This is a genomic window from Neorhizobium sp. CSC1952, from assembly GCF_030378245.1.
GTDB lineage: Bacteria > Pseudomonadota > Alphaproteobacteria > Rhizobiales > Rhizobiaceae > Neorhizobium > Neorhizobium oryzae_A.
Genome location: NZ_CP128416.1, coordinates 498,721 through 549,981, shown reverse-complemented (window position 1 = coordinate 549,981; position 51,261 = coordinate 498,721). Strand labels below are relative to the sequence as shown.

The 51,261-nt window shown below is 64.4% G+C and carries 67 protein-coding genes (1 of these 67 only partly in view); 35 read left to right on the top strand and 32 right to left on the bottom strand.

From position 1 onward, the window contains the following. The 5 genes from QTA58_RS02955 to QTA58_RS02935 form a co-directional block, all read right to left on the bottom strand. Positions 1 to 1,020: the 5' portion of a hypothetical protein gene (locus QTA58_RS02955; protein WP_289671663.1), read on the bottom strand. 285 nt of this gene lie to the left of the window's left edge; 1,020 of the gene's 1,305 nt are visible here — the first part of the coding sequence; the start codon lies at positions 1,018 to 1,020; its stop codon lies beyond the left edge, outside the window. Positions 1,021 to 1,191: 171 nt separating this feature from the next. Beyond that, positions 1,192 to 1,446: a BrnA antitoxin family protein gene (locus QTA58_RS02950; protein ID WP_341850277.1), complete on the bottom strand. Its 255-nt coding sequence runs from the start codon at positions 1,444 to 1,446 to the stop codon at positions 1,192 to 1,194. A gap of 340 nt (positions 1,447 to 1,786) precedes the next feature. After that, the gene (locus QTA58_RS02945) at positions 1,787 to 2,614 is read right to left on the bottom strand and encodes an aldo/keto reductase (RefSeq protein WP_289671661.1); all 828 of its coding nucleotides are present in this window, start codon (positions 2,612 to 2,614) and stop codon (positions 1,787 to 1,789) included. Positions 2,615 to 2,722: 108 nt separating this feature from the next. Continuing rightward, positions 2,723 to 3,760, bottom strand: coding sequence for an aldo/keto reductase (locus QTA58_RS02940; RefSeq protein WP_289671660.1), 1,038 nt, complete (start codon positions 3,758 to 3,760; stop codon positions 2,723 to 2,725). Positions 3,761 to 3,785: 25 nt separating this feature from the next. Beyond that, complete coding sequence (locus QTA58_RS02935) at positions 3,786 to 4,976, bottom strand: MFS transporter (protein ID WP_289671659.1); 1,191 nt, start codon at positions 4,974 to 4,976, stop codon at positions 3,786 to 3,788. Positions 4,977 to 5,267: 291 nt separating this feature from the next. Between QTA58_RS02935 and QTA58_RS02930 the strand changes: the two genes are divergently transcribed. Together QTA58_RS02930 and QTA58_RS02925 are read left to right on the top strand one after the other, a co-directional pair. Further along, the gene (locus QTA58_RS02930; RefSeq protein WP_085422681.1) at positions 5,268 to 6,161 is read left to right on the top strand and encodes a LysR family transcriptional regulator; all 894 of its coding nucleotides are present in this window, start codon (positions 5,268 to 5,270) and stop codon (positions 6,159 to 6,161) included. An 86-nt stretch (positions 6,162 to 6,247) separates the two neighbouring features. Continuing rightward, positions 6,248 to 6,583 carry a hypothetical protein gene (locus QTA58_RS02925; protein WP_289671658.1) on the top strand — a complete coding sequence of 112 codons (336 nt, stop codon included), beginning with the start codon at positions 6,248 to 6,250 and terminating at the stop codon, positions 6,581 to 6,583. Positions 6,584 to 6,599: 16 nt separating this feature from the next. Here the strand turns inward: QTA58_RS02925 and QTA58_RS02920 are convergent, their stop codons facing one another. Both QTA58_RS02920 and QTA58_RS02915 read right to left on the bottom strand, forming a co-directional pair. Next, positions 6,600 to 7,259 carry a glutathione S-transferase family protein gene (locus tag QTA58_RS02920; protein ID WP_289671657.1) on the bottom strand — a complete coding sequence of 220 codons (660 nt, stop codon included), beginning with the start codon at positions 7,257 to 7,259 and terminating at the stop codon, positions 6,600 to 6,602. Between the two features lie 302 nt (positions 7,260 to 7,561). Next, on the bottom strand, positions 7,562 to 8,284 hold the full coding sequence (locus QTA58_RS02915) for a gamma-glutamylcyclotransferase (protein WP_289671656.1): 723 nt from the start codon (positions 8,282 to 8,284) through the stop codon (positions 7,562 to 7,564). A 195-nt stretch (positions 8,285 to 8,479) separates the two neighbouring features. Between QTA58_RS02915 and QTA58_RS02910 the strand changes: the two genes are divergently transcribed. Together QTA58_RS02910 and QTA58_RS02905 are read left to right on the top strand one after the other, a co-directional pair. Next, positions 8,480 to 9,364 (top strand): alpha/beta hydrolase, encoded by an 885-nt coding sequence (locus QTA58_RS02910; RefSeq protein WP_289673348.1) that lies wholly within the window; start codon positions 8,480 to 8,482, stop codon positions 9,362 to 9,364. A gap of 26 nt (positions 9,365 to 9,390) precedes the next feature. Continuing rightward, the gene (locus QTA58_RS02905) at positions 9,391 to 9,552 is read left to right on the top strand and encodes a hypothetical protein (protein ID WP_159457647.1); all 162 of its coding nucleotides are present in this window, start codon (positions 9,391 to 9,393) and stop codon (positions 9,550 to 9,552) included. Here QTA58_RS02905 and tam read toward each other — a convergent pair whose 3' ends face one another. After that, complete coding sequence (gene tam, locus QTA58_RS02900) at positions 9,553 to 10,323, bottom strand: trans-aconitate 2-methyltransferase (protein WP_289671655.1); 771 nt, start codon at positions 10,321 to 10,323, stop codon at positions 9,553 to 9,555. 183 nt (positions 10,324 to 10,506) lie between these two features. Between tam and QTA58_RS02895 the strand changes: the two genes are divergently transcribed. Continuing rightward, entirely contained in the window at positions 10,507 to 11,394 is an 888-nt protein-coding gene (locus QTA58_RS02895; RefSeq protein ID WP_289671654.1) for a branched-chain amino acid aminotransferase, read from the top strand. Between the two features lie 24 nt (positions 11,395 to 11,418). Here the strand turns inward: QTA58_RS02895 and QTA58_RS02890 are convergent, their stop codons facing one another. From QTA58_RS02890 to QTA58_RS02865, 6 genes are all read right to left on the bottom strand, one after another. Beyond that, positions 11,419 to 11,730, bottom strand: a complete 312-nt coding sequence (locus QTA58_RS02890) for a type II toxin-antitoxin system RelE/ParE family toxin (protein ID WP_289671653.1) — start codon at positions 11,728 to 11,730, stop codon at positions 11,419 to 11,421. Next, complete coding sequence (locus QTA58_RS02885; protein ID WP_289671652.1) at positions 11,727 to 12,011, bottom strand: type II toxin-antitoxin system ParD family antitoxin; 285 nt, start codon at positions 12,009 to 12,011, stop codon at positions 11,727 to 11,729. Before QTA58_RS02885 ends, QTA58_RS02890 begins: the two co-directional genes overlap by 4 nt. Positions 12,012 to 12,123: 112 nt before the next feature. Further along, on the bottom strand, positions 12,124 to 12,360 hold the full coding sequence (locus tag QTA58_RS02880) for a ribbon-helix-helix protein, CopG family (protein WP_289671651.1): 237 nt from the start codon (positions 12,358 to 12,360) through the stop codon (positions 12,124 to 12,126). Positions 12,361 to 12,402: 42 nt separating this feature from the next. Continuing rightward, positions 12,403 to 12,666 carry a YdeI/OmpD-associated family protein gene (locus tag QTA58_RS02875; protein WP_289671650.1) on the bottom strand — a complete coding sequence of 88 codons (264 nt, stop codon included), beginning with the start codon at positions 12,664 to 12,666 and terminating at the stop codon, positions 12,403 to 12,405. 12 nt (positions 12,667 to 12,678) lie between these two features. Continuing rightward, a complete protein-coding gene (locus QTA58_RS02870; RefSeq protein WP_143531619.1) occupies positions 12,679 to 13,422 on the bottom strand; it encodes a sulfite exporter TauE/SafE family protein in 744 nt (247 codons plus the stop codon). Positions 13,423 to 13,512: 90 nt separating this feature from the next. Beyond that, positions 13,513 to 13,836, bottom strand: a complete 324-nt coding sequence (locus QTA58_RS02865; RefSeq protein WP_289671649.1) for a hypothetical protein — start codon at positions 13,834 to 13,836, stop codon at positions 13,513 to 13,515. A 171-nt stretch (positions 13,837 to 14,007) separates the two neighbouring features. Here QTA58_RS02865 and QTA58_RS02860 point away from each other — a divergent pair, with 171 nt between their 5' ends. Both QTA58_RS02860 and QTA58_RS02855 read left to right on the top strand, forming a co-directional pair. Further along, complete coding sequence (locus QTA58_RS02860) at positions 14,008 to 14,610, top strand: superoxide dismutase (protein WP_085422689.1); 603 nt, start codon at positions 14,008 to 14,010, stop codon at positions 14,608 to 14,610. Positions 14,611 to 14,720: 110 nt separating this feature from the next. Then, positions 14,721 to 15,563, top strand: a complete 843-nt coding sequence (locus QTA58_RS02855; RefSeq protein WP_289671648.1) for a metallophosphoesterase — start codon at positions 14,721 to 14,723, stop codon at positions 15,561 to 15,563. Positions 15,564 to 15,591: 28 nt separating this feature from the next. Here the strand turns inward: QTA58_RS02855 and QTA58_RS02850 are convergent, their stop codons facing one another. Further along, positions 15,592 to 16,293, bottom strand: coding sequence for a YafY family protein (locus tag QTA58_RS02850; RefSeq protein WP_289671647.1), 702 nt, complete (start codon positions 16,291 to 16,293; stop codon positions 15,592 to 15,594). Between the two features lie 136 nt (positions 16,294 to 16,429). Here QTA58_RS02850 and QTA58_RS02845 point away from each other — a divergent pair, with 136 nt between their 5' ends. The 4 genes from QTA58_RS02845 to QTA58_RS02830 all read left to right on the top strand — a co-directional run bounded on the left by QTA58_RS02845 (position 16,430) and on the right by QTA58_RS02830 (position 19,272). Then, the gene (locus QTA58_RS02845; protein WP_289671646.1) at positions 16,430 to 17,062 is read left to right on the top strand and encodes a LysE family translocator; all 633 of its coding nucleotides are present in this window, start codon (positions 16,430 to 16,432) and stop codon (positions 17,060 to 17,062) included. 168 nt (positions 17,063 to 17,230) lie between these two features. Then, positions 17,231 to 17,674 (top strand): cytochrome c, encoded by a 444-nt coding sequence (locus QTA58_RS02840; RefSeq protein WP_289671645.1) that lies wholly within the window; start codon positions 17,231 to 17,233, stop codon positions 17,672 to 17,674. Positions 17,675 to 17,845: 171 nt separating this feature from the next. After that, positions 17,846 to 18,289, top strand: a complete 444-nt coding sequence (locus QTA58_RS02835) for a cytochrome c (protein WP_085422695.1) — start codon at positions 17,846 to 17,848, stop codon at positions 18,287 to 18,289. A 68-nt stretch (positions 18,290 to 18,357) separates the two neighbouring features. Next, a complete protein-coding gene (locus tag QTA58_RS02830) occupies positions 18,358 to 19,272 on the top strand; it encodes a cytochrome c (RefSeq protein WP_289671644.1) in 915 nt (304 codons plus the stop codon). 407 nt (positions 19,273 to 19,679) lie between these two features. Here the strand turns inward: QTA58_RS02830 and QTA58_RS02825 are convergent, their stop codons facing one another. Beyond that, on the bottom strand, positions 19,680 to 20,180 hold the full coding sequence (locus QTA58_RS02825; protein WP_289671643.1) for a GNAT family N-acetyltransferase: 501 nt from the start codon (positions 20,178 to 20,180) through the stop codon (positions 19,680 to 19,682). A 197-nt stretch (positions 20,181 to 20,377) separates the two neighbouring features. Next, positions 20,378 to 20,518 carry a hypothetical protein gene (locus QTA58_RS02820; protein ID WP_289671642.1) on the bottom strand — a complete coding sequence of 47 codons (141 nt, stop codon included), beginning with the start codon at positions 20,516 to 20,518 and terminating at the stop codon, positions 20,378 to 20,380. Between the two features lie 382 nt (positions 20,519 to 20,900). On the opposite strand from QTA58_RS02820, the gene QTA58_RS02815 reads away from it, so the two are divergent. Both QTA58_RS02815 and QTA58_RS02810 read left to right on the top strand, forming a co-directional pair. Then, complete coding sequence (locus QTA58_RS02815) at positions 20,901 to 21,194, top strand: DUF6516 family protein (protein WP_289671641.1); 294 nt, start codon at positions 20,901 to 20,903, stop codon at positions 21,192 to 21,194. After that, entirely contained in the window at positions 21,181 to 21,543 is a 363-nt protein-coding gene (locus QTA58_RS02810; protein ID WP_289671640.1) for a transcriptional regulator, read from the top strand. Before QTA58_RS02815 ends, QTA58_RS02810 begins: the two co-directional genes overlap by 14 nt. 46 nt (positions 21,544 to 21,589) lie before the next feature. Here QTA58_RS02810 and QTA58_RS02805 read toward each other — a convergent pair whose 3' ends face one another. Further along, complete coding sequence (locus QTA58_RS02805) at positions 21,590 to 22,006, bottom strand: helix-turn-helix domain-containing protein (RefSeq protein ID WP_289671639.1); 417 nt, start codon at positions 22,004 to 22,006, stop codon at positions 21,590 to 21,592. Positions 22,007 to 22,287: 281 nt separating this feature from the next. Between QTA58_RS02805 and dmeR the strand changes: the two genes are divergently transcribed. Together dmeR and dmeF are read left to right on the top strand one after the other, a co-directional pair. Next, a complete protein-coding gene (gene dmeR / locus QTA58_RS02800; protein WP_085422703.1) occupies positions 22,288 to 22,560 on the top strand; it encodes a Ni(II)/Co(II)-sensing transcriptional repressor DmeR in 273 nt (90 codons plus the stop codon). 29 nt (positions 22,561 to 22,589) lie between these two features. Next, a complete protein-coding gene (gene dmeF, locus QTA58_RS02795) occupies positions 22,590 to 23,558 on the top strand; it encodes a CDF family Co(II)/Ni(II) efflux transporter DmeF (RefSeq protein WP_289671638.1) in 969 nt (322 codons plus the stop codon). 13 nt (positions 23,559 to 23,571) lie between these two features. Here dmeF and QTA58_RS02790 read toward each other — a convergent pair whose 3' ends face one another. From QTA58_RS02790 to QTA58_RS02760, 7 genes are all read right to left on the bottom strand, one after another. After that, on the bottom strand, positions 23,572 to 23,841 hold the full coding sequence (locus tag QTA58_RS02790) for a hypothetical protein (protein ID WP_289671637.1): 270 nt from the start codon (positions 23,839 to 23,841) through the stop codon (positions 23,572 to 23,574). A 137-nt stretch (positions 23,842 to 23,978) separates the two neighbouring features. Next, on the bottom strand, positions 23,979 to 24,503 hold the full coding sequence (locus QTA58_RS02785; protein WP_289671636.1) for a hypothetical protein: 525 nt from the start codon (positions 24,501 to 24,503) through the stop codon (positions 23,979 to 23,981). Positions 24,504 to 24,516: 13 nt separating this feature from the next. After that, entirely contained in the window at positions 24,517 to 25,029 is a 513-nt protein-coding gene (locus tag QTA58_RS02780; RefSeq protein WP_289671635.1) for a DUF1697 domain-containing protein, read from the bottom strand. Positions 25,030 to 25,092: 63 nt separating this feature from the next. Then, positions 25,093 to 27,201, bottom strand: coding sequence for a S9 family peptidase (locus tag QTA58_RS02775; RefSeq protein ID WP_289671634.1), 2,109 nt, complete (start codon positions 27,199 to 27,201; stop codon positions 25,093 to 25,095). An 82-nt stretch (positions 27,202 to 27,283) separates the two neighbouring features. Beyond that, on the bottom strand, positions 27,284 to 27,406 hold the full coding sequence (locus tag QTA58_RS02770; RefSeq protein WP_289671633.1) for a hypothetical protein: 123 nt from the start codon (positions 27,404 to 27,406) through the stop codon (positions 27,284 to 27,286). Beyond that, positions 27,403 to 27,654, bottom strand: coding sequence for a hypothetical protein (locus QTA58_RS02765; RefSeq protein WP_289671632.1), 252 nt, complete (start codon positions 27,652 to 27,654; stop codon positions 27,403 to 27,405). The genes QTA58_RS02770 and QTA58_RS02765 overlap by 4 nt, the downstream gene beginning before the upstream one ends. 7 nt (positions 27,655 to 27,661) lie before the next feature. Beyond that, a complete protein-coding gene (locus tag QTA58_RS02760; protein WP_289671631.1) occupies positions 27,662 to 27,883 on the bottom strand; it encodes a type II toxin-antitoxin system HicB family antitoxin in 222 nt (73 codons plus the stop codon). Between the two features lie 195 nt (positions 27,884 to 28,078). Between QTA58_RS02760 and QTA58_RS02755 the strand changes: the two genes are divergently transcribed. Beyond that, positions 28,079 to 28,465 (top strand): DUF930 domain-containing protein, encoded by a 387-nt coding sequence (locus tag QTA58_RS02755; RefSeq protein WP_085422709.1) that lies wholly within the window; start codon positions 28,079 to 28,081, stop codon positions 28,463 to 28,465. Between the two features lie 7 nt (positions 28,466 to 28,472). Here the strand turns inward: QTA58_RS02755 and QTA58_RS02750 are convergent, their stop codons facing one another. Continuing rightward, positions 28,473 to 29,633: an AI-2E family transporter gene (locus tag QTA58_RS02750; protein ID WP_289671630.1), complete on the bottom strand. Its 1,161-nt coding sequence runs from the start codon at positions 29,631 to 29,633 to the stop codon at positions 28,473 to 28,475. A gap of 95 nt (positions 29,634 to 29,728) precedes the next feature. Further along, entirely contained in the window at positions 29,729 to 30,592 is an 864-nt protein-coding gene (locus tag QTA58_RS02745; RefSeq protein ID WP_289671629.1) for a VOC family protein, read from the bottom strand. Positions 30,593 to 30,816: 224 nt separating this feature from the next. Between QTA58_RS02745 and QTA58_RS02740 the strand changes: the two genes are divergently transcribed. Both QTA58_RS02740 and QTA58_RS02735 read left to right on the top strand, forming a co-directional pair. Continuing rightward, positions 30,817 to 31,482, top strand: a complete 666-nt coding sequence (locus QTA58_RS02740) for a hemolysin III family protein (RefSeq protein WP_289671628.1) — start codon at positions 30,817 to 30,819, stop codon at positions 31,480 to 31,482. Between the two features lie 87 nt (positions 31,483 to 31,569). After that, complete coding sequence (locus QTA58_RS02735; protein WP_289671627.1) at positions 31,570 to 32,073, top strand: GNAT family N-acetyltransferase; 504 nt, start codon at positions 31,570 to 31,572, stop codon at positions 32,071 to 32,073. 203 nt (positions 32,074 to 32,276) lie between these two features. Here the strand turns inward: QTA58_RS02735 and QTA58_RS02730 are convergent, their stop codons facing one another. Beyond that, entirely contained in the window at positions 32,277 to 32,903 is a 627-nt protein-coding gene (locus QTA58_RS02730) for a DUF1062 domain-containing protein (RefSeq protein WP_289671626.1), read from the bottom strand. A 396-nt stretch (positions 32,904 to 33,299) separates the two neighbouring features. Here QTA58_RS02730 and QTA58_RS02725 point away from each other — a divergent pair, with 396 nt between their 5' ends. Together QTA58_RS02725 and QTA58_RS02720 are read left to right on the top strand one after the other, a co-directional pair. Next, positions 33,300 to 33,707: a cupin domain-containing protein gene (locus QTA58_RS02725; RefSeq protein ID WP_085422718.1), complete on the top strand. Its 408-nt coding sequence runs from the start codon at positions 33,300 to 33,302 to the stop codon at positions 33,705 to 33,707. Positions 33,708 to 33,801: 94 nt separating this feature from the next. Then, positions 33,802 to 34,671, top strand: coding sequence for an aldose 1-epimerase family protein (locus QTA58_RS02720; protein WP_289671625.1), 870 nt, complete (start codon positions 33,802 to 33,804; stop codon positions 34,669 to 34,671). Between the two features lie 205 nt (positions 34,672 to 34,876). Here the strand turns inward: QTA58_RS02720 and msrB are convergent, their stop codons facing one another. Then, positions 34,877 to 35,287, bottom strand: a complete 411-nt coding sequence (gene msrB, locus QTA58_RS02715) for a peptide-methionine (R)-S-oxide reductase MsrB (RefSeq protein ID WP_289671624.1) — start codon at positions 35,285 to 35,287, stop codon at positions 34,877 to 34,879. Positions 35,288 to 35,457: 170 nt separating this feature from the next. On the opposite strand from msrB, the gene QTA58_RS02710 reads away from it, so the two are divergent. The 11 genes from QTA58_RS02710 to QTA58_RS02660 all read left to right on the top strand — a co-directional run bounded on the left by QTA58_RS02710 (position 35,458) and on the right by QTA58_RS02660 (position 44,882). Then, entirely contained in the window at positions 35,458 to 37,794 is a 2,337-nt protein-coding gene (locus QTA58_RS02710; RefSeq protein WP_289671623.1) for a putative monovalent cation/H+ antiporter subunit A, read from the top strand. A 289-nt stretch (positions 37,795 to 38,083) separates the two neighbouring features. Beyond that, positions 38,084 to 38,524 (top strand): Na+/H+ antiporter subunit B, encoded by a 441-nt coding sequence (locus tag QTA58_RS02705; protein WP_085422721.1) that lies wholly within the window; start codon positions 38,084 to 38,086, stop codon positions 38,522 to 38,524. Next, positions 38,524 to 38,901 (top strand): Na+/H+ antiporter subunit C, encoded by a 378-nt coding sequence (locus QTA58_RS02700; protein WP_289671622.1) that lies wholly within the window; start codon positions 38,524 to 38,526, stop codon positions 38,899 to 38,901. The genes QTA58_RS02705 and QTA58_RS02700 overlap by 1 nt, the downstream gene beginning before the upstream one ends. Positions 38,902 to 39,120: 219 nt before the next feature. Beyond that, a complete protein-coding gene (locus QTA58_RS02695; RefSeq protein ID WP_289671621.1) occupies positions 39,121 to 40,695 on the top strand; it encodes a Na+/H+ antiporter subunit D in 1,575 nt (524 codons plus the stop codon). Further along, positions 40,692 to 41,165 (top strand): Na+/H+ antiporter subunit E, encoded by a 474-nt coding sequence (locus QTA58_RS02690; protein ID WP_289671620.1) that lies wholly within the window; start codon positions 40,692 to 40,694, stop codon positions 41,163 to 41,165. Before QTA58_RS02695 ends, QTA58_RS02690 begins: the two co-directional genes overlap by 4 nt. Then, the gene (locus tag QTA58_RS02685) at positions 41,162 to 41,569 is read left to right on the top strand and encodes a cation:proton antiporter (RefSeq protein ID WP_085422725.1); all 408 of its coding nucleotides are present in this window, start codon (positions 41,162 to 41,164) and stop codon (positions 41,567 to 41,569) included. Before QTA58_RS02690 ends, QTA58_RS02685 begins: the two co-directional genes overlap by 4 nt. After that, positions 41,566 to 41,901 carry a monovalent cation/H(+) antiporter subunit G gene (gene mnhG, locus QTA58_RS02680; protein ID WP_289671619.1) on the top strand — a complete coding sequence of 112 codons (336 nt, stop codon included), beginning with the start codon at positions 41,566 to 41,568 and terminating at the stop codon, positions 41,899 to 41,901. The genes QTA58_RS02685 and mnhG overlap by 4 nt, the downstream gene beginning before the upstream one ends. 434 nt (positions 41,902 to 42,335) lie before the next feature. After that, the gene (locus QTA58_RS02675) at positions 42,336 to 42,767 is read left to right on the top strand and encodes a MucR family transcriptional regulator (RefSeq protein ID WP_085422727.1); all 432 of its coding nucleotides are present in this window, start codon (positions 42,336 to 42,338) and stop codon (positions 42,765 to 42,767) included. A gap of 365 nt (positions 42,768 to 43,132) precedes the next feature. After that, positions 43,133 to 43,507, top strand: a complete 375-nt coding sequence (locus QTA58_RS02670) for a helix-turn-helix domain-containing protein (RefSeq protein WP_289671618.1) — start codon at positions 43,133 to 43,135, stop codon at positions 43,505 to 43,507. Then, positions 43,500 to 44,315 carry a DUF6456 domain-containing protein gene (locus QTA58_RS02665; RefSeq protein ID WP_289671617.1) on the top strand — a complete coding sequence of 272 codons (816 nt, stop codon included), beginning with the start codon at positions 43,500 to 43,502 and terminating at the stop codon, positions 44,313 to 44,315. Before QTA58_RS02670 ends, QTA58_RS02665 begins: the two co-directional genes overlap by 8 nt. 288 nt (positions 44,316 to 44,603) lie before the next feature. Further along, positions 44,604 to 44,882 (top strand): DUF4242 domain-containing protein, encoded by a 279-nt coding sequence (locus tag QTA58_RS02660; protein WP_085423412.1) that lies wholly within the window; start codon positions 44,604 to 44,606, stop codon positions 44,880 to 44,882. Between the two features lie 3 nt (positions 44,883 to 44,885). On the opposite strand, the gene QTA58_RS02655 is transcribed toward QTA58_RS02660, so the two are convergent. Both QTA58_RS02655 and QTA58_RS02650 read right to left on the bottom strand, forming a co-directional pair. Beyond that, entirely contained in the window at positions 44,886 to 45,305 is a 420-nt protein-coding gene (locus QTA58_RS02655; protein ID WP_085422729.1) for a SufE family protein, read from the bottom strand. Between the two features lie 256 nt (positions 45,306 to 45,561). Beyond that, positions 45,562 to 45,999 carry a DUF5330 domain-containing protein gene (locus QTA58_RS02650; RefSeq protein ID WP_289673346.1) on the bottom strand — a complete coding sequence of 146 codons (438 nt, stop codon included), beginning with the start codon at positions 45,997 to 45,999 and terminating at the stop codon, positions 45,562 to 45,564. Between the two features lie 524 nt (positions 46,000 to 46,523). On the opposite strand from QTA58_RS02650, the gene QTA58_RS02645 reads away from it, so the two are divergent. The 4 genes from QTA58_RS02645 to QTA58_RS02630 all read left to right on the top strand — a co-directional run bounded on the left by QTA58_RS02645 (position 46,524) and on the right by QTA58_RS02630 (position 50,013). Further along, entirely contained in the window at positions 46,524 to 48,059 is a 1,536-nt protein-coding gene (locus QTA58_RS02645; RefSeq protein ID WP_289671616.1) for a PAS domain-containing sensor histidine kinase, read from the top strand. Then, the gene (locus QTA58_RS02640; protein ID WP_289671615.1) at positions 48,031 to 48,954 is read left to right on the top strand and encodes a peptidoglycan-binding protein; all 924 of its coding nucleotides are present in this window, start codon (positions 48,031 to 48,033) and stop codon (positions 48,952 to 48,954) included. The genes QTA58_RS02645 and QTA58_RS02640 overlap by 29 nt, the downstream gene beginning before the upstream one ends. Positions 48,955 to 49,160: 206 nt before the next feature. Further along, positions 49,161 to 49,382 carry a hypothetical protein gene (locus tag QTA58_RS02635; RefSeq protein ID WP_289671614.1) on the top strand — a complete coding sequence of 74 codons (222 nt, stop codon included), beginning with the start codon at positions 49,161 to 49,163 and terminating at the stop codon, positions 49,380 to 49,382. 286 nt (positions 49,383 to 49,668) lie between these two features. Continuing rightward, positions 49,669 to 50,013 carry a DUF1491 family protein gene (locus QTA58_RS02630; protein WP_085422734.1) on the top strand — a complete coding sequence of 115 codons (345 nt, stop codon included), beginning with the start codon at positions 49,669 to 49,671 and terminating at the stop codon, positions 50,011 to 50,013. Between the two features lie 64 nt (positions 50,014 to 50,077). Here the strand turns inward: QTA58_RS02630 and QTA58_RS02625 are convergent, their stop codons facing one another. After that, a complete protein-coding gene (locus QTA58_RS02625) occupies positions 50,078 to 51,118 on the bottom strand; it encodes a DUF2336 domain-containing protein (protein WP_289671613.1) in 1,041 nt (346 codons plus the stop codon). Positions 51,119 to 51,261 lie beyond the last annotated feature (143 nt).

The following is a 51,261-nucleotide window of genomic DNA, read 5'->3' as shown; positions in this document are numbered from 1 at the left end:
GTTCCTGGCATGCATGGAAATCGTGGGGGCGACGATCGCGCCCGTCAGGTCCGCGTCATAGGCGAGCAGCCGCCGGGCTTCCGCATCGGCGCTGAACCGCTCCACGCCCTCGTTGAGGGCCGCATCGTCATCCGAGCCGGAATAGACGGTCTTCGAATTGTCGAACGGATTCTTGCCGTCCAGCCGCCGCCACACGATGTCCTGGAAGAGATTGGTGGCCCAGGCGAGATGCCCTACGAGGCTGCCCTCCGGCACCTTGGTGACGGCGAGGATATTGGCGAGGTTTTTCGCCTGTTCCGGCGAGCGTTTGTCCTTGTCGAGGGAAACGCCGGTGCATTCGTCGATACGCTTTTCAAGCTCTGCGCGCGACATCTTCTCGCCCTTCGGCAAGCCCTGCCATACGGGATATTGCGCCTCCTTCGGCCGCGGATGGTTCTTGCAGTAATACTGGTAGACGGCGCGAAGGTCGGCGCGGAAGCCATAGGAGCCGGTGCCGCCGCCGAGCACGCCGCTCGTCAGCACCACGCCGTCGTAATTCCTTTTGCCGTCCGCATCGAGCGCATAGAGTTCGGCGGCCTTGGCGGCGACATTGGCGCCCCAGGATTGGCCGTGCAGCAGGGTCAGCTTTGGTTCGCCGAGCAGCTTTTCGGCGATCTGGCGGACATTTTCCGTATCTTCCGCCGCCATTCGCACGCCGTAACCCTCCCGGCGATAATTGGAACCGGCCCAGGCATAGCCTTCCTCGACGGTCACGGCGAACCGTTCGAGATCCTCGACGGGATCGTCTGGTTCGGGTTTTGCGGTGCGTGGTCCGCCGTGCGAGTGCACGACGAGAATGCCGTTCCAGTTTCGGGGCTTGGCGATCCAGTAGAAGGCGCCGTTCTGATCGGCGCCCGCAAAGCACTCGGTCCCTTCCGGAAGCGTTTCCGGGCAATCCTTCTTCTCCTGCCCAAGGGCCGGCAATGCCGCAGGCAGGGACATGACGGCGGCGAAAGCCACCGAGGCCAATAGATGCTTCATGGAAAACTCCTCCTTCTCCACCATGAGGAGGCTATTCCGGTGTGTTTGCGGGAGGCAACCGGGGCGAGGGGCCGGATTGCGCACCGGATGCGATTCCGCACCTGCGAATGTTCCGCATTCTGCCCAACGGGCGCGATCGGTGGGTGGGAAACCACCCATCGGCGGCGGGTATTACCTTTTCGCCAGCCAGTCCCGTAATGCGTCGTTGATGCGGGACTGCCAGCCGGGCCCATCCGCTCGAAAGCGCTCCAGGACATCCGCATCCAGTCGGATCGTCGTGGAAACCTTGGTGCGATCGCTTTTTGGCCGCCCCCGTTGAACGGGTGCCTCCGCAAGCTTCTCCACCCAGGGGCTTTCCGTCAGGTCGGGGGCGTCGTCATCAATGGTGGGCCAGTCTGGGGCCATAGGCTTTCTGTTCCCGGTCATTGGCCTTCCTCATGCTGATGATGCGCTGATCGTCTCACCGGTGCGTCCAGACCAGAACGACCAGCCGTTCATTTAGGAAGCCCACGGTGAAATAGCGCGTTTCTACCTAATCGATCCGATCGTCTTCGATCGTCAGGTGCGGGCCATCGAATACCTTACCCGCATCGGAAAAATCCAGGCCTCGCTGCTCGAGGGTCAGAAGCCGCTTCACCGGATCGAATAGGATCGCCATTTATCGTTACTACAGAAAATATGGATTTTCCAGTATTGTGCGCGAAGAGGGCATTCACAAAAAAATGCGCCGGAGCAATCCAGCGCATTTCATGTCGTTTTGCAACGTTTAGCTGTCCCATTCCGGCGCCAGATGCGCCGGGCTGACGATGCGGCCGTTCGGCTTCGCGAGGCCGTGTATCGCTTCCATCTCTTCGAGCGACAGCGCGAAATCGAAGACGTCGAAATTCTCGGGCAGGCGGGAGACGGTCGCGGTCTTGGAAAGCGCGATGACGTCCTTCTGCTGGATCGCCCAGCGCAGCGTCACCTGCGCCGCCGTCTTGCCGTGCTTGGCGCCGATCTCCTTCAGGAGCGGATCGTTCGGCACCTTGCCGTCGGCCATCAGGTAATAGGCGGTCACCGACATGCCGTGCTTGCGGGCTTCCGTCAGGACCTTGGTCTGGTCGAGATAGGGATGGTATTCCACCTGGTTGGTGGCGATCGGCGCATCGGAAAGCTTGACGGCTTCCGCCATCAGCGCGGTCGAGAAGTTGGAGACGCCGATATTCTTCACCTTGCCGGCCTGTCTGAGCTCGTTGAGCGCGCCGATACGGTCGGCAAGCGGCATCTCGCTCTGCGGCCAGTGGAGCAGCAGCAGGTCGACGTAATCCGTCTTGAGTTTCTTCAGGCTCTCGTCGACCGAGGCGATGAAGGCGCCGTGGCCGACCTTGTCCACCCAGACCTTGGTGGTGAGGAAGATATCGGCGCGCGGAATGCCGGAATTGGCGATCGCTTCGCCGACGGAAGCTTCGTTTCCGTAGATCTGCGCGGTGTCGACATGCCGGAAGCCGAGTTTCAGGGCTTCGGGCAGCACGCGGGCCACGTCTGCATCGGGCATGCGGAAGGTGCCGAAACCGAGGGCGGGAATATTGGCGCCGTTGGCGCTGACGGTGAACATCGATGGAACTCCTGTGGGAGGCCCGGCACGCAGCCGGGCGGGAAGGATAGGCCCATACTACATGGACCGATTCTGTGACGGATCAACCTCCGTCTTTCGAGGTGCGGGTCACCCGGCGATAGGCGGGTTGAGACGCGCAAAACCCTCCTGCCGCCGGTAGGGGAAATGCGGATAGGGCGCGGTCACGGCGCTGGCCCGATCGAGTTTTTCGATCTGCTCCTTCGTCAGCGACCAGCCGACGGCGCCGAGGTTCTGGCGAAGCTGTTCCTCGTTGCGGGCGCCGATGATGACGGAGGAGACGGTCGGACGGCTGACGAGCCAGTTGATCGCCACCTGCGGCACGGTCTTCGCAGTCTCCGCCGCGACCTCCTCCAGGGCGTCGACCACCCGGAAAAGCAGTTCGTCTTCCACCGGCGGGCCGAAATCCGCCGTTTCATGCAGGCGGCTGCCGGCCGGCAGCGGCTTGCCGCGGCTGATCTTGCCGGTCAGGCGCCCCCAGCCGAGCGGGCTCCAGACCAGCGCGCCGAGGCCTTGGTCCTGGCCCAACGGCATAAGGTCCCATTCGTAGTCGCGGCCGACCAGCGAATAATAGACCTGGTGGGCGACATAGCGCGTCCAGCCGTGCCTGTCGGCCGCGGCGAGCGATTTCATGACCTGCCAGCCGGAGAAGTTCGAGACGCCGACATAGCGCAGCTTGCCGTCCTGAACGAGCCGGTCGAGCGTCGAGACCACTTCCTCGACGGGCGTCGAGGCGTCGAAGGCGTGCAGCTGGAAGATATCGATGTGGTCGGTACCGAGCCGCTTCAGCGCCGCCTCCACCGAGCGGATCAGCCGCGAGCGGGAAGAGCCCCGGTCGTTCGCCCCGTCGCCCGTCGGCAGGCTGGCCTTGGTGGAGATCAGGACGGCATCGCGCCGGCCTTTGATCGCTTCGCCCAGCACGTCTTCCGAAGCGCCGTTGGAATAGACGTCGGCCGTGTCGAACAGGTTGACGCCGGCTTCGAGGCAGATGTCGACGAGGCGGCGGGCTTCCTCGACATCGGTCGTGCCCCAATGGCTGAAGAGCGGACCGGAGCCCCCGAACGTGCCGGCTCCGAAGCTGAGCACCGGGACCCTGAGGCCGGATGCGCCGAGATTGCGGTATTCCATGATCTTTCTCCTTGGGTCCGGAGGTTCATTCGGCCGGGCAGGCGAGGGCGGCGGTTTCCGCGCTGCGCTTGTCGAGCCGGATCGCGAAGAGCGCGACGGCAAGGGCAGCGATCGGCACCAGGCCGGCGACCAGCGTGACCGAGCCGAGGCCGGGACCGTGGTCGATGACGATGCCGCCGAGCCAGGCGCCGATCGCATTGCCGAGATTGAAGGCTGCGATGTTGAAGGACGAGGCCAGGCCCTGGCCGGCGCCTTCGGCCTTCTGCAGCACCCACATCTGCAAGGGCGAGACGGTCGCGAAGGCGGCGGCGCCGAAGAGGCCGATGGCGATCACGGCGAGGACCGGCTGGTGGATCGCGGCGGTCATGGCGAGAAGCACGACGGAGAGCGCCACGAGGCTGGCGACGACGGTCGGCACCAGACGCCGGTCGGCCAGCCAGCCGCCGAGAAGGTTGCCGACGACGAGCCCGCCGCCGAAGACGAGCAGGATCGGCGAGACGGCGGCTTCCGAAAAGCCGGTGATCTCGGTCAGGATCGGCGCGATATAGGTGAAGCCCGCGAAGACGCCGACCCAGGAAAGCACGGTGGTCAGCAGGCCGAGGATCACGGCGCGGCGGCCGAGCACGGCCAGCACGCCCTGCGAGCCTTCCTCCTGCCGGTCGTCGCCTGCCTTGTCCTTCGGGACGAGGGCGGCGATCACGGCAAGTGCCACGACACCGATGGCGGTCACGGCGAAGAAGGTCGAGCGCCATCCATAGGCCTGGCCGAGCCAGGTGCCGAAGGGCACGCCGAGGATGTTGGCGACCGTCAGGCCGGTGAACATGATGGCGATCGCCGAAGCCTTCTTGTTGGGTGCGACGAGGCTGGTGGCGACGACGGAGCCGACGCCGAAGAAGGAGGCATGCGCGAAGGCGGTGAGCACGCGGGCCGCCATCAGCGTCCAGTAGTCGGGCGCGAGCGCGCAGGCGAGATTGCCGATGGTGAAGACCACCATCAGGCTCATGAGCAGCGTCTTCTTCGACCATCTGCCGGCGATCGCGCCGAGCAGCGGCGCGCCGATCACGACGCCGAGCGCATAACCGGAAATGAGCAGCCCGGCCGCCGAAATCGACACGCCGAGATCGGCGCTGACGTCGATGAGCAGGCCCATGATGACGAATTCCGTGACGCCGATCCCGAAGGCCCCGGCCGTCAGGGCATAGAGAGCAAGTGGCATGAGGGTAGTCCTTGTCCTGGGAGAGGAATTGATGCGCCGCAATATCGTTCCGGGGGACTTGCCTGTGTAGCGGTGGAGGTGGATAATCATTTGTGAAATTGTTTCACAGATTAAAGTGCGTTGTGCCGAGCCGCCCCCTCACCCGGCCTCCGCTGCGCTCGGCCACCCTCTCCCCCAGGGGAGAGGAGGGGATAGAGACGGCGCGGCAATCCCTTCTCCCCGGCGGGGAGAAGGTGCCGGCAGGCGGATGAGGGGGCTGCGACGGTCACTAAAAGCCTAGGAGAACCACCCATGGACAACCGCGCCGGCGAAATGGAGGTCTTCGTGCTTGCCGCCGAGCTCAAGAGCTTCTCGGCCGCCGGCCGCAAGCTGAAGCTTTCGCCCTCGGCGGTGAGCAAGCTCGTCACCCGGCTGGAAAACCGGCTCGGCACGCGTCTCGTCGTCCGCTCCACGCGTCTTCTGCAGCTGACGCCGGAGGGCGAGACCTATCTTGCCCGCGCCCAGCGTATCCTGGCCGAGATCGCCGATACGGAAGAGGTCGTTTCGGGGGGAGGACGGATGCTGCCGCGCGGGCCGCTTGTCGTCAACGCCTCGGTCGGCTTCGGCGAACGCTACATCCTGCCGCTGACCGCCGAGTTCCAGCGGCTCTTTCCCGATGTCCAGCTCGACATCACCCTCACCGACGACGTCGTCGACCTGATCCGCGAGCGGGTGGACATCGCCATCCGGCACGGGCCGCTGCGCGATTCGTCGCTGATGGCGAGAAAGCTCGGCGAAAGCCGGCAGGTGGTCATGGCGTCGCCCGAATATCTTGACCGTCACGGCACGCCGAGCACGCCGGACGATCTCGCCCGTCACAATTGCATCAACTTCAATTTCCGCAGATCGGTGGAAGGCTGGCCTTTTCGTGATCCGCAAACGGGCCGGCGTCTTCTCCTTCCCGTCTCGGGCAGCCTCAAGGCGAGCAACGGCTCCATCATCCGGCAGTTCTGTCTTGCGGGGCTCGGCATCGGCCGGGTCGGCCGTTTCCATGTGGAGCCCGACATAGAGGCGGGCCGCCTCGTGCCGGTCCTGGAGGATTTCAACCCGGAGGACATAGAGGTCATCCACGCCGTCTATGCCGGCCACGAGCACCTTGCCGTGCGTATTCGTACCTATATCGATTTCCTTGCGGCGCGGCTGTGATCACAAATGTGTCATAAAGGCCGCATTCATGCCATCGTTTGGCCGATTTTCTCCAGGAATCCCCATGGCTCAGGAGAATCTGTCCCATGTCCCACGAACTCCACGAAGTCCTGGCCCGCATCCGGGCCGAAGTGAGCGCCGAACAGGCGGAGCGCCCGCATCTCAGTGTGCCGATGGAAGATCTCCGGCTGCTGATCCAGAGCATTGAAATCCTCCATTCGGAGAGGGAGGAACTGCGCCGCAGGGTCGATCAGCATGCGGATGTCATGGAGGCGGTCACCGTCTTCATCGAAGCCTACCGGGACAAATACAAGAACTACGGCAGCGGCGGCGTGCGTCCGAGCGCGGTGCTGCGCCGCGAAGTGTGGCGGATCTGGGCGGCCATGCATGGTCATGTCGTCGTGACCGACAGCAGCTTCTGATCCCGGCCAGTCCCGGTTAGTCCCGGTCCGGCGCACCGAGCGGAAAGAGCGGCCGGTAGGGCCGCGCTTCGTCGACGGCGCGCGCGAAGGAGGGGCGGGCAAGCAGCCGCTCCCGATAGGTCCTTACATTCGCGAACCGGTCGCCGATCCGGTGCGTCCAGTCGGCATAGAAGAGCGCCGGCGCCGCCGCGCAGTCGGCGAGGCTGAATTCGCCGCCGGCAGCCCATTCGCGGGTTTCCATATGCCGGTCGAGCCAGCCATAGGCGGCGTCCAGCATGGTTCGCGCTTCCTGAACGCCGTAGGCGTCGCGCTTGTCCTCCGGCCGGATGGCGTTGAAGACGATCTTCTGCTGCGGAGTGGAAATGTAGTTGTCGAAGAACCGGTCGAGCATCCGGACCTCGATCGCCCGGTCCGCATCCTCGGGGATCAGCCTCGCGGGGCCGGGATAATGGACCTGCAGATATTCAATGATGATCGTCGCCTCGAAGACCGGCTTCTGTCCGTCCATCAGCATCGGAAAGCGCTTCACCGGCCAGAGCGCGCAGAGTTCCTCATAGGCCGCAGGATCCTCCGGCCCCAGCATGCGGGTCTCGAAGGCGGTGCCGTTCTCGTAAAGGGCGGTCAGCACCTTCTGGCAATAGGACGAAAACGGATGCGAATAGAGAATCGGACGCATGACGGCCTCCCAAACCGATTGCAAAATGAAACTGGTATATGGATAATTCAACCGCTCTGGGTTTGCAACCGGTTTCCTGAGTGCCCCGGAAGCCCCCCTCTGGCCTGCCGGCCATCTCCCCCACAGGTGGGGAGATTGGCTGGGCACGCCGGTTTCCTCCGGCAAGAAATGTATCTGCACGGCACGACGTTGATGCGGCGGGAAAGTCGCGCGACTTGCGATCTCCCCACCTGTGGGGGAGATGGCCGGCAGGCCAGAGGGGGGCATGCCGGGCACGTCGCCCCCGACTTTACGCCCCGGCTTCACGCCTCGACAGCGACCGCCTCACGCGCATGGATCGCCCGGATCTCCCGCGCCACCATCTCCTGCAGCCGCCAGAGATTGCGGTCGCGGATGCCGAATTCCGCCAGATGCACCACGGTATTGTAGAGATATTCCGCACAGGAGCCGCGATGGCCGCAGGCGCGCGCCAGCACGGGCGCCACCTCGTCGAGCGGCAGCAGCGGGCGGATGATCCTCTGGCTGGTTCCGCCGGCCCAAAAGATCAGCGCGCGAACCGTTTCGCCGCTCTGCGTCCTGACCGGCATCCAGCGCATCGAGGCGAGGGCGTCGCGATTGCCGACCTCGCGGCGCAGCGCCTTTTCCATCTGCACGCGCTTTTCCTCGTCGGCCACCCGGTAGATCACGCCGTCGCAGCGCCCGCCGCGCGACAGCATCATCATCAGCCCGGGCTGGTCCGGCGTGCCGCGGCCGCGCTCGATCTTCAGGGAGAAGGACCGGTGCCAGCCGTGCAGGGTAGCGCGCTGGCAGGCGATCGAATCGAAACCCGGCCTCCAGATCAGCGATCCGTAGGCGAAGATCCACAAGGGCGTGTCGCCGAGCTCCTGCGTCAGCCGCTCGGCAAGCTCCGCATAATCCTCGTCGCCGAGCGGGACCCAGGAGGGCGGCGGACCGGGATCGGCCTCTTCGCGGAAGCAGAGATCGACCAGCTCCTGCGTGAGCGACATGACAAGCGATTTCGGCATGATTTCTGAGCGATTTTCGGGCAGGCGGCGAAACGATAAGCCGAAACGTGCAGGCGGATTACCCCCAAGTCAACCCGTTTTGCTGCCCTGCCTCACCGAACGAATGATCCCCTCTGCCATAAAATGGTCACGGAATATCTCAGGCTGAAAGACGTTTTGAGGGGACCGTCTGACGGAGAGAGGATCATGGATACGATGACCGATGCCCGCCGGGACCCCGGACGGGTCAGGCACAAATGGCTTGAGCTCGACGGCATGAGGGTCTTTTATCGCGAAGCGGGAAGACGGGGCGCGCCTGTCCTGCTCCTGCCGCACGGCTACCCTTGCTCTTCTTATGAATTCCGCGAGCTGATGCCGCTGCTCGCCGACCGCTGGCATCTCCTAGCGCCGGATTTTCCGGGCTGCGGCTACACCGACACGCCCGACGATTTCCGCTACGACTTCGACGGTTTCGCCGGTTTCCTGGGTGACTTTGCGGAAAAGCTCGGCCTCGGCCGGTTCGCCATCTACCTGCACGATTTCGGCTCCCAGATCGGCCTTCGCCTGGCGATCAGGCGGCCGGAAAAGATCGCCGCGCTGATCATCCAGAACGGCGATATCTACGAGGACGTGCTCGGCCCGAAATATGCGGGACTGCAGGAATATTGGCGCAACCCCACCGAGGAGGGGCGCCGCAAGATCGCCGATGCGGTGAGCGAGGAGGGCTTCAGGGAGGAATTCCTCAACGAGGTCCGCCCGGAGCTCGCCGAACGCATTTCGCCCGACCTCTGGAAGCTGCACTGGTCGCTGATGGATGACCGGCGCCGCGGGATCGCCGTAGACGTCATCGCGGGCCTTCGCGAAAACGTCGGGTGGTTCCCGCGCTACCAGCAATATCTGCGGGATCATCAGCCGCCGGCCCTGATCGTCTGGGGTCCGCAGGACGGCTACATGCCGGAAGAGTCCGCCCGCGCCTTCCTGCGCGACCTGCCGAAGGCGGAACTGCATCTCTTCGACGGCGGCCATTGGCTGCTGGAAACCAGCCTGCACGAGGTCGCACCGCTGATCCGCGGCTTCCTCGGGCGGGTCCATGCGGCGTGAGGTTGAGAAAAGGAGTTCCTGGACTGATGCGTTGGCTTTTTGTTGCGGTACTGGCGATCCTGGTTGGCTGTGTCCTGAGCATCATCTGGATGAATGACGACGGTCAATGGCCACATGGCGACAGCCGCATGGAAGGCCCGCAGTCCCAGCCTCAGAACCCGCTTTCGCCGCCGCCGGGCAATCCCTGATCAGGCTTTCACGGCGACGAGGAAGAAGCGCGGAAAGCGCAGGAGCACCCGTCCGTCGGCCATGGGCGGATAGGCCTTCGCGATGCGGGCCGTGTAGTCCGCGGTGAAGGCTTCCGCATGGGCAGGGCCAGCGGCGTCGAGATAGGGCCGGAGGCCCGTCCCGCGCACCCATTCGACGATCGCCGAAGCATTCGCGAGCGGGTGGTAATAGACCGTATGCCAGACGTCGACGCGTGCCACCTTCGGCATCAGTGCGTCGAAATAGGCGGCAGGCGGGGGAAGGGGAGTCCGTCGCACCTTTCCTCCCGCGAAGGCGGCGGCCCAGGGGCCGGCTGCGCCCGTCTCCTCCATCAGCGTGTGGCTTGGTTCGGTCAGATTGTCCGGCATCTGCACCGCCAGCACGCCGCCGGGTTTCAGGTGGTCCATCAGCCGGGCGAGCACGGATATGTGGTCCGGTACCCACTGGAAGACGGCATTGGCATAGAGCAGGTCGGCCGGTTCTTCCGGCACCCAGGCGTTGAGATCGGCCTTGAGGAATTCCGTGCCGGGCAGGCGCTTGCGGGCTGCGGCGAGCATGTTGTCGTCGCTGTCGAGGCCGGTGACGCTCCCGGCGCCGAAGCGCTCGGCCAGCAGTTCGGTGGAATTGCCCGGCCCGCAGCCGAGGTCGTAGGCCCTGGCCGCCGAGCCGAGCGGCACCTGCGCGATGAGATCGCGGGCCGGCCGGGTCCGCTCGTCCTCGAACTTCACATATTGCTCTGCCGACCATGCCATTTGCGGAGACTCCCATCGGTTCTGCTGGAGCAAAATGACACCTCTCTGAAGGTGTCTCCATGACAAAAAATATCAATTTTTGTGATGACTCATTTCATATTATCGCTTGACCTTGGAAGGCAGGCGGGCCTTCACTCACCCGCGCAATCTGAGACCCGCCCTGGAATGCCGAAGGAGACCGACATGCCCGTGAACACCGCCGCCCGCACCGCCACCTGGACTTTCGTGGACGGCGAATGGCTGGAGGGAAATCCGAAGCTTGTCGGTCCGACCTCGCATGCCATGTGGCTCGGCTCGACGGTGTTCGACGGGGCCCGCTGGTTCGACGGCATCGCGCCCGACCTCGACCTGCATTGCCAGCGCGTCAACCGCTCGGCGAAGAACATGGGCATGACGCCGGTGATGAAGGCAGACGAGATCGAGGCGCTCGCCTGGGAGGGCGTGAAGAAGTTCGACGGCAAGACGGCGATCTACATCAAGCCCATGTACTGGGCCGAGCACGGCATGCCGTTCAGCGTCGTTGCCGCCGACCCGGATTCGACCCGCTTCGCGCTCTGCATGTTCGAAGCGCCGATGGCAACCGCGAAAGCCACCTCTCTCACGGTATCGCCCTACCGCCGCCCCAACCCGGAAGTTGCAATGACCGGCGCCAAGACCGGCAGCCTCTATCCGAACAGCGGCCGCATGATCCTGGAAGCCCGGGGTCGCGGCTTCGACAATGCGCTCGCCCGCGACATGAACGGCAATGTCGCCGAAACCGCTTCCTCGAACATTTTCATGGTCAAGGACGGCGTGGTGATGACGCCGATCGCCAACGGCACCTTCCTTGCCGGCATCACGCGTTCTCGGGTCATCGGCCTTTTGCGCCAGGCCGGCTTCGACGTGCGCGAGACGACGCTGACGGTCGAGGATTTCATGGATGCCGACGAGATCTTCACCTCCGGCAACTATTCGAAGATCGTGCCGATCAACCGTTTCGAGGACCGCCAGCTGCAGGAAGGCCCCGTCGCCCGCAAGGCGCTGGACGTCTACATGGACTGGGCCCGCTCCAAGACCGGCGACGACGCGTGAGGAATTGAACGGACGGCGGCGTTTCTAAGCGAGGTCGTCTTCGTCTTCATGACCAAGGCTCTTGCCACGATGCAGGATGCGCATGATGACGACAAGGTCGTCGTCGATCCGAAAGACAATGCTCGCCTTGCGCTTGAAGCCGACGATTCGAATGCCGGCGCCGATATCGTCATGTCTGGTGCCGCGCGCGGGAAAGGTCTCGAAAGCGGTACAATAGTCGACAAGCTGGCCGATGTAACGCCGTGCAACGGAGCGGCCCGCTCTCGGCGCAAGATAGTCGTAGAGTTCGGCGAGATCCAAGTCTGCGGCCGGATCAAATACGACCGTGTACCTCATTCAGGGAAACGATTTTCTCGATCGCGCGCGTCCATATGGGCCTCGATGCGCCGCCGGACTTCCTCGATGGGAAGGGCCTTCGAAGGGTCATAGGCTCTCAGCGTCGGCACGACCTCGTTTCGCAGCCATTGCTCGATTTCGGCATCGTGGTCCGCGAGATATCGCAGGCCCTCGGCGACGACTTCGCTTTCGTCCGCGAATTCGCCGGACGCGATCTTCTTCTCGACGAGTTCGGCCATGTCTTCCGGCAGCGAGACGGTGATGGATCGGTTCGCGCGCATGCTTGGCTCCTTATCTGTCGATTGTAGCACGTAGACGGGCTGATCCGAATAGTCGCCGATGCCTGCAAGTTCCCTCAGGTAGCGACCGGTGAAAACGATCCGCACGCGAGGTTCAAACCGGCCCGTATTTGTTCAATATGGCGGCGATTTCCTCTTCCGTCGCGAAATCACCCTTTTCCGCCTCGGCAAGACCGGTTTCGACGCCGGCAATCCATTTCTCCTGCCAAGCCAGCGAGCGGCCATGCGCCAAGGCATCTTCGATGATCTGCCCTCGCGTCAGCCTGGAGCGCGCCGCGAGCTGGTCGATGCGGCGGCTGAGATCCTCGGAGATTTCGGCGTTGTTCTTCATGACGCCAGTCTGCCATATCCTGCGGTCTGTAGCCAGCCCGCCTCACTCCCGCCCCGTCGGCCCGGTATATCTCATGCGCATATAGGCATTGCCGGCCCTGAGCTCGTCGAGCATCTGGCGGATGCGTCTTTCGCGGGTGTCCGTCTGCTTGGCCCGCGCGATCCAGCCGAGATAGTCGTTGCGCTGGTAGGCCGGCCGCGCTGCATAGGCTTTCTCGACGCCCTCCCGCTTCAGCCGTTCCGCTATGTCCTGCGGCATGGGCTGGAGTTCGCGCTTCAGGTTTTCCGTGCCGGGAAATGTCGCCATCCTCCGCCCCCCTCAGACGAACCGCACCGCGGCGGTGCCGATGATGATCATCGAGACGGCGATCATCAAGGGCTTGACGGGCAGTTTCCTGACGATGACGGCGCCGAGCGGCGCGGCCAGTATGCCGCCGAGGATCAAACCCAGCGCGGGGGCAAGTTCCGACCAGCCGAGCGCCAGGATGAAGGTTGCCGAGATCGTCGTGGTGACGGCGAATTCGGTGAGGTTGGTGGAGCCGATCACCTTCTTGGGGTCGTGGCCACGGCCGAGCAGGCTGCTGGTCACGATCGGCCCCCAGCCGCCGCCGCCCATGGCGTCCAGCAGCCCGCCCGCGCCGCCGATATAGGGTACGATCCAGTCATGCACGTCGCGCGGAAATTTCGGCCGGAAGGCCTTGTAGAGGATGAAGATGCCGACGGCGATCAGATAGACCGAGACGAAGGGCGCGATCGCCTCGCCGTCGATATTGGAGAGCACGTAGGCGCCGATCGCTCCGCCGAGCATGCCGGCCGGCGCAAGCCGCAGCACCAGCCGCCAGTCCACGTTGCGGTGATAGATATGCGAGAGCCCGGAAGCCGCCGTGGTGAAGCATTCGGTGACATGCGTCATCGCGCTTGCCGTGGACGGTGCGATGCCGATCGCCAGCAGGCTGGTGGTCGTCAGCACCCCGAAGGCCATGCCGAGCGCGCCGTCGATGATCTGGGCGAGGAAACCGATGAGAACGAAGATCAGGAAGTCGGGCGTCAGGAAATCGAACATCGGCTCCTCGGGCTGTTTGATCCCAGCCCGGGAAATCCCTTGCCCTTCAAAAGGTTCCGGCGAAATGCCGGCGTCGCGCCGGAGCGGGATTCATTCTCCCGTCTTCACCATCAGTTCGTCGCCCGAAATCTCTCCGCCGATCTCGGCGGTCTTGGCCTTCTTGTCGAAGACGCAGATGGCGCTGATCGTGGCATCCGCGCCGACCGCCTTGCCGGAGACGACGGCAAGCCCGTAGTTCTCGCTGCCGAACGGATCGACGAGCGCCTTGCCGTTTTCGAGGAGGCCGTCCGCCGCCGCAACGCAGGCTTTGCCGACCTCCTCGCGGAATTCCGCCCATGCGTCGTCGGACGCGGCATGGGCGGTGGCGGCGCTGGCCGAAACGAGGGCGGCGGCGAGGAGGGACAGGGTCTTCATGCGGGGGCTCCGGGCGGTGATCTGACACGTTTCTTGTAGACGCAAAATTCCGGAACGTCTTGACCTCTCCGGCCTGATTTTTGGCAAGATCACCGTTGCCACTTGGCCGCTCCGCTCCTATGTTCCCGCACGACGCTTGTTTCAAGGTGTTTGCCGAAAAGGAGTAAGACAATGGCCTTCGAACTTCCCGAACTCCCCTACGATTACGAAGCGCTTTCGCCGTACATGTCGAAGGAAACGCTGGAATTCCACCACGACAAGCACCACAAGGCTTATGTCGACACGGGCAACAAGCTCGCCGCCGAAGCCGGCCTCGGCGACCTGTCGGTGGAGGAAGTCGTCAAGAAGTCCTTCGGCACCCACCAGACCCTCTTCAACAACGCAGCCCAGCACTACAACCACATCCATTTCTGGAAGTGGATGAAGAAGGGCGGCGGCGGCACCAAGCTGCCGGGCAAGCTCGAATCCGCGATCGCCTCCGATCTCGGCGGCTACGACAAGTTCAAGGCGGATTTCATCGCCGCCGGCACGACGCAGTTCGGTTCAGGCTGGGCCTGGGTTTCCGTCAAGGACGGCAAGCTCGTCATCTCCAAGACCCCGAACGGCGAAAACCCGCTGGTCCACGGCGCGGAGCCGATCCTCGGCGTCGATGTGTGGGAACACTCCTATTACATCGACTACCGCAACGCCCGCCCGAAATACCTCGAAGCCTTCGTCGACAGCCTGATCAACTGGGACTACGTCCTCGAGCGCTACGAAGCCGCGACCAAGTAATCCGCGGTCATCGCTGATTCTTTAAAACACTCGGCGTCGCAAGGCGCCGGGTGTTTTTGTGTGGGCTATCCCGTCACACGCCTGTCACAAGCGCAAAATACTTGCCTCCCATGTCTCACGAAAAGCCGCTTCTCCGCTTCGGCGTGATTGCCGATCCGCAATATGCCGACCTGCCGCCGAATGTGGCGATGAACCGCTATTTCGAAAACAGCCTCGCGAAGCTGAGGGAGGCGGTCGGCGTCTTCAACGGCGAAGACTTGTCCTTCGTCGTGACGCTCGGCGATCTCGTCGATCGCGGCTGGGAGAATTACGACGCGGTTCTCTCGGTCTACGGGGACCTGCGCCACGAAAGCTTCCTGCTGCCCGGCAACCACGATTTCCTGCTGGCGCAGGAGCGGCTTTCCAAGGTGCATGCGCGGCTCGGCATGCCGGCCGCCTGGCACGATTTTTCCCGCGGCGGCTTCCGTTTCGTGGTGATCGACGGCAACGAGATCAGCCTGTTCTCCTCTCCCAAGGGCGATCCGCGCCATGCGCTCGCGAAGGAGCGCCTGCGGGCGCTGAAGGCGGAAAACGCCGTGAACGCGCGAGAATGGAACGGCGGCATCGGCGACGGGCAGTTCGCCTGGCTCGAAGCCACGCTGGAACGCGCTCGCGCGGCGGGCGAGAAGGCGGTCGTCATGGGGCACTACCCGCTCCATCCGGAAAACGAACACAATCTCTGGGGCCATGAGCGCCTGACCGATCTCTTCGCCCGGTCGGGCAACGTCGTCGCCTATCTGAACGGCCACAACCATGCCGGCAATCTCGGCCGCACGGGCAAGACCTGGTACGTGAATTTCAAGGGCATGGTCGATACGGAGACGGAAAACGCCTTCGCCGTCGTCGCGATCTTCGCCGGCCGAATCGAGATCACCGGCTATGGCCGCGAGGAAAGCCGCGTGCTTCCTCTTTGAGGTCGATGCGAAATCGCAGCTCCTCTCTTCAACGGGGCATTTCGATCGCATTCGCCGTCCAGCCCTCGACCCAGAGCCGGCGCAAACTTTCCCCTTCGCCGCGGAAGAAGTCGTCGACCGGTTCGCAATGCTCCACCCGGTCGGTGCGGAAATTGCGGATTGCATGGCGAAGCTCGCACCAGGCGACGATATTGGCCGTCTGCGAATAGTAGATGAGCGCGATCGGCCGGATCGTCCGCTCCGTGGCGCGCCCATGTTCGTCGCGATAGTCGAGCGCCAGCTTCCGCTCGTCGCGGATCGCCCGGCGCAGCATGGCGAGATCGACCGCCTCCGGCACCGGCGCCGCCGTTCCCCAGGCATGCAGCGCGTTGGCGGAGAAGATGCCGGCAAGCGGCGGCGGCACGACGGCGGCGATCTTGCGGTTCACCTGTTTTGCGGCCTGCTTGAGCTCCATGTCGCCGGTGCGTTCGAGAAGCGCCAGCGCCAGCACGATCGCCTCCGTCTCCTCGATCGACAGCATCAGCGGTGGCAGCGTGAAGCCGGGGCGCAGGATATAGCCGATGCCGCGCCCGCCCTCGATCGGCACGCGCATGGCCTGCAGCGCCGCGATGTCCCGGTAGATGGATCGCACCGTCACTTCAAGCTGCGCGGCGATCGCGGCCGCCGTCACCGGCTTCTTGGAAAGCCGCAGGATCTGGATGATCTCGAAGAGGCGCGAGGCCTTGCGCATGCCGTTTTCCTTCACCGCCGGACAACCGCTCCTGACAATACGCTGTCAGTTGGGCTCCTGTATAGCGCCGGATATCCGATTGAAAAACCATGGCTCCCCTCATCGGAGCCTGTTCTTGTAAAGCCGATAAACTGACATGACATACACGGAAAGCCTCTGGCTCTATTTCACGCTGCTCTTCGGCATCATCGTCGTGCCGGGCATGGACATGATCTTCGTGCTGGCGAATGCGCTGACACGCGGCCGTACCGCCGGGCTCGCCGCCACGGCCGGCATCATGCTGGGCGGCCTGGTGCATTCGATCTATGGCGCCCTCGGCGTGGGCCTGCTCGCCACCCTCATGCCGGTGCTCTTCAAGCCTCTGCTGATCGTCGGCGCGCTCTACATGGCCTGGATCGGCGTGAGCCTGATGAAAAGCTCGATCACCGTCGACCACGTCGGCCCGGCCGATACGCGGTCCAACTGGGAGGCGTTCCGGCGCGGCGCGGTCACCTGCCTCATCAATCCGAAAGCCTATCTCTTCATGCTCGCCGTCTATCCGCAGTTCCTCCGGCCGGATTTCGGGCCGCTTGGCCCCCAGGCGGCCGTCATGGCGGCGATGACGGCGGGAACGCAGTTCGCGATCTACGGCGGATTGGCGGTTGCCGCCGGACGGGCGCGAAACCTGCTGGTCGGCAACGGCACCGCGACCATCTGGGTCGGGCGCATCGCCGGCCTGCTCCTGCTTGCCGTTTCCGTGCTGACGCTCTGGGAAGGGATCAGGGCGTGAGCCGCGGCGCCGTCGCGGAGCTTGTCGGGCGCACCCGGCCGAGGTTCTGCTAGAGATTTGATTCGCCTGACGTTCTCACCTTTTTGTTACTTCATTGTCATCGGTCCGGAAGCCATTGTGCGGCGCATTATCGCGCCCGGATTCGATGTCGAAGAGGAGAATGTCTGCATGCGTCTGAAATCCCTGGTTTTCGCAGTCGCCGCCGGCTGTCTTGGTTTGTCTGTCGCCGTCGCTCAGGAAGAGCCCCAGGCGCTTCGCCAAAGCCAGATGAAGGCCGTCGGCGGCGCGATTGGTGCGCTCGGCGGCATCGCGAAGGGCCAGAAGCCTTACGAGGCGGCGGCGGTGACTGCCGCGCTGACCACGATCAGCACGACGATGAAGGCCTTCCCGAACCAGTTCCCGGAAGGTTCGCAGACCGGTTCGGAATCGGAAGCCGCTCCGGCCATCTGGCAGAACAAGACGGATTTCGAAGCCAAGGCGCAAAAGCTGGCCGCCGAAGCGGATAGCCTGCTTGCTGCCGTCCCTGTCGATGCGGCAGGCGTCGGTGCGGCGATGAGGGCGCTTGGCGGGACCTGCAGCGACTGTCACCAGACCTACCGCATGAAGAAATGACCCGTCGCGCGGGAGCGGCGAGCAATGCCGCTCCCGCGCCCTGGCTGATCCTCGGCATTAGAACCTTCAATATTATCACCGCCTTGTTACTTCCTCCGGCCGTGCACACATCGCATCGTGAACTGTCGTCAACAGCCCGGCCGTACCGGGCTCCATGGGAGGAACGTGCACATGCGGTTGAGGTCATACGTCATCGCGGCTGGCGCCGCCTGTCTCTGTCTGTCCGCGGCATTCGCGCAGGAGGGGCCGATCGCAGCCCGCCAGGCCTTGATGAAGGCGAACGGGCAGGCGGCCGGCGCGCTGGGCGCAATCGCCAAGGGCGAAAAACCCTACGACGCGGCGACGGTAAGATCGGCGCTGACGACGATCAGCACCGATATGAAAGCCTTTCCGGATCAATTCCCGGCGGGTTCGGACACGGGGAAAACCAAGGCCCTTCCGGCGATCTGGCAAAACCCGGATGGATTCCGCGCCTTGTCGGCCAAGCTGGCCTCGGAGGCCGAAGCTCTGGTCGCGACGCTGCCCGCGGACAGGGCCGGTGTCGGGGCTGCGCTGGGACGGCTGGGACCGATCTGTTCCGAATGTCACAAGACCTACCGGGCTCCCGCCAACTGACCGGCGGACCGGAAGCCGGCGGCCAGCCCGCCGCCGGCTTTTCATGAACACCTTTGAGGGAGAAGAGCATGGCGTCTCGATGGGCGAAAGTCTTGGGTGCCGGCGCGGTCATCGTCGCAATCGGCGCCGGGATAGCCTGGGCGCTGACGAAGCCCGATCCGCACCCGGAAAGCTATTGGGCCGGTCTCGGCGAGCCGGACCTCGCGAGCGGCGAGCAGCTCTTCTGGGCCGGCGGCTGCGCGAGCTGTCATGCCGCGGCGGGGGCGCAGGGCGATGCGCTGAAGGTGCTTTCCGGCGGCCGCGCGCTGCCGACCGCCTTCGGCACTTTCCACATTCCCAACATCTCGCCCGACGCGCAGGCCGGCATCGGCAACTGGACGCTGGCGGAATTCGGCAATGCCATGACCCGCGGCGTCGGGCCGGATGGCGAGCATCTTTATCCGTCCTTTCCCTACGGCTCCTATGCCCGGCTGTCGGCCGGGGATATCAACGATCTCTTTGGCTACCTGAAGACGCTGCCGGCGAGCAGCAACGTCGCGCCGCCGCACGAATTGCAGTTTCCCTACAGTATCCGGCTGGCGGTGGGCGGCTGGAAATACCTCTATTTCAACGACCGGCCGCGGGTTCAGCTCGCCTCCGCCGACGAGAAGGTCAGGCGCGGCCAGTTCCTGGTCGAAGGGCCGGGCCATTGCGGCGAATGCCACACGCCGCGCGACGCGCTCGGCGGCTTCCAGCCGGACCGCTGGCTTGCGGGCGGTCCGAACCCGGAAGGCCGGGGCAGCATTCCGAACATCACACCGGGCTCTGAGGACATGGGTTCCTGGAGCGAGGGCGATATCGTGAGCTATCTCGAAACGGGCTTCACGCCGGACTTCGACAGCGTCGGCGGCTCCATGGTCGAGGTGCAGCAGAACGTGGCGCATCTGCCGAAGAGCGACCTCGAAGCGATCGCCGCCTATCTGAAGGCCGTGCCTGCTCGGTAACTTACGTCCCTCACCAACAAAATCTACGACTTAGCTAAAGCTAAGATCGTGATTTTGTAACCTCTCCCACCAAGGGAGAGGTAGATTCTCAGCGGCGCGGTCTTTATCTCTCCCCTTGTGGGAGAGAAAGCGATTTCAACATCTTAGCTTTAGCTAAGTGTTAGAAATCGCAAGTGAGGGGCAAATGCACGCCGATATGAAACTTCCCCGAATATAAAGGCTATACCGCCCGTATCGAATTCGATGCCGAAGATGAAATCTTCGTCGGGCATATTGCGGACATTGTCGATGTGATCGGCTTTCACGCAGGCGATTTCGAAAGCCTTAAGACCACCTTTCGTGACGCGGTCAACGATTATCTCGCAGTCCTGGCCAAGGCCGCCGGATAGGCCTCGGCCGGTCTTGCCTCATACCAGCGCCTGCATGTAGCGCATGCCGGTGACCGGGCGCGGCTTGAAGTCCAGTTGTTCGTAGAAGCGATGGGCGGCGAAATTGCCGGTCGCGGCACTGACCGAAAGATAGTCGCAGCCGGCATTCTTCGCGACTTCGCGGGCGCGCGAGACCAGATGGTGGCCGATGCCGTGGCCGCGATGGCCGTCGCGCACGAAGAGATGGTGCAGGTCCATGCCCCGCGTGCCTTCCTGCGCCCTGTAGAGCGGCACGAGGATGGCGTAGCCGATCAGTTCCGAGCCCGTATCGGCGACGAGGGCGGTGATCCACGGCATGGGGCCGAAAAGGTCGCGTTCGAGCTTTTCGGGCGTGATGGCGGCGGGATCGTTGTGATGGGCGGCAAGCGCCGCGATCATCTCGTTGAGCTCGGGCAGGTCGCGCGATTTGGCGCTGCGGATCGTCACGACGGGCGGGCGCGGCAGCGAGATTTCGGTGTCTTCAATCGTGTCTGGGGTCATTTCCGGCATCCTCTTTCGGTCTTTTCGCCATCAGGTGCCGTCTGAAACAACAAAGCCGCCTGACGGCGGCTTGTTGACATGATGATCTGTCGAGCCGCCCCTTACAGGTAGGCCCAAAAATACGAGCAGGCGATGGTGGTGCGCATCTTGATCATGGCCGCTCAGATGCTCCCGTTCGCGAAGCTTGTCAAGCGCAATCATCCGAAGGCGAGCATGCGCCCCGCGAAGATGATCGCCACCCATAGCGTGAGCGAGGCGAGGCCGCAGATGGCTCCCGCGGCCCGCCGCGCGTTGCGGCCGTCGAGAAGGCGCAGCAGGATTGCATTGCCGCCCGCCACGAGAAGAAGCGCGAGCTTCAGCCGGAAGAACAGGCTTGCGAGATATTCCCGCGCCGCCGGCGCAAAGAGCAGCTTTCCCTGGTTTCGGCCGGTCTCGGGATCGGCCTGGCGCCGGTCCAGTCGCGAAGCATCGATATTTCCGGCACCGTCCGGCGCCGGATCGAACCCTATCCCGCATCGCTGACGCTCAGCCTCGCCGTGCTTTACGATCCGCGCAACCGCTCGCCGGCGCTGCGCAAGGCGATCGAGACGCTGAAGGCGGCAGCCCCGTCCGGCTAGAGGCTTCAGATCGCTGTGCGGCCACGTTCACCCGATTGTCAAATTCCGTCTTTGCCGGGCGGTGTTGATGGGGTAGATTACATCAGAGATTGCGGGACGGCGGATGGCGAAAGCGATACTGGTTCAAAGGACGCGCAGCTATCTCCGTGAAGGCGTGTTCGTTGAAATCGTCGTCTGGCATGTGCCGGCCCCGCTGCGCGGAAGCGCCCACGGCTTCAAGTACAGCATGACACTGGTGGCTGGAGGCGAATGCGTTCTGCGATACGACAACGAGGCCGGCAAGGGCGATCACAGGCATTTCGGCGTCGAGGAAGCGCCCTATGCTTTCAAGGGTATCGATGAATTGCTGGCGGATTTCGGCGCCGATGTGAGAGGATGGCTGCGTGACAACCCTTAAGGTGAAGATCGAGACGCTCGAACAGTCCCTGGCTTCGGTTTCGGAGACGGTCAAGGCGGCCGAGGCCGGCAATAAAAAACCGGCCCAGCATACCTTGTCCTTTCCGTCCTGGGAGCTGCTCCACCGTGTTCTGGCGCCCAAGCGGCTTGAAATCGTGCAGGTGATGACCGGCCAGGGGCCGCTGAGCGTCCGCGAAGTCGCCCGCCGTGTCGGCAGGGACTTCAAAGGCGTTCACAGCGACGTGGATATGTTGCTCGGCAGCGGCGTGATCGACAGGGCGGAGGGCGGCGGAGTGGTGTTTCCCTATGACCGTATTCACCTCGAATTCGACATCGAGGCTGCGGCCTGATCGAAGCAAACCTCAATCGCGGTGCAGTCACCTGCCGGCGCTGCCTTCAATGCTCGCTCTCGCACAGTCCGTGATCCGAAAGCGCGCGGATCACGTGGCAGTCCCCGATCGAGTGTCCGCCGTCGCATTGGGAGACGATGCGTTCGAGCTCGTGCTCCAGCCTCTTCAGCTTCTCGATCTTTTCGCGCACCGCGGCAAGGTGATCTGCGGCGATCCTGTCGGCATCGGCGCAGGGTTCTGTCGGATGTTCGCTCAGTGCGATCAGCTCGCGGATCGCCGGGATGTCGAGCCCGAGATCGCGCGCATGGCGGATGAAGGCGAGCCGTTCGAGATCGGTCTTCTCGTAGCGCCGCTGGTTGCCTTCGGAACGTTCCGCCGCCTCCAGAAGGCCCATCTGCTCGTAATAGCGGATGGTCGGCACCTTGACGCCGGTGCGTTTCGAAAGATCGCCGATCGACAGCATGGCTGAAAATCCCTCTTGAAGCTCTAGTGACTATAGAAATCATCTAGGTCTTCACCTGCGCCGGGACAAGCGGAGAGGTGACATGAGGGCGTATGCCGCTGCCGGCATCATGTCAGGTTCGGAGAATTTCCGAGAGATTGTATGCCTCCTCGCAATGAGACCGGCCGACGCTCCAGCCTACCGAGCCCATCCGAGGCTTCGCCGTAGCTTGCGGCAATTTGGCTATTGGCGGCCGGCGTCATCCAATATAGGGTATCCCCCTATACTATATGGAGCGGTCCATGGCTCACATCATTCGGGAGAAGGCGAAGCTTCTGGCGCGGGTGCGCCGGCTGAAGGGACAGATGGAAGCGGTCGAGCGGGCGCTCGAGGCCGAGGCGCCATGCGGCGAGGTGCTGCAACTGCTTGCCTCGATCCGCGGCGCACTTGCCGGACTCACCGGCGAGGTGATGCAGGATCACCTGCACGAGCACGTCCTGCATGCCGGAGACGAGAGGGAGCGCGCGCAGGCGGCCGAAGAGCTCGCCGAGGCGCTTCGAACCTATATCCGCTGAGCGGGTTTGATGAGGAAAAGGAGAAGTCCATGGCGCATTCCGTCGAGGACCTGAAGCACGACCATGTGTTCCTGGGCGCGGATCACGAGCGCAACGAGCGCAAGGTGTGGCTTGTCATCGCGTTGACGGCGGCCATGATGGTGGCGGAGATCGTCGCCGGCTCGCTCTTCGGCTCGATGGCGCTGACCGCCGACGGTTGGCACATGTCGACCCATGCGGGCGCGATGCTGATCGCGGCGCTCGCCTATCTCTATGCTCGCCGCCAGGCCCGCAATCCGCGTTACACGTTCGGCACCGGGAAGCTCGGGGATCTCGCCGGTTTCGCGAGCGCCATCGTGCTTGCGCTGATCGCGCTCTTGATCGCCTGGGAGAGCGTCGTGCGTCTTGCCGATCCGGTGGCGATCGATTTCGACCAGGCGATCTGGGTTGCCGTGCTCGGGCTGGCGGTCAACCTCGTGAGCGCCTGGCTGCTCAGGGACGAGGATCATCACCATGACGGGCATCACGGCGCCCATCATCACGGCGGACACCACGGACACCACGGCGGACACGGCCATGCCCATCGCGCCGAGGACCACAATCTGCGCGCCGCCTATCTGCACGTGCTCGCCGACGCGCTGACCTCCGTCCTGGCGATCGCGGCTCTTCTTCTCGGCCGCTCCTATGGCTGGGTCTGGCTCGATCCGATGATGGGCGTCGTCGGCGGACTGGTGATCGCCCGCTGGTCCTGGGGCCTGATCCGCGCCACCGCGACGGTGCTTCTCGACGCGCAGCCGGACGACGAGGCGTTGGCGCATGAAATCCGCCGCAAGGTGGAGACGGAAGAGGACCGCATTTCCGACCTGCATGTCTGGCAGGTGGGACCGGGCCATCATGCGGCGATCGTGGCATTGGTCACGCCGAAACCCAGGGCGCCGTCCTTCTACAAGGAAAAGCTCCGGGGCATCCGGGATCTGTCGCATGTCACGGTGGAGGTCACGCCGGCGGAGGCGGCGTAACGCCGGAAAAGGCTCAGGCGAATTCCTGGTAGATGCCTTCGACCCAATCCTGCGGAACGGAGGGCATCTGCGCAGCCGCGCTCTCCGGGCCTGCATCGCCGCTCTCCACCACCCAGAGGGCGTTCGCGAGCGCGGAAGAGAGCAGCGTGCTGCTGCCGGTCAGCGCATTGGGAGAACGCTCGAATGCCGGCGTTTCGAGCTGCGGCGCTTCTTCGGTTTTACGGCCCATATCGAGTGCCCGGTTGGGATAATGATAGCCGTTGAGGCCGCTATCGATCTTCATTGGCGGAACGCCCGTGTTCGGAATGGTTAACAAATGGTTAACGTCCGAACCTTGCGCGAGGCTTGCGGCGACTGTGCCGATTTGATTGCGGGGGCTTGACAGGAATGTGCAACCGATGCGTGCTTCGCTGCGGTTTCCTACAGGAACCTGTCGATGATCCGTGTCCTGAGCCGCCGGTTGTCCCGATACCATTCGTCTTCCGTATGGAAGACCGGTTCGGCCGGATCCCAGCCGCTCATGGTGAAATCGCTCTGACGGGAGAAGAAGTCGACGAAGGCGTCTTCGGTCTCCCATGCCGCGATGGCCGGCCCGGGGAAATGGCCGTCCTGGATATCGCAGAGGATCACGCCCCGCTCCGTGCGGATCAAGCCGTGGCCGCAGAAGTCGCGGTGGAATTCGTGGATGAGGCCTTTGCCGGTCTCTGCCGCCTGCAGCTTTCTCCAGAGCCGCCGCGCCCGCTGCGGGCCGAGCCGCTCGTGTGAAAGCATGTCGCGCAGCTCCGCGTGCCGGCGGTCCATCTCTTCCTCCGTCGCGTTTATGAGCGGGTAGGGCGGCCAGGCGGGCGGCTTGCTCTTCCGTTGCCTCCAAAGGGACCGGGAGATCGTGCCGACGGCATAGAGGATGATGGCGCAGCAGACGATCGGGATGATGATGCCCGCCATGGCTCCGATCCGCCTATTCCATCGCCCGCGCCAATTCGGCGAGCTTGCGAACCGTATTGAGGTTGCGGGACGTGGCCGTCCTGAGCGCCGGCAGTTTCAGCCTCGAGCGGCCCGAGCCGTTCGGATAGTGGACGTAGATCTCCCGCCCGGCGACGACCGCCTCCTCGCCGTCCGGTGCCGCCATCTTGTCGAGCGCATCGGCGGGTGCGGGTTCTGCGAGGAAGTTCACGAGCAGGAAATTCGGCTTGGCTTCGGGAAAGGGCGCATTCCCGGCGACCTGTTCCAGCTCCCCGGTCGTGCGCACCATGACGCCCGGCTTCCTGCCGAATTTTTTCTCCAGCGCGCCGTCGAGCTTTTCGGCGACGGCATCCTCCGGCTCATCGGACCGGAACAGCACGTTGCCGCTCTGGATATAGGTTCGGACGTCGTCGAAGCCGAGCCCCTCGCAGATGCTTTTGAGTTCGCTCATCTGAAGCGGGGTGCCGGCGACATTCACCGCCCGGAGCAGGGCAATGTAGACGGTCATCGGCTTTTCCTCCCCCTCTCGAATGTTATCGCCTCTCGCTTGCCGCAGGCGTCGTGCAACGTGTCACATCTTCCCCGCCACCTTGATGGCGAAGGCATATTCGAAGGCGATCTCTTCCAGCCGCTGGAAACGGCCGGACTTGCCGCCATGGCCGGCCGCCATGTTGGTCTTCAAGAGATAGGGACCCGCCTCCGGCGCCTTCTCCCGAAGCTTTGCCACCCATTTGGTCGGCTCCCAATAGGTGACGCGCGGATCGGTCAGGCCCGAGAGAGCAAGGATCGGCGGGTAGGGCTTTTCCGCGACATTGTCATAGGGCGAATAGGCCGCGATCCACTGGTATTCCTCGATGCTGTCGATCGGGTTGCCCCATTCCGGCCATTCCGGCGGGGTGAGCGGCAGCGTGTCGTCCAGCATCGTGTTGAGCACGTCGACGAAAGGCACGGCGGCGATGATGCCGGCGAATTTCTCCGGCGCCATGTTGGCGATGGCGCCCATCAGCATGCCGCCCGCCGATCCGCCTTCGGCGATGATGTTGGCGTAGGACGTGAACTTCTGTTGATTCAGATGGTCAGCCGCGGCGATGAAGTCCTTGAACGTATTGGCTTTGTGTTCCATCTTGCCGTTTTCGTACCAGGCGAAGCCCTTGTCCTTGCCGCCGCGGATATGGGCGATGGCGTAGACGAAACCGCGATCGGCGAGCGACAGGATGTTGGTGTTGAAGCCGGCGGGAATGGTGATGCCATAGGCGCCGTAGCCGTAGAGCAGGCAGGGCGCCGAACCGTCGAGGGGCGTATCCTTGCGGTAGAGGAGCGAGACCGGCACCAGCTCGCCGTCATGCGCCGGCGCCATCACCCGGCGGGTGACATAATCGTCCGGATTGTGACCGGACGGCACTTCCTGCGTCTTCAGGAGCACCCGCTCGCGGGTCACCATATTATAGTCGAAGAGCTGGGAGGGTGTCGTCATCGAGGAATAGGAGAAGCGGATCACGTCGGTGTCGTATTCCGCCGCTCCCTGCAGGCCGAGCGAATAGGCCTCTTCCGCAAAGGCGATCGCATGTTCCTCGCCGGTCTTGCGGTCGCGGACGATGACCTGCGGCAGGCCGTCCTTGCGCTGCAGCCAGACGAGATGGCGCTGATACGCCATGTGGGAAATGATCAGCCGGCCCGGCTCGTGCGGCACGACCTCCGTCCAGTTCTCCTTGCCCGGCGCATCAACCGGTGCCTGCATGATCTTGAAATCCTTGGCATCCCCATCATTGGTAAGGATGTAGAAGACGTCGCCGCCTTCCGTCATCGAATATTCGATGCCTTCCTCGCGCTCGGCGACCAGCATCGGCGCGGCCGTCAGGTCCCTGGTGGAGAGCAGCCGGTATTCCGAGGTCTCGTGATCGTGGATGTCGATATAGATGAAGTCGTCCAGCAGAGACCCGCCGACGCCCATGAAGAAGCCCGGATCCTCTTCCTCGTAGACCAGCCGGTCTTCCGATTGCGGCGTGCCGACGATGTGATGGAAGACCTTCGACGGGCGGTGGTTCTCGTCCTGCAACGTATAAAAGAAGCTCTTCCCGTCCGGCGCCCAGACGCCGCCGCCGGAGGTGTTTTCGAGTATGTCGGCAAGGTCCTCGCCGGTGGAAAGATCGCGGATGCGCAGCGTGAAATATTCCGAGCCCTTGTCGTCATAACCCCAGATGCCGAACAGATGGTCTTTGGTGTGGTCGATGCCGGAAAGGCGGAAATAGTCCTTATCCCTGGCTTCCTCGTCGCCGTTCAGCAGCACGTGCTTTTCGCCGCCGTCGCGCGGCGTGCGGAAATAGTGCGGCTGTTCGCCGCCGGTCACGTAGAGCGTGCCGTAGGCGAAGGGCCCGTCCTTCATCGGCACCGAACTGTCGTCTTCCTTGATGCGGCCGCGCATCTCGTCGAAGAGCGTCTTCTGCAGCGCCTTCGTGTCGCCCATGGCCGCTTCCATATAGGCGTTCTCGGCTTCGAGATGGGCGCGGATCTGGCTGTCGAGGATCGACGGGTCCTTGAACATCGCCTGCCAGTTGTCGGCCCTCAGCCAGGCGTAGTCGTCGGTGCGGGTGATGCCGTGGCGGGTGTCGGCCACCGGCTTCTTCGCGGCGACGGGAACTGCGGGGAGACCGGCGAAAGGCGATTTCGGGGAGGTGGCCAAGGAAGCACTCCGGATTTCATGAGAGGAGTGCCAGAGATAGGCGGCGCTTGACGAAGAGGCAAGCGGGGAAGGGGAAGGAGGATTATTTCTTCCGCGGCTTCTGGTTCGGCAGCACGCCGTCGCGCCAACTCTGCCAGTAGACCACACCGGCAGCCATCGCTACGCCAATGATCGGTATCAGAACGAGGATGATTTTCTCGGTCATTTGCTCAGTCCTCTTAGCATCCAACCCGCCATCAAATGTAATGCGATGCCGAGCAGAAAACAACCCAACGGCGAGCCTGCAAGCCAGAGAATATCGACCTGCGCGTTCATGTCGCCATAAATCACGCGCACGATTGGAGTGAATACACCAATTAGCATCACGCCGATTCCGATATTGTTGAGAAACGTCGCGCGAAGTTTGATCTGCTCTTTCTTCGCATCCGAGAGCGGCTGAATTTCGTCTTCCATGATGCGTTTATCCCGCCGCCGTCCATCGCGAAGGCTGAGGAATGTCCCGCCCCATGTCATGGGCTGCCTCGATCCAGCTTGCGATCGCGTCCTCAACGTTCGAAATGGCCTCCTGAGGCGTTTCTCCGTCGCTCACGCAGCCGGGCAGGTCCGGTACGGTCGCGAGGAAACCACCGCCATCCTCGGTCGGAAGCGGAGAGACGAGAACAGAATATCGCAATGGACTCATGACGAAGCCCTCACTGCATCGATGAACTGTACAAGCCTGCGGATTGGCTCGCATCCGTTCGAGACGCTTGCTCACCCAAAGCCCCCTCAACACCACCCCGATCACAACATCCTATTTCGCGCTCTGGTAGGTGGTCAATCGTCCGACCATCTCCTAGTTTCCGCGCCGTCCTGAGTCATCTTGGATGGAAATGACATGAAGAAAACGCTGTCGCTGGTGGCTTTCGCCCTGCTTTCCGCTTCGACCGCTCACGCGCTCGACGCCCGCATCGTCAGGCAGTTGGATGCGCTCGCCCCGAATGAACGACGGGAGCAGCGCTGCGACATCGAGGCGATGGACCGTATCCGCAAGGAGGGGGATTTCCGGCCCGACAAGGTGATCGCCTATACCTTCGCCGATCCGATCGAGAGCGGCAATTCCATCCGCGCGCCGGGCGCCGTCTTCCGCAGCCGCGGCGACTGGTACCGCCTCAAGTACAAGTGCGAGACGGGCGACAAGGGTTTGAAGATCATGTCCTTCGACTACAAGATCGGCTCGAAGGTCCCGCGCGCCGAATGGGAGCAGTATTACCTCTACGACTGAGTGCGTCTCAGCCCGGCAGGTGCGGCGTCGCCTTCTCGGGGAAGAGTTCGGCAAGCACGGTCATCATGATGAGCGAGAGCGGCAGCGCCAGCATGGCGCCGACCGCGCCCCACATCCATGTCCAGAACAGGATGGCCAGGAAGACGATGAACGGGTTGATCTCCCATTGCCGTCCCATGATCGCCGGGAAGATCAGGTTCTCCATCACGAGATGCAGGCCGAAGAAGATCACCGCCGGAATGAGCCCGATGATCAGCGCGTCGTGGGTCAGGATGCCGGCGATCGCCACCGAGATCGTCATCAGCGTGATGCCGAGGAAGGGGATGAAGCTCGAGAGAAAGGCGAACAGGCCCCAGAGCACCGGCATGGCCAGCCCGCCGAAATAGGCGATCAGCGTCATGCTGACGCCGAGCCCCAGATAGAGCACGCTTGCGGTGGCGAAATAGTAGCCGAGCACCTGGTCTATCGCGTTGAGCACCCGGATCGCCACGAGCCGCTGCCGCCGCGTCGGGAAGGCGAGGATGATGGTGCGCCGGAGCCTCAGCCGCCCGTAGAGGAAGAGCAGCAGCGCCGCGAAGAAGATCAGGCCCTGGACGATCGCCGGCGTCAGGTTGGCCGTGACGACGCCGAGGATGTTGCTGGAATTTTCGATCAGCGACTGCATCGACATCGGCCCGGTCTCGAATGTGGCGGGCGAGATGTGCAGCCATTGCTGGCTTTCGAGGAAGGGCACGATACGGCTGACCGTCCGCTCGATGAAGCTCGGCCCCTCGCGCACCAGCGTCGCGACCGGCTGGGCGAGGGAGTTGATGAGCAGGAAGAGGACGGCGAAGACCAGCGTCGAAAGGACAAGCGCGATGCCGAAGCGCGGCACGCCCGCCTGGCCGAGCCTGTCTGCCACCAGGCCGAGGATCAGCCCGACCACGACGGCCAGCGTCACCGGGATCAGGATCAGCGACATGTAATGGAGGATGGCGAAGAAGGCGATCGCGAAAATGCCGATCACCGCCCAGGCCATGGCGACGTCCAGCGCCTCGCGGCCGAGCGGGTGATGTTCGCTGAGGTCGAGGTCCTCGGCGTTGAGCGCCGCATCCTTGCGCGCCGCTCCCGCGATCTCGACTGGATGTTTCTTCGGTCTGCCGATGCCGCGCGCGCTGATGATGGCCATGGTTGTCCCCGCAAGTCCCCCGCTACGAGCATTAGAACGCGAAGAGCGGCGTTCCGGTTCCGGAGCGCCGCTCTTGCGGGGGACGATGGTTGAGATCAAGCGGCGAGCGTCAGGCCGATGCCCCAGGGGTCCTTCAGCGAAAATCCCTCGGCGGTCTTCGTGGCGGCGATCTCCTGCGCCTCGAGGGCGGCGAGCGCCTTGTCGAGCGCTGCCTTGTCGTTGAAGCGCAGGGTATAGTCCGAAAGCCCGGTCATGTTCTCTTCGCGGGTCCCGGCGCCGCGGCTGTTCCAGATATTGGCGGCGATATGGTGGTGGTAGCCGCCGGTCGCGAAGAAGCTCGCGCCCGGATAGCGGGCCATGACCTTCAGCCCGAGCACGTCGCGGTAGAAGGCGTCGGCCTGCGGGACGTCGCCCACCTGGAGGTGGATATGGCCGATGGCCGTGCCGTCCGCCATGCCGTTCCAGCTCTCTTTCGGCGCGCTGTCGTAAAGCGCCTGCAGGTTCAGCCTTTCGGTCGCCATGGCGACGGTGCCGTCCGGATGATAGGTCCATTCCTCGGGCTTGCGGTCGCGATAGATCTCGATGCCGTTGCCTTCCGGGTCGGAAAGGTAGAGCGCCTCGCTGACGAGATGGTCGGACGCGCCGTCGAGCCGGACATCGTTTTCCGCGGCATGCGCCAGCCAGCGGGCGAGCTCCCGCCGGTCGGGTACCAGGAAGGCGGTATGGAACAGCCCGGCGGCATTGCGCGGCGCCCGGGCGACGTTGTTGCCGGTCGTCAGCGTCAGGAGAGGCTGGCCTTCGACGCCCAGCACTTCGCCGCTCGCGTTCTTTTCGAGAACCTTGAGGCCGATGATCTTCCGGTAGAAATCGGAAACGAGGCCGAGATCGCCGACGACGAGATGGGCGCCGCGCACATGGGCCGGCCGGGTCAGCGCAAAGGGTTGGGCACTATAGGACATGGTGAAATCCTCGTTGGACGGGCGCTTCGAAGCGCCGCTTCCAGACCTATATGGTCGCTTCCCATCGTTCACGATAGAGCACAAAATGGCGATTGATCGTCTCCAAATTGGAAACGGAAGAGGTTTCGCGGGAAGGTTAAATCCGGAAACCGAATTTGAATCCGGGCACTCTTGCCTTCCGCTTCCGCCGAACGCATTCTGGATGCGCAGGTGAAAGAGGGTGGATGAGCGAGCTTTTCAATTTCGGCCGCAATTACGATTTTCACGAGATCGTCGTCGATGGCATCGTCAACGGTATCGGTATCGTCTTCGCGCTCGTCGGCGCCACCGCGCTGATCTTCTATGCCACCGCCTGGGCGAGTCACGGGGAGATCGCCGCCGCCTGGATTTACGGGCTTGGCCTGGTGCTCTGCCTGTCGATCTCGTTCACCTACAATATCTGGCCGAATTCCCGCACCAAGTGGATCTTGAGAAGGCTCGACCACTCGGCGATCTTCATCCTGATCGCCGCGACCTATACGCCCTTCCTGCAGCGGGGCGCCGGGGACCCGTGGATTTTCGCCATGCTGATGGCGATCTGGACGACGGCCCTCGTCGGGATCGCGCTGAAATGCGCCTTTCCCGGCCGTTACGACAAGCTGGCGATCCTGCTCTATCTGGCCATGGGCTGGAGCGGCGTCATGGTCATGGGTCCCGTCTCGCAATATCTGCCGCCGGTCACGGTCTGGCTCATCCTCATCGGCGGGCTCATCTATTCGCTCGGCGTCGTCTTCCATGTCTGGGAAAAGCTGCGCTTCCAGAACGCCATCTGGCATGGTTTCGTGGTGGCCGCGGCCGCCGTGCATTACGGTGCTGTCATGACCTGTTTCAGCCTCTCGGGCAGTCTCTGATCGCTGGGGAAGCAATGCCGCCCGGGCTTTCACGCCGGCTTTCCGTCTGCTAAAGTGGACAAACGTATATCATAATGGACGAATGCAATGAGCGAGCCCCTGGTGCGCGACGCGACCGAAGCCGATCTCCCGGCGATCATGGAGATCTATAACGACGCGGTCGCCAACACGACGGCGATCTGGAACGAGGTCCTGGTCGATCTCGACAACCGGAGAGACTGGTTTTCGGCCCGCAGGGCCCGCGGCTTCCCGGTTCTCGTGGCCGAGGTCGGCGGCGGCGTGGCCGGCTACGCCTCCTATGGCGATTGGCGCGCCTTCGACGGCTACCGCCATACGGTGGAGCATTCGGTCTACGTCCATCGCGAGTTCCGCGGCGGCGGCCTCGGCCGTCTGATGATGCAGGAGCTGATCGCCCGGGCCGCTTCGAACGGTGTGCATGTGATGATCGCCGCGATCGAATCCGAAAACGCCGCCTCCATCCACCTGCACGAGAAGCTCGGCTTCCGTTTTGCCGGAAAATTCTCCGAGGTCGGCACCAAGTTCGGCCGCTGGCTCGACTTGACCTGCATGGAGCTCAAGGTCTCGGGCTGAGCGGCGAGGGCATCCCCTTCTCCCCAGCGGGGAGAAGGTGGCGGCAGCCGGATGAGGGGGCGCAGCCAAACTCCGGCGATGCCTTTGCCGCGTGTGCACCCCCTCATCGCCTCGCTTTGCTCGGCACTTCTCCCCGCTGGGGAGAAGAGGGAGCAAGCGGATTTGCCTATAGCAAGCCCCCACACCCGATCTGCGGAAAAGCCTCACCCGCCCATCGCCATCCTCCCCGCCGCCATCCTCTCGGCCTCGTCTTCGAGGTCGAGCGTGATTACCGTATTGTCGCGGATGCCGCGTTTCAGCGCCTCCTTCCGGTCCGGCTCCACGGTGATCCCGCCCGTTTCGAAGAGCCTCTGCAGCCGGCTGCGGGAAAGCCCGAGCTCCGCCGCCAGCAGCCGGTCGAGCCGCGGACCGGCGGGGAAGGGCAGGGCGAGCGCGATGCCGATCCGCTTCCAGTCCCCGGCGGCGCAAAGCACCCGCTTGCGCACCTCGAACTCCTCGCTTTCGGCTATGCGGCCCGCCTTCGCCCGCAGCGCTTCGGCATCGAATTCGAGGCGGGCCACGGCCTCGGGCGTGCTTGCCTGCATGGCCTCCAGCACGGCGGGATTGAGCGAGCGGACGCTCTGCCGCTCGAAGACCGGCCGGTTCCAGGTGCCGTCGCACACGATGCATTTGTAGATGAGCCAGGCGTCCAGCCGTTTGCCGCTGGCATTGAGGCGGATGCGCCCGCTGGAGCGGAACGCCCTCTGGCTGCCGCAGCCGGCGCAGGAAAGGATCGCCTGGGGTGGAAATTTGGGTATTACAGTCCATTCGACGCGTAGGATATCGCACATGCCGTTTTGATCTTCCGGTCGGGAAGTTCATGCGGGAAACGGCACTTGAAGAAGCCCTTGGCGGGGCGCGGCGTGGCGAAGGTCCGGACTTGAAGAAAGCGGGCGTCGGATGTCTCGGGGCGACTTGAAAGAGCAGCCTCGGCAGAACAATGCCAAACCGGTCTCAAGCCGCCACCCCGATGAACAAGTTTCCGCAAGGCGCGGCTGTTCGGCCTGCCCGTGCGGGGGTGAACCTGTCGAGACCGGGGATTACTTAGGCAAAGTGGACCTCAAAAGCCGACGCTCTTCGGTTGCAATGGATATCAAATCGCATCGGGAAATCAACCCGCCGGGCATCGCCCTCCGGCGCGCCCGCCTATATTAAGGGACGACCACCCGAACAGCGAGGACAGGACCATGGATATCAAACGCAGCGGTTCCCGGCCGTCCGCCAGGCCGGAGCAGTATTTTACCGGCACCGTCCGGCTCGACCCGATCGTCGAGGCGCCGGAACCGGCGCGCGTGCGGGCGCTAGCCGTCACCTTCGAGCCCGGCGCCCGCACCGACTGGCACACCCATCCGCTCGGCCAGACGCTGATCGTCACGGCCGGTTCCGGCCTCGCGCAGGTCTGGGGCGAGCCGATCCGGGCGATCCGCCCCGGCGACGTCGTCTGGTTCCCGCCGGGGGAAAAGCACTGGCACGGCGCTTCGGCCACCACCGCCATGACCCATATCGCCATCCAGGAAGCACTGAACGGCAGCACGGCGGAGTGGTTCGGGCCGGTCACCGACCTGCAATATTCTGCCGGAACCGCCGAGGATTGAGCGATGCCGGCGGGCAGGTCCCGCGTCATTGAACGGAAACGCCCGGCAGGCCAAGATAGGCCATGATTCCGAAACCAAGGACGAGGAGCGATCCATGCCCGCCGTGACCCGCATCGCAAACCAGCATCTGACCGTCGAGGTCTCCCCGCTCGGCGCGGAAATGCAGGCGCTCACGACCGCCGATGGGCGCTCCTTCCTCTGGAACGGCGACGCCGCCTTCTGGACCGGCCGCTCGCCGGTCCTCTTTCCGATGGTCGGCAAGGCGCCGGAAAACCGCATCACCATCGAGGGCAAATCCTACGAGATGGCCCAGCACGGCTTTGCCCGGAGGACAGAGTTTTCGCTCGCCGTCTCGACGGGAACCCTGTGCCGCTACGAGCTTGCCGCCTCGGATGCGACGCGGGCGGTCTATCCCTTCGAATTCCTGCTGGCGGTGGAGCACGCGCTTGAGGGCCGCAGGCTGACGGTTTCGGCGGAGGTCGAAAACCGCGACACGCGGCCGATGCCCTTCGGCCTCGGCTTCCATCCCGCTTTCGTCTGGCCGCTGCCGGGGGCGGCGGGCCGCCCCCACACCGTGACCCTCGACAACGGGGCGGAACCGGCGCTCGTCCGTCTCGAAAGCGGACTGGTGAAACGGGAAAAGCTGCCGTCGCCCTTCAAATCGGGCCGTTTGACGCTCGACCGCGCGATGTTCGAGGCGGATGCCATGATCTTTCCCGAAGGGGCGGGGGAGGGCCTCACCTACGCCGCGGACGGCGGGCCGGCGCTGAAATTCTCCTTCGAGAACCTGCCGAACCTGGCGCTCTGGCAAAAGCCCGGCGCGCCCTTCATCTGCATCGAGCCCTGGCACGGCACGGCGGCCGAACTCGGCGGCTCCGACGACCTGGCGAACCGCCCCTACGGCGTGACGCTGCCGCCGGGAGAGACGGCGCGGTTTGCGTTTACGGTGGAGGTGGGCGGCTGAGCGGTTTTGCAAGGGCGCGGCGAACGCCAGATGATCTCCCCCTTGTGGGGGAGATGTCACCGAAGGTGACAGAGGGGGTAATGCCGGTGCGGCAAAGCAGAGGCCGGTGAGGTGCCAAAAGCGGCACCCCCCCTCTGCCCTGCCGGGCATCTCCCCCTCAAGGGGGGGATCGGCTGGGCGCACTGTCTTCCCGCATGCGCCTCTTTTACCCCAGCGGCTCGAACGTCATCGCATGGCCGTTGATGCAGTAGCGCAGGCCCGTCGGCGGCGGGCCGTCGGGGAAGACGTGGCCGAGATGGCCGCCGCAATTGGCGCAACGCACTTCCGTGCGGATCATGCCGTGCGAGGTATCGCGGTGTTCGCTCACCGCGCCGGGCTTCGCCGGTTCGAAATAGCTCGGCCAGCCGCAGCCGGAATCGAATTTGGTGTCGGAGATGAAGAGCTCCTCGCCGCAGCCGGCGCAGCGGTAGAGGCCCTTTTCCTTGCTGTTCCAGAAGGGGCCGGTGAAGGCGCGTTCGGTGCCGGCCTGGCGCAGGATCCGGTATTGCTCCGGCGAAAGCTGCTCGCGCCATTCCACATCGCTCTTGCGTATTTTCGGGGCGGTGACATCGGACATCGTGAAGCTTCCTTTCGTTTTCCCTTAGATAGGCGCGCCGCCGCGGAAGGAAAAGGCGCGTTTCTGTGTGTTTTTCCCGGTTTTGCTTGAGGCGGGGAAATCTTTCCCATAGAAAACCAATTCCCTCCGAACGGTCGGGCGGAGCAGGCAAATCTGAAGCGGGAGGCGACATGGCTGCCGATGCGCCGGCATTGACGTTCATCGCGCTCTTCCTGCCCTTTCTCGGTGCCGTCCTTGCGCCTTTCCTGACCCGCCGGCTCAAACACAATGCCGCCTGGCTGCTGGCGCTCGCGCCATTCGCCGCCTTCCTGCATTTCTGCGGCTTCCTTCCCGAGATCGCGGCGGGCGAGGCGGCGACCGGCGGTTATGCCTGGGCGCCGAGCTTCAACCTCTCCTTCTCCTGGTTCCTCGACGGCCTGTCGCTGACCTTCGCGCTTCTGATCACCGGCATCGGCACGCTGATCGTCGTCTATTCCGGCGGCTATATGAAAGGCCATCCGGACCAGGGCAGGTTTCTCGCCTTCATCCTGCTCTTCATGGGGGCGATGCTCGGTCTCGTCGTCTCCGACAGTTTCCTGATGCTCTTCGTCTATTGGGAGCTCACCTCGCTCACCTCCTTCCTGCTGATCGGCTTCGATCATGAACGGGAGGCGGCGAGACGCGCCGCGCTTCAGGCTCTGGTGGTGACGGGCGCGGGAGGCCTGAGCCTTCTCGCCGGTCTCGTCTTCCTGTGGAACATCACCGGCGTCACCCAGCTTTCGCTCCTCGTGCATCTGGACGGCGGCCTGCGCGAGAGCCCCTTCTATCTCGCGGCATTGCTGCTCGTGCTCGGCGGGACCTTCACCAAGTCCGCGCAGTTTCCCTTCCATTTCTGGCTGCCGAACGCCATGGAGGCGCCGACGCCCGTCTCCGCCTACCTGCATTCCGCGACCATGGTGAAGGCCGGCGTCTATCTCCTGATGCGGCTGAACCCCGTCATGGGAGCGACGCCCGCCTGGGAGATCCTGCTTCCCTTCTTCGGCGGCATCACGCTGATATCGGGCACGCTGCTCGCCGTCCGCCAGACGGACCTGAAGCTGATGCTGGCCTACACGACCATGGCCTCGCTCGGGCTTCTCGTCATGCTGACCGGCTTCGGCTCCGCCCATGCGGTGGAGGCGGCGGTGCTTTATCTCGTCGCCCATTCGCTTTTCAAGGGCGCGCTCTTCATGGTCGCCGGCACGGTGGACCACGAGGCGGGCACCCGCGACGTGACCCGGCTCGGAGGCTTGCGCGCCGCCATGCCGGTCACGTTCGGCGCGGCCCTGCTCGCCGCGCTTTCGATGGGCGGCCTGCCGCTCTTCTTCGGTTTCCTCGCCAAGGAGGAGATCTATGCCGCACTCTGGGCCGCCAATCCGCGCGCGGTCTTCTTCACGATCCTGGCGCTGATCGGCAACGCCCTGATGTTTGCGGTGGCCTTCGCCGTGGCGCTGAAGCCCTTCCTCGGCGCCCCTGTCGAGACGCCGAAACACGCCCATGAGGGACCGCCGAGCTTGTGGCTCGGGCCGGCCGTGCTGGCCGCGCTCGGCCTGCTGGGCGCGCTCTTCTCCGGCATCGCCCATCGGTATGTTTCCTCGCCCATGGCGAGCGCCGTCATGGACGATGCCGTGACGATCGACATCACCACGGTGCCGCATCTCGGAATGCCGCTTCTGCTCTCGGCGATTACCGTCCTGCTCGGCGCGCTCGTCTATTGGCGGCTTGGCGACGCCCGTGCGCTGATGGCCCGCATGCTGGAAAATCTGGGTCCCGGCCCGGACCGCGGCTTCGACCATTTCGTCTCGGACCTGGTGCGGTTCTCCGTGGCGGTCACCCGCTTCATCCAGCCGGGGCGGCTGGAGCTCTACATCACCGTCACCTTCGTCCTCCTGGCGCTGACGCTCCTCGTTCCGCCGGTCGTCTTCGGGGAGCTGCCGGGCATGCCCGCCTGGCCGGACGGCATTCTGGTGCAGGAAGCCGCCTTCTTCCTGATCGCCCTGATCGGCATCGTCGCCGTGCTGCGCGCCCGCGACCGGCTGACGGCGATCGTCTCGCTCGGCATCCAGGGCTTTGCCGTGGCGGTGCTCTTCTTGCTTTTCGGCGCGCCGGACCTTTCCTTCACGCAGTTCATGGTCGAGACGCTGTCGGTCGTCATCCTGGCGCTGGTCATGACGCGGCTCAGGCTTTCGCCCGCGGATCACCGGCCGGCCGGCCAGTTGTTCGTCGATGCGACGATCGCGGCCGCCTGCGGCATCGGCTTCACGCTCCTGCTTCTGAAGTCGGTCGAAGCGCCGTTCGACACCCTGCTGACGGATTTCTTCAACGCCTATTCCAAGGTCGTCGCCCACGGCGCCAACGTGGTGAACGTCGTCATCGTCGATTTCCGCGGCACGGATACATTGGGCGAGATCGCCGTGGTGATGATCACGGGGCTTGCGGTCCTGGCGCTGATCCGGGTGCGGGCGGGGCGGAAGGGGGACGTGAAATGATGAGCTGCGCCCCATTTGCCGCAGAGCAAGCCCGCCCCCCTCTGGCCTGCCGGCCATCTCCCCCACAGGTGGGGAGATTGGCTGGGCGCACCGGTTTCGCCAAACAACGACCGTCGCTATTCCATGCAGGGTTAGTTTGGCGGGAAGAGCATGCCGCTTGTGATCTCCCCACCTGTGGGGGAGATGGCCGGCAGGCCAGAGGGGGGCGGCCTTGCTCGACTGCAAATGACGCGCACTCCAAATCTCCCCCAACCGCGCCGGTCCCGCGTGTGACGGAAGGTGTCCGCCCATGAGCACCCTCATCCTGCGCACGGTCGCGCCCGCCTTGACGGCCCTGATGCTGCTCTTTTCGGTCTTCGTGCTCCTGCGCGGCCATAACGAGCCGGGCGGCGGTTTCATCGGCGGGCTGATCGCGGTGTCCGCGCTGGCGATCTACGGCATCGCCTTCGGGGTCGGCGCCGTGCGCCGCGCGATCCGCTTCCACCCGATGGCGATCGCCGGCGCCGGGCTGCTGCTCGCGACCCTCTCCGGCTTCCTCTCGATTTTCTTCGGCGTGCCCTTCATGACGGGGCTCTGGGTCTATCCCGTGATCTTCGACGTCGAGGTGCCGCTTTCGACCGTCATGTCCTTCGATCTCGGCGTCTATCTGGTCGTGGTCGGCGCGATCATCTCGATCGCGCTCGCGCTCGAACAGGAGCCGGGTCCCGAACTCGGTGGAGAGGAGGATTGATGGAGCCGCTTTTCGCCGTCCTGATCGGCCTCTTCTTCGCCGCTGCCGTCTACCTCATGCTCTCGAAGCATACGGTGCGCATCCTTCTCGGCATCGTGCTGCTCGGCAACGCCGTGAATCTCACGCTCTTCACGGCCGGCCGGCTGACGCGCGAAGTGCCGCCGATCATCCCGGCGGGCATGGACGCGCTCCCCGCAGGTGCCGCCAATCCGCTGCCGCAGGCCCTCATCCTGACGGCGATCGTCATCTCGTTTTCGTTCTTCGCATTTCTTCTGGTGCTGACCTACCGGGCCTACCAGGAACTCGGCACCGACGACACCGACGAGATGCGCCTTGCCGAACCGCGGGACGAACAGCTCCCGCCCATGGGGTATTGAGGGGATGAGCATGAACGTTCTGCCTGACACCCCCCTCTGCCCTGCCGGGCATCTCCCCCACAAGGGGGGAGATCGGATGGCAGCAAGGCCTCGTCCTCGACGGAGGTTCGTGATTGCCGAAATTGCGCCCGACATCGTTATCGATGGGGGAAGCCGATGCGTCTTGCCGATCTCCCCCCTTGTGGGGGAGATGCCCGGCAGGGCAGAGGGGGGTAAGTGATGGCAGGTCCGGCAATTTCGCCCATCGACCTCTCCGCGGCCCTCGTCCTCGCGCCGACGGCGCTTGCCGACTGGCTGGTGGTGGCCCCCGTCGCGCTGATGATCGGGTTCGGGGCGGTCCTGATGATGGTGCGCAAATCCGTCCGCCTGCACGGCGCGATCGCGATCGCCGGCCTTGTCCTGCTCGTGCTTCTCGATGCGGCACTCCTCTGGCGCGTCTCGGCCCATGGCCCCGTGACCATGGTGATGGGGCGCTGGCTGCCGCCTTTCGGCATCGCGTTCACCGCCGATCTCTTCGGCGCGGTCATGGCGCTCGCCGCGGCGGTGGTGGCGCTCGCGGCTGGCATCTTCGCGCTCCGCGACATCGATGCGGGCGGCCGCCGCTACGGCTTCTTTCCCTTTCTCATGCTGCTGATGGCCGGCGTTTCCGGCGCGTTTCTCACCGGCGACATCTTCAATCTCTATGTCTGGTTCGAGGTGCTGCTGATCTCCTCCTTCGGCCTCCTGATCCTCGGTTCCGAGCCGGAGCAGATCGACGGCGCGCTGAAATACGCGATCCTCAACCTGATCGGCACGACGCTCTTCCTCATCGCGGTCGGCTATCTCTATGCGATCTTCGGCACGCTCAACATGGCCGATATCGCGAGAAAGGCCGCGAGCCTGCGCGGCACCGCCCCGCTCACCACGCTGACGGCGCTCTTCATCCTGGCCTTCGCCATGAAGGCGGCCGCCTTTCCGGTGAATTTCTGGCTGTCGGCCTCCTACCATACGCCGCGCGTGGTCGTGTCGGCGCTGTTCGGCGGCCTGCTGACCAAGATCGGCATCTATGCGCTCGTCAGGGTCACGATCATGCTCTTCCCGGTCGAGCGCGAGGCGCTGAGCCTGACGGTCGCGGTGGCGGCGGCGCTGACCATGATCGTCGGCGGGCTCGGCGCGCTCGCCCAGAGCGATGTCCGGCGGCTCGTCGGCTACGTCGTCATCGCCGGCATCGGCAACATGATGGCGGGCGTTGCGATCGGCACGCCGGCGGCCGTCAGCGGCGCTATCCTCTATGCGCTGCATTCCGTGGTGGCGATGACCGCCCTCTATCTCCTTGCGGGGGAGGCGGCCCGGCTCGGCGGCGCCTGGTCACTCTCGAGCCTCGGCGGCCTCTGGCGGCAGGCGCCCTGGTTTTCGGGCGTCTCCTTCCTGCTCTTCATCGCCGCCGCCGGCCTGCCGCCGCTCTCCGGCCTCTGGCCCAAGGTGGCGCTCCTGAAGGCCTCGCTCGATATCGGCGCCTGGTGGCTGGCCGCCGCCATCCTCGTCTCCGCCTTCCTGATCACGCTGGCGCTCGCCCGCGTCTTCCTGCTCGCCTACTGGCGGCCGAGGCCCGAACCCGCCGCCGGAACCGTGGCCGGCGACTGGCGGATCACCCTGCCGCTCGGCGGCCTGACGGCTCTGGTCGTCCTCTTCGGCCTGTTGCCCGAGCCTCTGCTCGATCTCGCCTACGGCGCGGCGAGCGGCCTTGCCGATCCGGCGGCTTATGTGGAATCCGTCTTCCCCGGGGCAACGATGGAACGGGGTGCCGTCCGATGACTACCTTTCTCCTGTCGCTGGTCTTCGCCTTCGTCTGGGTCGCCATTACCGGCAGCGCGACGCTGCACAACCTGATCCTCGGCTTCGCGCTGTCGACGCTTTCGCTGTGGATCGTCCGCGGCGAGGTGGGCACCCGCGGCTACTGGCGGCGGCTCGGCCGCATCCTCTCGCTGCTCGCCCTGTTCCTCAAGGAACTGGCGCTGTCGGCCTGGAAGGTGGCGGTGCTGGTCATGCGCCCGCGCATGGACCTGAAGCCCGGCATCTTCGCCTTTCCGCTGACGGTCGACCGGGATTTCGAGATCACGCTGCTCGCCAATCTCATCACGCTCACGCCGGGCACGCTGTCGGTGGATGTCTCCGAGGACCGCAAGACGCTTTTCGTGCACGCGATCGACTGCTCCGACATCGAGGCGACGAAGCGGGATATAGCAAACGGCTTCGAAAGGAAGATCATGGAGGCCTTCCGATGACGGCCGCCGACGCGATCCTCTCCTACGCCGTCTGGCTGGCTTTCGCGGTGCTCGCCGCAGCCTTCCTGCTGACGGTCTGGCGGGTCGTCAGGGGCCCGACGCTTCCCGACCGGGTGGTGGCGCTCGACATGCTCACCGGCATCGTCATCGGCTTCATCGCCCTCATCGCCATCCGCACCGGCTTCACCCTCTATATCGACATCGCCATCTCGCTCGGCCTCGTCGGCTTTCTCGCGACCGTCGCCTTCGCCCGCTTCGTGCTGTCGCGCGGCACGGGCGGCGGGGCGCCAAGGGAAAACCCGGCTGCGGCGCTGCTTGCGGCCGCCCCCGTCAAGCGCCGCAAGCCGGCGGCCAGGCGGACGGGCGGCACGGGCCCGGCAGTCCGGCGAAAGGCAAGAAAATGATGGAGACGCTCATCGCTCTCGTCACCGCTCTGGTGATATTGGCCGGCGCCGGCTTTGCGCTCGTGGCGGCGATCGGCCTCAACCGCCTGCCGGACGTCTATACCCGCATGCATGCGGCCTCCAAGGCCGGCACGGTCGGTTCCGGCCTCCTGCTGCTCGCGGTCGGCCTGCATGCGGGCGATCTGCCGACATTCGCGCGGGCGCTCGCCGGTTTCTTCTTCTTCGTGCTGACGGCGCCGGTTTCGGCCCATCTGCTCGCGATGGCGGCGCATAAAGTGGGTTATCCACTGAGCACACAATCCGTTCGCGATGAGATGAAGGGCCGTGAATAAACGAATATAACCTGTCGGAAACGAGTTATAACCCTGTCAAACTTGAAAAAACTCCCATTTATTCATCAGTAAAATCGATTTCCGTCCGTTATACCGGGTAGAATGGCCGGTATGTATCAAAATTCACACTTTGACATTCAGCGAAGCGGTGCTACTTCATTGCAAGTAGAGTTCAGATGTTGTTCTTGATTAAGCGCCCCCTCGCCAATTCGACAAGTTCTTCCGTCCGGAAGAAGAATGCAAGGCCGATTGCGAGGCGTGTTCAATCGAAAGCAATGTCCGGTGGAAACCGCTTTTCTTCCGTATGAAGCTTAGGGGTAGGCTTCGGTCGCAAGACGGTGCGGAACAAGGGTGTTTTTCTCCGGGAAACTCTGCGAACGGACAGGTGCCGCGGAGGTCGCGGGCCTGCTCATTGTTTGAACAGGAGACAGGAAATGACAGACATCGCATTGGGCAAGGGCCAGGATCTGCTGGTGGAACTGACTGCGGATATCGTGGCTGCCTATGTGAGCAATCACGTGGTTCCCGTCGGCGATCTTTCCAACCTGATCGCGGACGTGCACACGGCGCTGAGCAGCACCTCTTCGCCGGCCCCGGTCGCCGCGGCCGTCGAAAAGCCGAAACCGCCGGTTCCGATCAAGAAATCGATCGAGGACGACTATCTGATCTGCCTGGAGGACGGCCAGAAGTTCAAGTCGCTGAAACGGCATCTCATGACCCATTACAACATGACGCCCGAGGAATATCGCGAGAAGTGGGGTCTGCCGGCGGATTATCCGATGGTGGCGCCGGCTTACGCGGAAGCCCGCTCCAGGCTCGCCAAGGAGATGGGTCTCGGACAGCGCCGCAAGCGCGGCAAGGCCTGATCGGGAGACGCAGGCCCCGAACGGCTGCGAGGAGGATTTGAAACCCGGCCGATGAGGACCGACCGCGCAAGCGCCGGGCGGTTGGGTTTTTCACTGAAAAATGCGTATGCGGACAAGAACCGGGCCACCCAGCGCCCGGTTTTTCCGTTTTCCGGGGCGGCGATGCGGGGATGATGAAAGGAAAAAAATCCCATTATCTTTCCGCCGCTTGTTAAAAATATCAATGATTTCAGCGATAGGTTGCAATCGCCCGGTTTCTTGCATCCCCACTCTTGCTCTAAGGTGTATGAATTAATTCCTATTCATTGAGGAGTTGTCATGCCTTTGGAGAACATTTCGAACCTTCCGCGCCGCCGGTTGCCGCAATGATCGCGGCCGATGCGTTCGTCCGCCCGTCGCGGCTTCCCGCAAGCCTGCCGCTTCGGACCGTCTGCCGCATCGTCCGGCAGATGGTGGCGGAACTCATCCCGCTTTTCGGCGACCGGGTGATGCTGCGCCGCGACCGCCGGCGCCAGGTCTGCCACGTGCGGCAGATCGCCATGTATGTCTGCCACGTGGCGCTCCGTATTTCGATGAGCGACATCGGGGATGCCTTCGGGCGCGACCGCACCACGGTCGGCCATGCCTGCCATGTGGTGGAGGATCGCCGCGACGATCCGGCCTTCGACGATTTCGTCGCGGCCGTCGAGCGCATCGTCACCGCCGTATTCGGCGTTTCGGAGGTGGCGGCGCATGATTGAAGCTGTGACCGGGAGGAAATCCGATCCGTCGCTCAGGAAACAGCTTCTGCGGCTGGTCCGCCAGCTCGCCCGCGGCGACTGCGCCATCCATCATGCGGCTGACGGCGAGGCGAGGCTGGCGGGGGCGGAGGAGCGGCTCTATCCGCAGGCCGTCATCGCCGAGGCCCGGTCGCTGGGCCTTGTACATCTTTCCGGCGGACGGATTGCCGCAAGCGCCGAGGCTTCCGCCTTCTTGCGCCGGGCGCTGGTGGCGGGCGGGGAGGCTTTCTCCGAGCAGCATGGCGAGGTGGTCGCTGCGACGGCCGAGGTGGAGGGCGTCCGCCAGCCGGTCCGCCGCAACTTGCAGGAATCGCCGCTCGGCGCGGTCGCGCGGCTGAAGGACCGCGACGGCAGGGCCTTCCTGCCGGCGGAGGCGGTCGAGGCGGGCGAGCGGCTGCTGGCCGATTTCACCCGCGCGCAGCTGCAGCCGCGCGTCACCGCTTCCTGGGAACCGAGGTTGTCCAGCCGCGCGAAAGGCCATGCCGGCGGACAGGCCGAGATCGCAGACAGCGCGATCGCCGCCCGGGATCGTTTCTCGCGGGCCATGGATGCCATGGGGCCGGAGCTTTCCGGCGTCGCGGTGGACGTATGCTGCTTTTCGAAGGGGTTGGAGACGGTGGAGCGGGAACGCCAGTGGCCGGCGCGGTCGGCCAAGCTCATGCTGCGCGTGGCACTTCTGGCGCTCGCCCGCCACTACGCCCCGCCGCAATCGCCACCCCGCCGCCGCAGCCACCATTGGGGCGCCGAGGATTACCGCCCGGCGCTGTGACCGCTCTCCCTGCCGGCCTCGGCACCCCGCTGCCCCTTCTCTCCAGCGGGGAGAAGGTGGTCCGAAGGACCGGATGAGGGGGGCGAAGCCAAAATACAGCGATGCCGCGCCTGCCGCATGTGCACCCCCTCATCGCCTCGCTTTGCTCGGCACTTCTCCCCGCTGGGAGAAGAGGGCGCAAGCCCTCCGGAAGAAAGATCGGTGCCGGACGGGTTGACCATCCGTTTCGGGGCACCAAGTTCTCTTCGGGCGCCAAATCATTGCTTGCAAGAGAGGATGGAGGAGACCATGCCGACCTATATCATCGAGCGCGATGTTCCGGGCGCGGACAAGCTGACCGGGGACGATCTTTGCGCCATATCAGCAAAGTCGAACGATACCGTCGCGGGGCTCGGAGTCCCTTACAAGTGGATCACCAGCTATGTCGCCGGGGACAAGCTCTATTGCGTCCACGAAGCGCCGAGCGCCGACGACATCCGCCGCCACGCGGAGCGCGGCGGCTTTCCCGTCAGCAGCATTACCGAGGTTTCCGCGGTCATAGGCCCGTGGACGGCAACCGAAAAATAAGGCTCACGCCGCCTGCTTCATCCGTGCTTCCTCACGGATCCGCTTGACCATCGAGCGCAGCCCGTTGGCGCGTTGCGAGGACAGGTGCTCGACGAGGCCGATGCGGTCGAAGATCTCGATCGCGTCGGTCGCCGCTATCTCGGAAGCCCGCTTGCCGGAATAGACGGCGAGCACGATGGCGACGAGGCCGCGCACGATATGGGCGTCCGAATCGCCCTCGAAGGTCATCACCGGGTCGGCGCCGCCGTCGATATGGCTCACCAGCCACACCTGGCTGGCGCAGCCCTGCACCTTGTTCTCCGAAGTCTTCTTCTCGTCGGGAAGGTCGGGCAGTTCCTTGCCGAGCTCGATGACATAGCGATAGCGGTCCTCCCACTCGTCGAGGAAGGCGAAATCGTCGATGATCTGCTCGAGGCTGGCCATGGGCGCTCCGGTCTGGCTCCGGTCTGTCTGGGCTCCATATAGGCATTGTAATGCGGGATGAAAGAAAAAAATACGCCGCGAGGAATTCATTCCTCGCGGCGTCAGCAAGATGCTGAATTGCAGGGCAGGCAGTCCGGCGCCGGGACCGTGGCAATCAGGGCCCGGCGCAAGCTTTGAAATTCGGTGCCGGCAACGGGTGGTGCCGGGCAGTTCCGGGAAAGGCGGAAGAGGCTCTTTCTCCGGAATTCTCGTGAAATTAATGGGCCGGGCGCTTCTGCGGCACCGGCACCGTGCCGGTGGAGATCGCGTCGGCGGGAGCGGCCGTCGCAGCCGGGAAGGGCGTGGGGTCCGGATCGGCAACCAGCGAGGCCTCCGTCTCCTTTGCGGTTTCCTTGGCCTGTCCGTTGGTCTGTCCGTTGCCGAACTGCTTGTCGAGCAGCTCGAAGGCGACGCGGGCGCCTTCCTTGGCCCTGACGCCGAGCGCCGAGAAGGTTTCGGCGCCCTTTTCGCAGACATCCGGCTTTTCGGCGCAGATGGCGCTCACATATTGATAGGCCTCGGTCGCGGCGGCAAAGGCATCGCCGACCTCAAGCGCCGAGGCGCCCTGGGGCTCGGTTACGGGCCGGCCGCTGAAGTAGGAAAGCACCACCAGCACGGCTGCGAACCAGAATGTTCCCTTGATGAGAAACCACATCGTCCTGTCCACCTGTTTTTTCCCACGGTCTCTTCAGAGCAATTCCAGGAAAAGTGTGAAGCGGTTTTCCGTCCGGAATTGCGTCTAGCGAAGATAGTGTGGGCCGCCGGGTCTGTGCCGGTCTTGAACATGGTTGTACCGGCTGGAAGCAAACATCGTTTTGACGCAGCCGTTCGGTTTTTCGGCAAATTTATCTAAAATGCGAAATATCGGTGTCCCATATTGGCTTTGCCTCGGATTTGCATCGAAGTTTAGCGACCGGTGTTAAGCATAATTGCGGCGCTCGCCCTGAAAGCCCTGCATTTGTCGGCGGCGGTTTTGCCACAAAGGTTAACTTCTGAGTAAAAACCGAAGTAATTCCGTCGCTTACGCCCCGTTAACCACAAGCAGAGAAGGGTTGGTTCCGATGTGCCAAAGCCGGATTTCGGGCTTCCGCAGGGGCCTCCGGAGCCCCATGTTTTATCCTTTCCTTAAGTCGGGAAGGCCTATTGTCGCCCCGAACAAACCGAGACTCAGGGTATAGCGTGCGCGTATTGAGTAACATTGCCGGAAGGGCGGTCCTGCTGGTCGACGAGACCGCGGTCCGCTGGCTCACTCGCCTCGGCGAAGGCGAGGCGGCCTGCGCCGGCGAGATCGTGCTCTTCCGCCGGCTGGCTTTGGCCTGCGTGGCGGCGCTCGTCGCCGTGCCGGCCGCCTTCACGCTGGTGCTGACGCCGGCCCTGGCATTGCCGGTCGGCGCGGCCCTGGTGCTCTCCCTCTTCCTGCTCGTCGTCGCGGCCGTCTTCGCGCTGCCGCGCCCTGCTGCTGCTCCCAACGCCGGCCCGCTGCCGGAGGATGTCGCCTTCGACGCCTGCCCGGGCCTCTCGCTCGTCCTGGATGCGCAGGGCCAGGTGATGAAGACCGGCGGCCGCGACCGGGACGCCTTTCCCGCGAACCTGCGCGATGCCGCCGGCCACTCGCTGGCCGAGATCGTCCACGTGTCGGACCGGATCGGCTTCGTCCAGGCGTTCGACGCGCTGCGCCGGGGGGCTGCGAGCGCCGCCGCCGATATCCGCATCGAGCGGCCTTTCTCCGCCGCCGGCCGCCAGTTCCTGCCGGTCCGGCTCGACATGACCGCGATCCGCGACGGGGAGGGGGAGCTCTTCTCCGTCTTCGCCCAGGCGCGCGACCTGTCGGAAGAGGAGCGGCTTCGCTCGGAGGCCGCCGCCCATGTGGCCGAGGCCCGCTCCGCCCACGAGGCGAAGTCGCGCTTCCTCGCCGCCGTCAGCCACGAGCTGCGCACGCCGCTCAACGCCATTCTCGGCTTTTCGGATGTGCTGGCCGGCGAATATTTCGGCAAGCTGGAGAACGACCGCCAGCGCGAATATGTCGGGCTGATCCGCCAGTCGGGCGCCCACCTGCTCTCCGTCGTCAACACAATGCTCGACATGTCCAAGATCGAGGCCGGCCGCTACGAGCTCATCGCCGAGCCCTTCGCGGTCGCCGAGGCGATGGAGACCTGCCGCGCCATGCTCGATCTTTCGGCGCGCGAGAAGGGCATCACGCTGACGAGCCGCGCATCGCGGGGCCTTGGCGAAATCGTCGCCGACCGCCGCGCCCTGCAGCAGATCCTCATCAATCTCACGGGCAACGCCATCAAGTTCACGGAAGCCGGCGGCGTCGTCTCGATCGATGCGGTGCTCTCCGGCGACAACGTGGTGATTTCGGTGAGCGATACCGGCATCGGCATCGCGGCCGAGAAGCTGGAATTCATCGGCCAGCCCTTCATGCAGGTTGAAAATGCCTATACCCGCAGCTACGAAGGGACCGGTCTCGGCCTTTCGCTGGTCAAGGGCCTGGTCGCGCTGCATGGCGGCCGCTTCGCGATCGCCAGCCGTCCGGGCGAGGGAACGGTGGTGACCGTCTCGCTTCCCGCCGACGGCTCGGGCGTGACAGGCAGGCTGGAGGAGACCCGGGAGGAGAAGATCGAATTCCCGCCGCGGCTGAGGAAGCCCCGGCAGACGGCCATGACGGACGAACAGGATTTTACCGATGCCCGCGCGGAAGCGAAAATCGCCTGACAGGAGAAAGCCGGCCAAGGGGCCCGGCCTTCCGTCTCGCCTCCTGGCTGCGGCGGGACGCGCCGCCGCGCGCCATCCGAAGCCGGTGCTCGGCGTCGCGGCCTTCGGCGTGGTCTTCTCCTTCGTCGCCGCCAACGCGCTCTGGTACCAGCCGGGCGGCCATCCGGCCCCCTTCCTCGCCACCCGCGACTCCCACGATCCGAACGCGATCGCCGGCTATCGTCCGGTGCGCCGCGTCGCACCCGAAGACGTGACGACCTTCCGCATCGAGCGGGCCGATCCGGATGCGCCGGCGCCGGAAGTCGTCCGGTCTCCGGCCGCGGAACCGGCCGCGGCTCCCGTATCCGATCCCGTTCCGGCTGCCATACCCGCGCCGCGTCCGCAGGTTCTGCAGGAACCGGTCAGGCAGGCGGCGTCCGAGCCCGCATCCGCTGCGCCGAAGGTTCCCGCCGAGACGGTCAGGGCCGCGCCTGCAAGGCCCGCCCAGCCGGCATCGTCCCCGTCGCCGAAGGCGGTCCCTCCAAGCCGCCCGGCGCAAAACGTCGCGGCCCGCGGCGAAGACCCGGTGGCCGCCGCGATCCGCGCGGCCGAGCGCGGCCCGTCCATGCGGCCGCCCGCCGACATTCCCAATCCGAATACGGGATCGAATCCCCGCCGGGTGGCGATGCCGGTCGCCCAGAAGCCGGCCACGTCGTCTTCCCCCTCGACCGATCTCGTGCTGCAGATCCAGCGCGGCCTGTCGAACATCGCCTATGCGGATGTGGAGGTGGACGGCGTTGCCGGCGCCCAGACCAAGGCGGCGATCCGCCGGTTCGAGAAGCACTACCGCCTGCCGGAAACCGGCGAGCCCAACGAAATGGTGCTGAAGAAGCTGAAATCCATCGGGGCTTTGTAGCTCTCCGGTTTCGGGGAATTGCGCCGCTTTCCTGCCGCCCGGGATGACGTGTCCCTGTCCGCTGCGCCCCTGCATTGTCCGGCCGGTAAAGGGTACGCGGTCGTACCGATCAACCGGCGCCTTGATTTCAATGGTATCCTGGGTTTTGCGGCAGTCAGCCGTCTTGAAGAGAAGGTTGCACGCCGGGGGGAGGCGGCAAGGTACTCATGTGTGCACTCAATGACCGGCCCAACGACCGGATCGAGTTCAGCTCGCTCCCCCCAAGGCTGATCAGCGTCCTGTCCCGGCAGGGAATCTCGGATCTCTCGGTTCTCGCCGCCATGGACGACAAGCAAATACTTCTCCTCGACAATATAGGCCACGACTATCTCCAGCTGATAAAGGCGGAGTTGGCACGCCGCCGGGGAAAATCTCTCAGGAAGCAATGATGCCGGGCGCTGCTGCGCCGCAGAGTGCGCGAACGCCTACCTCTTTTGGCCGGATTGCAAACCGGCGGACGGGGACGGCCGTTAGCATTCGATCCGGGACCCGCCGTCCCTGACCTGCGAGAGCGTCGTTTCGCCCACCCCGGGTGTCCCCCGGGAGGAATGGCGCTCTCGCAGTATAATGCCGGAACGGCCGGGTTCTGTTTGTTCCGGTGGCACCGCGCCGATGCGAACGGTGTTGGCGCGCCTGCCGATTTGCCCTCAGCGCCGAACCACCTTAAGACAGGCCATGCGCCTGAAATCCGATATCTTCGTCTCCGCCCTGATCCGCCGCGTCTTCGGGCTCGGCGGTTTTGCCGCCGTCGAGAAGAAGGGGGCGGAAGAGGCCGGCGCTATCTTCATCCGCCAGCGTTTCCGCGATGGGCTGGAAACGCTCTATGCGCCGGCACCGCAGAACTTTTTCGGTGAGGACGATGGCCAGCGCAAATTCGAGGCGCGGGCGGAAAAGGCGGAGCCCGACGCCGTCCGCGACATGCTTTCCCGCGAGCTGCGCTTCGACCCGGATCTCTGGCTGGTGGAGCTGGAGACCGACGAGGTCGACGGCCTTTTCGAAATCGTCAGACCGTCCGCTTAGCCGGCCCCGGTTGACTGGCATTGGTCGACTGGCTCCGTTGAGTGGCCCTGGTTGACTGACCTTGTCAGCGTGCCCGGCGCAGCGGCCGGCGCACGCTCGCCGTCGTGCGGATCAGCCGCGGCAGGGTCTCGCGTCCCTCGGCCTCGCGGTCTCCGGAGGCTGCCGGCCGGGGCTGCGGTTCGGCATAGGTGTAGCGGTCGGCGCGGCGCCAGGCCTCGACGCGCTTGCCGCATTCGCTCTCGTCGAGCGAGTTCCAGAGTGCGGCGGCCCGCGTCGCGCCATCCTCGCCGGCCCCGAGGTGGTCGTAGAGCCGCTGGAGGATGAAGACGGCATCCTCGCCGTCCATGGCGAGGCCCTTCAGCGTCGTGGCGAGCTGCTGGCCGGAAATATCGAGCATGATGCGTTCGGAGAGCCAATGGCTGGCCGAAAGCGCGTCGGCGAGCACCGTGGCGAAGAGGCCGGTCTCGCGGTTGCGGGCGAATCGCACCAGCAGCGCCTCCTGGATCGGCGAGAGGTTGCGCAAGCCGAGCCGATCCCCGGCAGGCCGGTCGATATGGCCGGCGAGCGCCTTGAGGCGCCGGCGCAGCTCCTCCTCGCGCCCCAGCCGCCCGGCGTCTTCCGCCCCGTGCCGTTCCTGCTGTTCCGGCCGAGGCGCATCGATGCCGGCGATCGCCGCGTCGTGGCGCTTGACGTGGTCGTGGCGCAGCCCGACAAGCGCGTCGATGACGGTCGGCGACAATGCCTCGCGGAGCACGATGGCGCGGGCATGCGCCTCGCCCTGCGTGCGGGCGATGGCGATCAGCGCGTCGTCAGAAAGGCAGGTCGAGGCGGTGAGGAACGGGGCGGCGATCGCGATCGGCTGGCTGGCGATGAAGAAGGCGACGGCCGGCGGCACGTTCCTGGATTGCGACAGCGCCGCGACGGCATCCCGGCGGGCCTTTTCCGAGGAGGCCGAGAACAGCGGCGCGAAGAGTTCGGCGAACTGTCGAAGTTCCGACCGCGAAGGATGCGGCAGACTTTCGAAGCTCGTCACGGTGGCCATCAGAACCACATCCTTCTTGCGCATGGCCTGGGGCCTCTCAAGGTCTCGAAACTCGTTCGTCACGGGCAAACTCACATCGACGCAATACAAATCCGGTGGTGCCGCGAAGCGCTCGGGCTCGCCTGCAAGGCTTGCCTGATGGCCGTCATCGTACCTTGCCTGGGAAAACTCTCCCCCAAGCCCCACTCACGCAGCCGTGAAAACAT

What these genes read in the sequence shown, in the direction of transcription:
- QTA58_RS02950 (WP_341850277.1), bottom strand. Translation starts at nt 1,446, where the DNA reads ATGACCGGGAACAGAAAGCCTATGGCCCCAGACTGGCCCACCATTGAT.
- QTA58_RS02945 (WP_289671661.1), bottom strand. Translation starts at nt 2,614, where the DNA reads ATGTTCACCGTCAGCGCCAACGGCGCCAATATTCCCGCCCTCGGTTTC.
- QTA58_RS02940 (WP_289671660.1), bottom strand. Translation starts at nt 3,760, where the DNA reads ATGGAATACCGCAATCTCGGCGCATCCGGCCTCAGGGTCCCGGTGCTC.
- QTA58_RS02935 (WP_289671659.1), bottom strand. Translation starts at nt 4,976, where the DNA reads ATGCCACTTGCTCTCTATGCCCTGACGGCCGGGGCCTTCGGGATCGGC.
- QTA58_RS02930 (WP_085422681.1), top strand. Translation starts at nt 5,268, where the DNA reads ATGGACAACCGCGCCGGCGAAATGGAGGTCTTCGTGCTTGCCGCCGAG.
- QTA58_RS02925 (WP_289671658.1), top strand. Translation starts at nt 6,248, where the DNA reads ATGTCCCACGAACTCCACGAAGTCCTGGCCCGCATCCGGGCCGAAGTG.
- QTA58_RS02920 (WP_289671657.1), bottom strand. Translation starts at nt 7,259, where the DNA reads ATGCGTCCGATTCTCTATTCGCATCCGTTTTCGTCCTATTGCCAGAAG.
- QTA58_RS02915 (WP_289671656.1), bottom strand. Translation starts at nt 8,284, where the DNA reads ATGCCGAAATCGCTTGTCATGTCGCTCACGCAGGAGCTGGTCGATCTC.
- QTA58_RS02910 (WP_289673348.1), top strand. Translation starts at nt 8,480, where the DNA reads ATGACCGATGCCCGCCGGGACCCCGGACGGGTCAGGCACAAATGGCTT.
- QTA58_RS02905 (WP_159457647.1), top strand. Translation starts at nt 9,391, where the DNA reads ATGCGTTGGCTTTTTGTTGCGGTACTGGCGATCCTGGTTGGCTGTGTC.
- tam (WP_289671655.1), bottom strand. Translation starts at nt 10,323, where the DNA reads ATGGCATGGTCGGCAGAGCAATATGTGAAGTTCGAGGACGAGCGGACC.
- QTA58_RS02895 (WP_289671654.1), top strand. Translation starts at nt 10,507, where the DNA reads ATGCCCGTGAACACCGCCGCCCGCACCGCCACCTGGACTTTCGTGGAC.
- QTA58_RS02890 (WP_289671653.1), bottom strand. Translation starts at nt 11,730, where the DNA reads ATGAGGTACACGGTCGTATTTGATCCGGCCGCAGACTTGGATCTCGCC.
- QTA58_RS02885 (WP_289671652.1), bottom strand. Translation starts at nt 12,011, where the DNA reads ATGCGCGCGAACCGATCCATCACCGTCTCGCTGCCGGAAGACATGGCC.
- QTA58_RS02880 (WP_289671651.1), bottom strand. Translation starts at nt 12,360, where the DNA reads ATGAAGAACAACGCCGAAATCTCCGAGGATCTCAGCCGCCGCATCGAC.
- QTA58_RS02875 (WP_289671650.1), bottom strand. Translation starts at nt 12,666, where the DNA reads ATGGCGACATTTCCCGGCACGGAAAACCTGAAGCGCGAACTCCAGCCC.
- QTA58_RS02870 (WP_143531619.1), bottom strand. Translation starts at nt 13,422, where the DNA reads ATGTTCGATTTCCTGACGCCCGACTTCCTGATCTTCGTTCTCATCGGT.
- QTA58_RS02865 (WP_289671649.1), bottom strand. Translation starts at nt 13,836, where the DNA reads ATGAAGACCCTGTCCCTCCTCGCCGCCGCCCTCGTTTCGGCCAGCGCC.
- QTA58_RS02860 (WP_085422689.1), top strand. Translation starts at nt 14,008, where the DNA reads ATGGCCTTCGAACTTCCCGAACTCCCCTACGATTACGAAGCGCTTTCG.
- QTA58_RS02855 (WP_289671648.1), top strand. Translation starts at nt 14,721, where the DNA reads ATGTCTCACGAAAAGCCGCTTCTCCGCTTCGGCGTGATTGCCGATCCG.
- QTA58_RS02850 (WP_289671647.1), bottom strand. Translation starts at nt 16,293, where the DNA reads ATGCGCAAGGCCTCGCGCCTCTTCGAGATCATCCAGATCCTGCGGCTT.
- QTA58_RS02845 (WP_289671646.1), top strand. Translation starts at nt 16,430, where the DNA reads ATGACATACACGGAAAGCCTCTGGCTCTATTTCACGCTGCTCTTCGGC.
- QTA58_RS02840 (WP_289671645.1), top strand. Translation starts at nt 17,231, where the DNA reads ATGCGTCTGAAATCCCTGGTTTTCGCAGTCGCCGCCGGCTGTCTTGGT.
- QTA58_RS02835 (WP_085422695.1), top strand. Translation starts at nt 17,846, where the DNA reads ATGCGGTTGAGGTCATACGTCATCGCGGCTGGCGCCGCCTGTCTCTGT.
- QTA58_RS02830 (WP_289671644.1), top strand. Translation starts at nt 18,358, where the DNA reads ATGGCGTCTCGATGGGCGAAAGTCTTGGGTGCCGGCGCGGTCATCGTC.
- QTA58_RS02825 (WP_289671643.1), bottom strand. Translation starts at nt 20,180, where the DNA reads ATGACCCCAGACACGATTGAAGACACCGAAATCTCGCTGCCGCGCCCG.
- QTA58_RS02815 (WP_289671641.1), top strand. Translation starts at nt 20,901, where the DNA reads ATGGCGAAAGCGATACTGGTTCAAAGGACGCGCAGCTATCTCCGTGAA.
- QTA58_RS02805 (WP_289671639.1), bottom strand. Translation starts at nt 22,006, where the DNA reads ATGCTGTCGATCGGCGATCTTTCGAAACGCACCGGCGTCAAGGTGCCG.
- dmeR (WP_085422703.1), top strand. Translation starts at nt 22,288, where the DNA reads ATGGCTCACATCATTCGGGAGAAGGCGAAGCTTCTGGCGCGGGTGCGC.
- dmeF (WP_289671638.1), top strand. Translation starts at nt 22,590, where the DNA reads ATGGCGCATTCCGTCGAGGACCTGAAGCACGACCATGTGTTCCTGGGC.
- QTA58_RS02790 (WP_289671637.1), bottom strand. Translation starts at nt 23,841, where the DNA reads ATGAAGATCGATAGCGGCCTCAACGGCTATCATTATCCCAACCGGGCA.
- QTA58_RS02785 (WP_289671636.1), bottom strand. Translation starts at nt 24,503, where the DNA reads ATGGCGGGCATCATCATCCCGATCGTCTGCTGCGCCATCATCCTCTAT.
- QTA58_RS02780 (WP_289671635.1), bottom strand. Translation starts at nt 25,029, where the DNA reads ATGACCGTCTACATTGCCCTGCTCCGGGCGGTGAATGTCGCCGGCACC.
- QTA58_RS02770 (WP_289671633.1), bottom strand. Translation starts at nt 27,406, where the DNA reads ATGACCGAGAAAATCATCCTCGTTCTGATACCGATCATTGGCGTAGCG.
- QTA58_RS02765 (WP_289671632.1), bottom strand. Translation starts at nt 27,654, where the DNA reads ATGGAAGACGAAATTCAGCCGCTCTCGGATGCGAAGAAAGAGCAGATC.
- QTA58_RS02760 (WP_289671631.1), bottom strand. Translation starts at nt 27,883, where the DNA reads ATGAGTCCATTGCGATATTCTGTTCTCGTCTCTCCGCTTCCGACCGAG.
- QTA58_RS02755 (WP_085422709.1), top strand. Translation starts at nt 28,079, where the DNA reads ATGAAGAAAACGCTGTCGCTGGTGGCTTTCGCCCTGCTTTCCGCTTCG.
- QTA58_RS02750 (WP_289671630.1), bottom strand. Translation starts at nt 29,633, where the DNA reads ATGGCCATCATCAGCGCGCGCGGCATCGGCAGACCGAAGAAACATCCA.
- QTA58_RS02745 (WP_289671629.1), bottom strand. Translation starts at nt 30,592, where the DNA reads ATGTCCTATAGTGCCCAACCCTTTGCGCTGACCCGGCCGGCCCATGTG.
- QTA58_RS02740 (WP_289671628.1), top strand. Translation starts at nt 30,817, where the DNA reads ATGAGCGAGCTTTTCAATTTCGGCCGCAATTACGATTTTCACGAGATC.
- QTA58_RS02735 (WP_289671627.1), top strand. Translation starts at nt 31,570, where the DNA reads ATGAGCGAGCCCCTGGTGCGCGACGCGACCGAAGCCGATCTCCCGGCG.
- QTA58_RS02730 (WP_289671626.1), bottom strand. Translation starts at nt 32,903, where the DNA reads ATGTGCGATATCCTACGCGTCGAATGGACTGTAATACCCAAATTTCCA.
- QTA58_RS02725 (WP_085422718.1), top strand. Translation starts at nt 33,300, where the DNA reads ATGGATATCAAACGCAGCGGTTCCCGGCCGTCCGCCAGGCCGGAGCAG.
- QTA58_RS02720 (WP_289671625.1), top strand. Translation starts at nt 33,802, where the DNA reads ATGCCCGCCGTGACCCGCATCGCAAACCAGCATCTGACCGTCGAGGTC.
- msrB (WP_289671624.1), bottom strand. Translation starts at nt 35,287, where the DNA reads ATGTCCGATGTCACCGCCCCGAAAATACGCAAGAGCGATGTGGAATGG.
- QTA58_RS02710 (WP_289671623.1), top strand. Translation starts at nt 35,458, where the DNA reads ATGGCTGCCGATGCGCCGGCATTGACGTTCATCGCGCTCTTCCTGCCC.
- QTA58_RS02705 (WP_085422721.1), top strand. Translation starts at nt 38,084, where the DNA reads ATGAGCACCCTCATCCTGCGCACGGTCGCGCCCGCCTTGACGGCCCTG.
- QTA58_RS02700 (WP_289671622.1), top strand. Translation starts at nt 38,524, where the DNA reads ATGGAGCCGCTTTTCGCCGTCCTGATCGGCCTCTTCTTCGCCGCTGCC.
- QTA58_RS02695 (WP_289671621.1), top strand. Translation starts at nt 39,121, where the DNA reads ATGGCAGGTCCGGCAATTTCGCCCATCGACCTCTCCGCGGCCCTCGTC.
- QTA58_RS02690 (WP_289671620.1), top strand. Translation starts at nt 40,692, where the DNA reads ATGACTACCTTTCTCCTGTCGCTGGTCTTCGCCTTCGTCTGGGTCGCC.
- QTA58_RS02685 (WP_085422725.1), top strand. Translation starts at nt 41,162, where the DNA reads ATGACGGCCGCCGACGCGATCCTCTCCTACGCCGTCTGGCTGGCTTTC.
- mnhG (WP_289671619.1), top strand. Translation starts at nt 41,566, where the DNA reads ATGATGGAGACGCTCATCGCTCTCGTCACCGCTCTGGTGATATTGGCC.
- QTA58_RS02675 (WP_085422727.1), top strand. Translation starts at nt 42,336, where the DNA reads ATGACAGACATCGCATTGGGCAAGGGCCAGGATCTGCTGGTGGAACTG.
- QTA58_RS02670 (WP_289671618.1), top strand. Translation starts at nt 43,133, where the DNA reads ATGATCGCGGCCGATGCGTTCGTCCGCCCGTCGCGGCTTCCCGCAAGC.
- QTA58_RS02665 (WP_289671617.1), top strand. Translation starts at nt 43,500, where the DNA reads ATGATTGAAGCTGTGACCGGGAGGAAATCCGATCCGTCGCTCAGGAAA.
- QTA58_RS02660 (WP_085423412.1), top strand. Translation starts at nt 44,604, where the DNA reads ATGCCGACCTATATCATCGAGCGCGATGTTCCGGGCGCGGACAAGCTG.
- QTA58_RS02655 (WP_085422729.1), bottom strand. Translation starts at nt 45,305, where the DNA reads ATGGCCAGCCTCGAGCAGATCATCGACGATTTCGCCTTCCTCGACGAG.
- QTA58_RS02650 (WP_289673346.1), bottom strand. Translation starts at nt 45,999, where the DNA reads ATGTGGTTTCTCATCAAGGGAACATTCTGGTTCGCAGCCGTGCTGGTG.
- QTA58_RS02640 (WP_289671615.1), top strand. Translation starts at nt 48,031, where the DNA reads ATGCCCGCGCGGAAGCGAAAATCGCCTGACAGGAGAAAGCCGGCCAAG.
- QTA58_RS02635 (WP_289671614.1), top strand. Translation starts at nt 49,161, where the DNA reads ATGTGTGCACTCAATGACCGGCCCAACGACCGGATCGAGTTCAGCTCG.
- QTA58_RS02630 (WP_085422734.1), top strand. Translation starts at nt 49,669, where the DNA reads ATGCGCCTGAAATCCGATATCTTCGTCTCCGCCCTGATCCGCCGCGTC.